The organism is Candidatus Nitrohelix vancouverensis (genome assembly GCA_015698305.1).
Lineage (GTDB): Bacteria > Nitrospinota > Nitrospinia > Nitrospinales > VA-1 > Nitrohelix > Nitrohelix vancouverensis.
Genome location: CP048620.1, coordinates 1,793,641 through 1,851,311 on the forward strand (window position 1 = coordinate 1,793,641; position 57,671 = coordinate 1,851,311).

The following is a 57,671-nucleotide window of genomic DNA, read 5'->3' on the forward strand; positions in this document are numbered from 1 at the left end:
TTCTATGGATGAGGCTCCTGAGAACAGGAGATAAACATCATAGCCGAACAGTCCGATTGAAAAAGTCGCGACCATGACCAGAGCGCCCATCAGCAAATAATTAAAATACGATCCAATAGTCTTCAGGTATTTGAGGAGTTTGTTTTCGAGCTTTGTAATGCTGGAGGCGTGTTTCGTTTCGGTTTCTCTGGATGATCCGGTCAGGATATCCAGATTGATTGCCAGGATTTTCTCGAGGGCCTTGATCCTTTCTGGCAGAAATTTGTCTTCGCCATAGAGTTTTTGAATGAGGGTCATGGCGAAGATGGGCGTGAAGTGGAACAGGGCCATCATATGGTGGGTGGGGATTTCCAGCTTTGCATGCGCTTCCTTGATTTTTCCAAGCTGTAAAAAATAGTCGGTCTCATAGCTTCCTGCGAACAGGCCGGTGAACCACTGTCGAATCAGATCGCGATGCTTCATGAGCGCGGTATCTGTTTCAAAAAAATCGGGCGCCTGACCGAGTTTCCAAATAAATTCATAATAACCATCAGAAAATTTTTCGACATGCGCTTCCGAGTCGGGTTTCATCTGCGCGAGGAAAATTTCATCCGATTTTGTGAAGGCGTATTGGGCCTTGAGGAGGTTGAGCGTTTTGGGCATTGTACTTTTCATTGTCGCTATAACTTATGGAATGGTTGCTTGAGGGGCCGTCAATAAACAGGGGAATGATTGCAGGGCTAACCCTTGGGGGCGGGAGCGGGCGCTGCGGGTCTTCCGGGTCGCCTTTTGTTTTTCTTGAAGAGATGGGGCGATTCCAATTGTTTGGCTGAGCGGATATTCAACTTTTTTATAGAAATTACTTTTTTTAAAATACCGGTATTATCGAAAACCTTGACTTCATACATGCGATGGTTTCTTTCTGAAAAGGTTATTTCAATTCTGTTTCAGCGTTTGTATTCAGTCTGGCGCGGGCAGGCAGGGCAGGCGATGAATGTACCGGCTCCTGATCGCAATCTTTGACAAAACGCTTGTTTATGAAAGGCGACGTCATGGCGGAGAGCAGGCCTGAGTACTTGAGGCCAAAACTCACTTCGTCGCCAACCTTGAAATTGTGATTCTCGTTGTCGATGATCGTGTGGTCGCTACTGGCCCCGAGGATGGTTAGCGGGGATTCAGGCGTCAGGCCCTGCATGTGAACATCCTGTTTTCCCAGAGCGACTATTGTTCTCTCGCGGATTCCCCGGTCAGAAAAGCTGGGGTTATCTCCAAAGGCGTCCTGACCATTATCTCCAAAGGGAAGCGACGGTTTCTTTTTGGACTCGATCACTTCTGTGACGAGTTTGAAAGCTCCCGTGTGCAAGCCTGGAATTTGCTTTCTGCCGATCGTTTCCCGACCTAGAAGAATGGACTCTCCTATCCGCAGATTATTGATTCTCCCCATGCTTTTTGTTGATTTGAACCAATCGTAATTTGCGGAGTTTCCACCGGAAATGATTTCTAATTTAATATGAAATTCTTTTTCGAGGGAACCTGCCAAGTCTGAAAGCTTCTCCATATTCTTGTTGCCAGGCTTGATTCCCCCGTGGCAGGCCAGATTACAGCCGATTCCTATAATATAGATATGAGGCAGAGATAGAGTTTCTTTGACGAATTGAGAAAGGTCAGCGGGGAGTATTCCTTCGCGCAAATCTCCCAGCTCGACCATGATGATCACTTTGTGAGACTTGTCATTTCCTTTTGCGAACAATGAGAGTTCCCTGATTGTCTCCATCTCGCTGTTCAGACTGATGTCTGCATGTTTGATGATGATTTCCGCATGGCTTGGCGGACTGCGCAATAATACGAATTGAGTGGAGAATTTGTCCGCGGCTTTCATCTTTATGATGTTTTCAATGCGGGAGTCTGCAATGTATCGGACTCCGCCCAGGATCATCGCTTCGGCAATCGCCGGTTCGCCAAGGACCGCTTTGGTGACACCCATGAGCCCTATTCCCCTTTGCCCGTAAAGGGCGCACAGTATTCGGGCGTTCTCCTGAATTTTTGAGAGTGAAATTTCTATGCGTGGGAGTGATTTTTGCAAAGGCTCCTTAATGAGCATCAAATGGCGCTGAGCGCTATTTTGGGAAGTGGTCCTGTGCTTGTTTGAAAAGAGAAGGGTTCCGGCTTTAGAAAATTTTCTTTGATGGCAGCCACTAGTTTTTGACAGCCATGGGCCAGGACGTCGGTAGTCGGCAATTGAAGCTGTTTTTCAAAACCCTGTATGTAATTGCTGGTTTCTTCTCTCGTCATGTGTTCGTGGCTCAATGCAATCGCAATCACTTTGGAGGCGGAGATGGATTCAATCAGCTTGATTTCATTTTCAACGGTGGGCATGACCAGATTTGGGAAGTCGCATCGGAATCGTCTGCCGGGCGGATGCTGGAGAATGATGCCATTGGGCTGACTTCCTTTCAAGATGCTCAGAGAACCCATGAAAGCGGGATGGCTGACCGAGCTTTGTCCTTCAACAAGGATGATATCCGGCGCCTCGTTATCGAAGGCCTGAACAACGGCGTTTTCAATTTCGCCCACCACAAACTGTGAGACTAGCGCGTCTATGGATACGCCATAGCGCGCGCCCTGCATCAGGCTGGTTTGTCCCGTTGCGACGAGCGTTGATTTTATGTTGAGATCATTGAGGGCCTTGTTGAGTTCAACCGCGGTGGTCATTTTTCCGCAGGCGCAGTCCGTTCCCAGTATTGCGATGACGGGAACATTGACGCGTGCAATATCGCCGGTAAAAACATGCAGGTCTTTTAATGGAGGAGCTTTTCTGATGTCCTTGATCTGAATATGATGCAGGTCGGCCTTTTGAGAAAACTCCAGGTCTTCAGAGAAAAATTGATGGAGACCATTGATGATATCCATCTTGTTTTCCATCGCCTCTAAAATTAACAACCTTTCTGGTCCCGATACACAGGTTGCCAGTGGCGCCTTCCCGTAGATATAGCAATCCGGGACTTCTGGCAACTGACTCAAGGCGTCCTTTAAATTTTCAAAGATGGGAATGCCGGTTTTCCCCTCGCCCAATTCTTCGCTGGCGTCTTTTCCGCTTAAGTTGCTGTCAATGATTCCTACTATGGAATAAATCTCTGAATGCCTTACAAGCGCCGCCGCGGTTTTACCGTCGACCAGGCCAAATTGTCCCTCACAATAAACCAGCGCCGTTTTCTTCGCTGGCGACTTTATTTTCATTTTCATATTCCGTCGCCGCTTGGGAAACGGTATGCGATTGCTGTTCAGGTCTACACTTGTTTCAAGAATTTTCATTAAGTTCCTGTTGAGTATTTTGAGGCGTTGGGGCATCTAAATTTTTGCAACGCTCGCGAACGGACTGGTAGGGCATCCCTTCAGCCAGAACGTAACGTTCTGCCCGAACAAACCATAATGCCAAACCGCCTCTGTTAAATCCTGGTTCCGCGGGATCTTTGCTCTTGCCAACGCCGAGGGAACCTTTTCGGCCTGTTTTTTGCCAGCCACGGGCTTCCATAATCATGCGAACCACCACGCCGATCGCTTGCCTGAGCCTTTTGCTTTTTTGATTATTCGCTCCGGACAAGGCCCTATCTATTCTTGGGTAAGATTCCAGTTCCCGGACGACTCCAGCCAGAGGCGGTCTGTCATGATGAATTTCAGAATCTTCCATGCGAACTTGTCGGGCTTCATCATTAAAGAAGTCGAGAATAGCGTCGAACGGCTGTTCCGGGTCGTTTGCAACATCCGAAAAGGTTCGAGCCTGGACGTCTTCAATGAGTTTCTCTTTTGTGATCTTCACGCGTGGCATTACTGTCTCGTTCTGAATGATGTTGAAGTCTTGGCGTGGTGATTATATGAAGGCTTCGAAATATAGATACAATTTTTGAAGGTTCAATTATTGTATCTAATGAAGAGAGATAATCATAGCGTATAATTTCCATGGCCGGGCAATGACCTTTATAAGGAATCGTTCGATTGTTGACGAGGGGATATGAAAGTGCGAAAATCCGGTGAAATTCCCGTATGCATTGAGGCGCGTTGAATGATGGAGAAGAGTAAAATTGTTGAGTTGCTGGAGACGATCCCTTTCTTTGCGGAATTCAACGCGAAGGAGAAAGATTACGTGGCGGGGCTGGAGGCTCAGGTTCTGCGTTTTCGACCGGCGGATATCATTATCAAAGAAGGCGATATCGACAAGGCGTTTTATGTCGTCCTCAAGGGCGCGGTCTTCGTTTCCAAAAAGAAACCGCACGATGTGGTGCTGGCAAAATTGCGGACGGGCTCCGTGTTTGGAGAAATCGCTTACGTGGGGAAAAGAGCGCGCACCACTTATGTAATCGCCGACGGGGATGTGATCGCCTTGAAAATCAACTTGAGCGAAATCGATACGCTGGACCCGATGGTGCAAAGCAAGATCAAGGATCAATTGATAGGCATTCTCGCCGATCGTTTGAATATCATGAATGATCAGGCAAAGCGTTTTGCATAAACCTGCCAGTGAGCCGTAAACTTACCTTATATCCCCGTTTTGACGCATCGGCCTATTGTGTGGTTCCACCGATTAACAACAGCCGCTTTGTTCGGCTTCCATTGAATCGCCGACGCAACAGGCGCTGTCCTGCGCGGAAACGGCGCCGCCGCTGAAGAGCTCTGCGTCTTCCATGGTCTGGTAGCTTTCCCAGGCGATGCCGCTCGGGTCCTCCACCCAGGTCTTGTCGGATTTGGCGTAACAACAAACGGTTTCGCCGGTGGAGAAGGTTTGCATGTCGGCATGCTTCAATTGTTCCCGCAGTTGCTCCAGTTCGCTTGCTTCATCAACCTGAATGCCGAGATGGTCGATGCCTGCTTTGGCGCCGCGGGCGGAGATGGCGAAATTCACCTGCGGGTCGTTGAGCATCCATTTCGCGTAATCATCTTTTTGTTTGCTGGGTTGGGTCCCGAATAATGCGGAGTAAAAATTCATCGATTGTTTCAGATTGTCCACCGAGACGTGGATATGCATGCGTTTCATTGATGTTTCTCCTGTTGATTGTAGATTGAAGCGTCAGTCTGCCGAGCAGGAGGACGGGGCCGCGCAGTCTTCCTGATCTCCCTGACAGCAGTTTTCAGTGAGATAGTCCATGAGCGAATTCATGGATAGATAGTTGGCGGAATAGAACAAGGTTCTTCCGTCTCTGCGACAACAGATCAGCCCGGCCTGCTTGAGTTCTTTCAGGTGAAAGGACAAGGTGGACGGGGGGGTGTCGAATTGTTCGCCGATTTTCCCGGCGGAAACGCCGTCCTTACCCGCTTGAACCAATAACCTGAAAACTTCGAGTCGATGTTCCTGAGCGAGAGCTGATAAAGCTGTGACTGCATTCTTAATTTCCATATTTCTAAAATTATCAAATTATTTATAGGCTGTCAAGGGGCTGATGGAAATAGTTTTCTGGAGTTTTTCCATCTTCCTTGAGTGGTCCTTTGAGGAAGCTATGGAGAGTGTGCCCCGAGGTTTGATATCGTTAGTCTCGGAGCTGTATCTCAACGAAGCCTCAAGATAGCTGTGGATTCTGGTTCCGGTTGGATCCCAATTTCCTATCTGCTAAAATCCATTGCAATCGGTAACGAGCGTTACTTACGTTCCGGTTGGATCCCAATTTCCTATCTGCTAAAATTCACAAAATGAAACAATCAGGTATAAACGTGTTCCGGTTGGATCCCAATTTCCTATCTGCTAAAATCTGATTCGTCTGGTAACATCCAGAACACGGGTTCCGGTTGGATCCCAATTTCCTATCTGCTAAAATATTCTAGACGAAGTACCAGATATTGACACGGTTCCGGTTGGATCCCAATTTCCTATCTGCTAAAATCAATCATCACCGTTCAGCATGAGAGCTCTAGTTCCGGTTGGATCCCAATTTCCTATCTGCTAAAATAATTTTTCACGTCACATTTTAGCTCGTAGCGTTCCGGTTGGATCCCAATTTCCTATCTGCTAAAATAAATTTGCAATCAAGGCAGATGAGCCAGCAGTTCCGGTTGGATCCCAATTTCCTATCTGCTAAAATGCGCGCTGTTATTGCGACACCACAAATTACGTTCCGGTTGGATCCCAATTTCCTATCTGCTAAAATATATTTTACGAGCTTCAATCGAACTGTTCCGTTCCGGTTGGATCCCAATTTCCTATCTGCTAAAATAAATTAAATTAACGTTCGAAGAGCAGATAGTTCCGGTTGGATCCCAATTTCCTATCTGCTAAAATCGTTGATGATTCGGATTCGGCATTCGAGTTGTTCCGGTTGGATCCCAATTTCCTATCTGCTAAAATATTCGCCCGCGTCGCTTTGACCGCCATCAGGTTCCGGTTGGATCCCAATTTCCTATCTGCTAAAATGGCATCTACTGCCATGAAGAAGGTTGCCCGGTTCCGGTTGGATCCCAATTTCCTATCTGCTAAAATGTCTTATCAAGCGTTCATGGACGCGAAATCGTTCCGGTTGGATCCCAATTTCCTATCTGCTAAAATCTGGTCTTGGCTCGACGGAAACGATAACAAGTTCCGGTTGGATCCCAATTTCCTATCTGCTAAAATAAAGCCCTGCAAACCCGCAACCTGTACGGCGTTCCGGTTGGATCCCAATTTCCTATCTGCTAAAATAAACGCATCCGCAAGATTCAACAACGTTCGTTCCGGTTGGATCCCAATTTCCTATCTGCTAAAATGGCATTGAGTTTGATAACAGCGTGGTAGAGGTTCCGGTTGGATCCCAATTTCCTATCTGCTAAAATAATCTTCAAATCGTTCAATCATCGGCTTTTGTTCCGGTTGGATCCCAATTTCCTATCTGCTAAAATTCTGGCTGAAACATGCGCTTAAATCGGGCGGTTCCGGTTGGATCCCAATTTCCTATCTGCTAAAATAATACAACAAAAATGATTATGCAGAAGTCAGTTCCGGTTGGATCCCAATTTCCTATCTGCTAAAATTTCCAATCAAAACATTTTTTACATAAATCGGTTCCGGTTGGATCCCAATTTCCTATCTGCTAAAATTTCCTGAAAAAAACCCCCCATCCGAGGATGTTCCGGTTGGATCCCAATTTCCTATCTGCTAAAATCACGGTTCCAAATAACTGGAAAGTTTATGGGTTCCGGTTGGATCCCAATTTCCTATCTGCTAAAATACCACCAACTCCGGGCGATTGAGCAGGTAGTTCCGGTTGGATCCCAATTTCCTATCTGCTAAAATTTAAATGGCACACAAGCGCAGACGCTGTCAGTTCCGGTTGGATCCCAATTTCCTATCTGCTAAAATGAACCTGAACCGCAAGAAGATGAACAGGAGGTTCCGGTTGGATCCCAATTTCCTATCTGCTAAAATAAGATACCGCAGATCGAGGAAGTGACTGGCGTTCCGGTTGGATCCCAATTTCCTATCTGCTAAAATGTGTTCGCTTTCTTCCCGCGCTGAAAAAACGTTCCGGTTGGATCCCAATTTCCTATCTGCTAAAATCATCAGCACCGGATGTATTTTCCCTTGCCGGTTCCGGTTGGATCCCAATTTCCTATCTGCTAAAATTATGCGCTCTAACATCGCGCTCTCCAATAAGTTCCGGTTGGATCCCAATTTCCTATCTGCTAAAATCTCTACCCGTCGCGGATAAATACCGAACCAGTTCCGGTTGGATCCCAATTTCCTATCTGCTAAAATCAGGGGGTTTACATGATGGTTAGAGACCTTGTTCCGGTTGGATCCCAATTTCCTATCTGCTAAAATCGATGCCCGTCAAAAGGCTTCCGTCTACCGGTTCCGGTTGGATCCCAATTTCCTATCTGCTAAAATAAAATGACAATCATTAAGAAAATTCAACGCGTTCCGGTTGGATCCCAATTTCCTATCTGCTAAAATACTGGCGGTACAACCCCCTGAATCTTCGGGGGTTGACTGTCGGTGTTTGAATTCTTTTCATTCGTTTCTTTATCAGAATAGAGTGAATTGTCCCGGATTTTCCTGCGCCGGGTTTTTCTTCTTGCCGTTGAAGGTCCTCATATTTTCATATTGCTTGTCCGTGAAGCATAGAATATGCACTTTCCCGTATTCGGGAAGGTTTTGCTCCACTCTTTTAATGTGAACTTCGGCCATTTCCTTTCCTGAACAAAAACGCTGATAGACTGAATACTGCGCCATTTCAAATCCGTGGTCGAGCAGGTAATTGCGAAAACTCGAGGCTTGTTTTCGTTGATAGGCGGTGTGCGTCGGCAGATCGAAGAGAACTTGTATCCACATAAAGCGATAACCGGACAAGGGTTTGCGATTCATTCCAGACTGGCCCATTCGATTGGAAGCGGCGTTTGAGGCAGATCGAGGTCTGCCGACTTGGTTTCAAAACTGCGCGCAAGGGATTGTGCGAGTTTGATGAAGCCGTTTGAGAGGGTGCGTATGCCGTCGCTATAGGCCAGCTCAAAATCCAAAAGACCTGCTAGCTGTTTTTTAATTTCGGGACTGACTTTTTCCACGCCCTGCGTGAACCAGTGTTTGACGGCGCAATCGACGATGGGGCGGAAAGGTTCCATGAGGTCGTCGGCAAGACAAAAAGCATTCGACTGGTTGCGGTGGTGCAGTCCCAGCGCGGGATGGAAGCCGGATATGGAGATGGCGCGCGCGGCGCTGGCGCGTATGATGGCGTATCCGTAATTGAGTAAATTATTGGGCGGGTCGCCTTCGGGGTCTCTGCGAAAATCTTCGTTGAACAATTGCGGCCAATAGCGACGCGCGGACTGGGCTTCGAGATTATCGGGGTCTCCTGACTGCACCCTTCGCGCAAAGGAATAGAGGACTTCGTCTTTTCTGCCGATGGCTTCCAGTACGGCGGCCTGGTTTTCTATTTTGGCGCGCACCAGCGTTTGCCACAGTCGCTTTTTGAGCGGGAGGGTGGCGTTGATTTGCTGGTGTAAGCGTTTGGGGTGCTGATGGTGCGGGGCGACGGGTAGAACCATGCCCTTGGGATGATAATTGGCGCCGCAGAAGATGACGGAGCAGTTTTCATCGACCAGCGTGTTGACGGCGTTGGTGGAGATAGTGGAGCCGGGGCCGCTCAAGATCAACACGGCAATATCCGCTAATGGGACCCTGCCTCGCTCGACCTTCTCCCGGCTGACGATTAAAAATCCGCGATGCACATGGATGTATTGACCGGCTTCGGAAATTTCAACAATGCGCTGGTTCATAAGAGCGGCCCCGAGTCTTTTATTCTGCCAAGAATATCCACATGAATGAGGCGGGCCTCTTTTATTTTAAAACTGTTAAAAGTTAGATTAATTTCCTTCTTATTTTTGCCAGCGTCCTGAATGGCTGTCAGTTTAATCTGTAAGTTTGAAGGCTTTAAACTAAAGACCCGCCCCGTAAATAATTTCCCTTTTTCTCTCACTCGCATAATATCCCCCTTATGCAGGGTGGCGAGGAGCTTTGCCGCCGGGTGGGGGCGCAGGTTTTGCGCATCGACGTTATTGATTTTGAATTTGTTCCAGGTTTCGAAGTGGATGGAGCTTCCATCGACATTGCTTATATGAAGCGCTGTGGGTTGTGCTGGTCTGCGTTTTTCGTCGTAAGTGACGCCTGTGGGAATTTTCCAGATGCAGATGCAGTGGTTCTGTCCGGGGATCAGCGCTTTTCTGTGGATGGGATTGTGTTTCGGATGTTCGACGATGAAGCAGGATTGATCTTTTTTAAGGACGCGCGCGCGTTTTTGTCCGGTACGATTGGAGTAATCTTGCAGAATTCCCTGAATACTTTTTTCATCGACATCCTGAATAGCTTCTTCCAGTTCTGCGCTGAGTTCGCGGTTTTGCAGATGTTTGATTTCCCCCGTACTTAAAGAGACCAGTGGTTTGCGGATGACCAGATTGAAGCCCTGCTCTTTCTCCCAGGGGCTGGGGTTGTCGATGATGGAGTAGGCGGTTTCTTCGTGTAGCTTCCCGGCCTTGCGGTGATCGGGTTTATGGTGGACGTTGATGGATAAAATCTTTTTGCGCGCTTCTTCTATAAAACCCTCCCAGGGTTCCTGAACGATCAGGCGTCCATTGCCTTTTTCTTCGGACACTCTGGTTTCATCCATGATTTTTTTTAGATATTTTTCGTCGGCAATACCGACGATGAGGGCATCGATGGCATGGTGCCGGTGGTCGTCGCGGTTCTTGGCGTTCTTGTCATTGAGGATTTCGTTCAGGTGCAGGATGTTGCGAATGAGCGCTGTGGTTCTGCCTTGAGAGACGCGGATTTTTTTGCAGACATGGCGAAGGTACTGGCAGGCAATGCGCGACAGGTAGCGGGTGTCGTTCAATTGACGGTCGAGGAATTGGTCTTCGTCTGCGAAGCGTTCCATCGCGTCGGGCAGGAAGCGCCAACTCTTGTTGCCGGGGAGGTCGCGAGAGCGCCAGAGGATAGCGCTGTAGTCGTATCCTTTTGGATTGTTTCCAAAGGCGTCAAAGGGCGAGCGATTGCCTTTGAGCTGGTTGGCGTTTTTATAGGCGATGGTCAGGTTGCTGGAATTATTGGCGAGGGTTTTGGAGCGAGGGAGGATGTGTTCGATTTCCACATCGTTTCCGTTGAACAATTGGGTGATGCTGATGGCTTTGCCTGTGTAGGGGCAGAGGCGATCGTTGACATTGGAGCCGAGTTCCTCCCAAAGCCTGTACTTGATGCGATTGTCGCGAGTGTTTTCTATATTTTCATCAGCCAGTCTCTGGGCGATGCGTTCGTTATCTTTCTGGTTTTTAAATTGTTCTTTGGAAATTTCTTCTCGTTCCTTCTTCCCTGCTTTGATGTCCCGGGCAAGTTCGATTATGATTTCTTCGGGGGGGCCGTAGCTTTTGATGACGGCGTTGACTAGTTTCTGTAATTGCTTCAAGCCGACATGAACGGTGGGGTTGCCGATCTTGCCCCATTTTTTGACTTCATTGTCTGTTTCCAGTTCGGGGTCGGCGCCGACGACAGCCATGGGCAATAATTTACCGTAATACTCGAGGGTGCTGGACAGGGATTCCGGCCTGAAGTCGCTATGGTGAAAACCCAGTTTTTCCACCGCTTGATCGTAGCGAAGGTTTTCGGCGCGCATGAGAGCGACGAGCGCCTGGCAAACGTCTTTGCAGAATCGTCCGTAGCCTGTGACGAATTCGTCTTCGGGAGATATTTCTGCGAGACGTTTTGCGGTTTCATGATCGACATTCCATTCGGCTTCGGCTTTGTTAGCCAACTCGCCTTCATCTTCGATGTTGAGTAGGGCTAGAACGATTTCGTCCTGCTGGTCGTCGGAGAGTTCGTTCCATTTGTTTCCGAAGTATTCTTTTTTAGACAGAAGGGCGCCGGTGGGGCAGGTTTTCAGGCCTTTGCGGCGTTCGGATTCCAAATTCATCTGAGCGGATTCGGGGAGTTTCAGTTTCTTTTTCATATCCTGAAGCGACAGGTCGGATTTACGCTTGACCATGGTTTCCCAGAGGCGTTCGCGTTGATCTGGGCTGAGGGGGTGTTTGATGCCTTGTTCGTCGATCCATTTGAGATTGCCCAAGTCCTGGAGAATGGAAAATTTCTGGTAGCTGGGAAGCGCTCTTGGGGCGCGTTCCTTGTCGTTCATGAAAACGCAACGACCGACTTCCTGTGGTTTGAGCGGGCGTTGATGAAATATGACTTCCCTGATTTTTTCCCAGCTTTCGCCGGAGAGAAGTTTCTTGTGATGTGTTTGCTGGATATCGCGGATAAGGTCGAATTCGTGTTCGTACATTTCGCGCTTAGGGTAAAGCAGTTCCCCTTCTCTGGCGCGTACGCCGCGACCTGATTTATGTAATTCGAAAAGGTATTGCCCCAGCGTTGTGTTTTCTCCCATTGTTTTGATTTCAGCTTGCAGACCTTCCATCAAAGGGGTGATGGTTTTGGCTCCCTCCTTTTTGGAGTCCTTGCGATTGCTTTTGTAGCCGCGACGGTGAATGAGGTGATAGAGTGCGCGTCCCAGTTCGTTGGGCGTTAATTTTTCCTGTACGGCGCGGGAGCGTAGTTCGTAGGGGTCGAGGCCTTCCAGTTGTTTGCGCTTCGCTTTATCTTCGGGCATCAGTCCACAGGCGACTAGCAGGTTCATCAGCACGCGGCGGCGTTTGAGGTAGCGGTCCCGTCTTCTGCGGGCGCTGCGATGTTTGGTTCTGTCTTTCGCGAGGGATTCCTGACTTTTAGGTTCGCGACTGTCGGGGAATATCCCGGAACCGCATGAAATGATGGACTGGGGTCTGGTGTTTTTGTTCAGTTCCAGAAGACAATGACCCAATGAGTTGGTGCCCAGATCAAGACTCAATCGGTATTTCATGCGGTTCTCCCTATGGAAATAGAAGTTGATTTTCGGAAAACCTATGTTATCATAAGTTTTGTTGTCGGAAACTATTTAGCAGATAGGAAATTGGGAAATTTCAACCGGTAACAAGATACGTCCTTCGGGACGGACAAAAGTTTAAGAGTTCGCTACGGCGGACTCTTTTTTTTTTGCGCGTTTTTGATCTGTCTTGAATTTCAATAGTTGGTTTGGAGTTCGGGTTCTGCTATACTCTAAAGTATTGGCTTGAAATTAGGCGTGGGTCTTCTCGTTGTTCCCCCTCATTTTCATTTTCCTTAATTGCGGCTTATAACTTTCGTTATAGGTCTTTTTCTATTTCACACACCGATCATGATCATTGCGAATAATCTTGAAAAATCGTTTGGCCCTCAAACCTTGTTTGACGGGGTTTCTTTTCTTATCAACAAGGGCGAGCGGGTGGGCCTGGTGGGGAAGAACGGAACGGGCAAATCGACTCTTTTTAAAATGATTCTTGGTAAGGAAAGCCCGGATTCCGGGACTTTGACGACGCCCAAGGATTACAAGATTGGAGCTTTGGAGCAGATCATCCGTTTCACGCAACCGACGGTGTTGAAGGAGTGCGTGAGCGCATTGAGTCCTGAAAAGCAATGGGAGCAATACAAGGCGGAGATCATTTTGTCGGGCCTGGGTTTCACGGAGGCGGATTTTCACAAGGATCCGGGGACCTTCAGCGGCGGTTATCAGGTGCGCATCAATTTGTGTAAGGCCTTGTTGGCTAATCCGAATATGTTGTTGCTGGACGAGCCGACCAACTATCTCGATATTCTTTCGCTTCGCTGGCTCAAGGATTATTTGAATAAATGGCCGGGTGAGATGATCCTCATCACGCATGATCGTGATTTTATGGACAAGGTTTCGACGCACACGCTGGGCTTGCATCGCAAGCAGGCGAAGAAGGTGGCGGGCGATACGATCAAGTTTTACGAGCAGATCATTCAGGAGGAGGAGGCTTACGAGCAGACGCGCCAGAATCTGGAGAGCAAGCGCAAGGAGATGCAACTGCTGGTGGATCGTTTTCGCGCGAAAGCGTCTAAGGCGACGATGGCGCAGTCGCGATTGAAAATGATGGAAAAAATGGGAACGATGGAAAAGCTGAGCGCGGAAAAGAATCTGGGTTTTCGTTTCAACCATCAGCATTGTCCAGGCAAGACCTTGATGAATATCGAAAACCTGTCATTTTCTTATGGCGGCAAATCGGAGCATAATATTTTCTCGGACCTGTCTTTTACAATCGGTCGAGAGGATCGGATCGGCATCATCGGCGCGAACGGCAAGGGGAAATCGACTTTGCTGAATTGTATGGCTGGCGAGTTGACGCCGACTTCGGGCTCGATTGTCAGTCATCCTTCTTTGGCGACGGGGCATTTCGGGCAGACGAATATCGACCGGCTTGATCCTCAGAACAAGGTGATTGACGAGATCATTCGTTCGAACCCGAATCTGAGTTTGCAGGCGGCGCACAGCATTTGCGGGGCGATGATGTTTGAGGGGGATTTGGGAAAGAAGAAGGTGAGCGTTCTTTCGGGCGGCGAGAGAAGCCGCGTGTTGTTGGGCAAGATCATTTCTCACCCAACGAATCTCCTGTTATTGGATGAGCCGTCGCATCACCTCGATGTTGAATCGATTGAAGCGTTGATCGAGGAGTTGAACGATTATCCGGGCGCGCTGGTGATTGTGACTCACTCTGAGCTTATCTTGAAAACCCTTGCGACGAATCTGATTATTTTTCATCAGGGCCGGGCTGAATATTTTCATGGCGGCTACGATGAGTTTCTTGAAAAGGTCGGCTGGGAAGGCGAGCCGACGGTCGAGAAGAAACAAAAATCCAAGATCAATAAAAAGGAAGCGCGCCGCTTGCGCGCTTTGGAACGACAAAAAGTCTGAGCGCGTTGCGTTCGTTAAAAAAACTTCATTTTATTTTTCCTTCCCTGACGCTCTATGCAGGCGTCCCCCTCTCTTGTAATACAAGCGATTTTTCAACTCCTTTTCCTGGCAATCTCTTTCTTATATTTGATGTGATGAGCAGTCCCTCCAGGGTTTTCTTTTCCCAAGTGTGAAATAATGATTCCTTTTAGGCTATAGTGGCGGCGGATTATTCCGATGATTTCTACAGGTCGGATGGATTGACTGACTGACTGAATTATTATTCGTGGGCGAGTCGACGGCAGAGATGTGCCAAAGATCGCTAAATGAGAAGATGTTGCGCAGAACGATTTATCAATTGAGATTTTTTATATGAAACTTGGAAAATTATTGCAGGCTCAGGTGGGTTTTCCCAAATACATCAACGCAAAGCTGAAACGCTTGAGGGGACGAATCGCCATTGTCGGAACAAGAACCGCGGCTGAGGCGTTGTTGAGGGCGATCGATTTAGGCGGAATCAACTTCCTTGGTATTTATGAAGTAGATCCGGATTATAAACCAGGACATGAGCTTTTGGGGCATAAGGTCAAGCCGCTCACAAATCTTGCCCGTCTGAAGCCCACGGATACGATTGTCATCGCTTCCAGTCAGGAGGCTGAGGTGTTGTACGAGACGATCCATCAGATAGAGAATATTTCCAGAGCGAAAGTGATTCATTTCAAAAGTCTGATGGACGTCTATATGCTCCACGATGAATTGCACGACCTGCTCAAATTTGATTTTGGCGAATTTCTTTTCTGGGATGGTTTGTTTCTTGAAAAAAATTGGCATCCCTTGCCGCCAAAGGTCAGTTTCAAAAATAAAATCGTTCTTGAGTTGGGGCCGTATGAAGGCAATCAAACGGTCATGCTGGCGCGGCAGAATCCAGCCAAGATCATCGCCATAGAAAGTCGTCCAATCAATTATGCGAAGACGTCGCTCATACGGTCCATGTACAATTTTCAAAATTTTGAATTGATTTTGGGGGACATGCACCTGTTCCCTCAGTTGGTCAAAGACAAGATCGATATCATTTTCTGTTCCGGGGTTCTCTATCACTCATCGAAGCCATGGTGGTTGCTGGAGAATTGCTTGAAGCATGCGGATACGGTGGTTGTGAGCGGTCATGTTTCTTCCGCTGAATCGACGCATGCGATGGGATTTCAGACAATCGAACTGGAAAGCGGTTCTTATGAGTTTGAAATTCAGCCAGAGTTTGGCTGGGAGGATAACCGTTCAGGGGTCGCTACAACGAGCCTGTGGTTCAAAGAGGAGGACCTGATTCGTTTTGCAAAATATTATGGATTCAATTTTAAAAAATACGACTCGACTGTGAACAAGACGGGTCTGTGGATATCGGCGGTTCTGAAACGAATAAAAAAACGCCGGTAACAATTACTTCAATCTGTCAATGGGGCCTTCCGCTCCTCGAATCATATTCTTTTTTAAAGGCGATTCTCCGCGAGTAACGCTCATTCCTTTGTGAAAGCAGACTGCGCATCAGGAGCGAGGGAAACCGTCATCTGTGTGAATGGAATCGTAAGATTGTGCTTGTTGCAAGCGTCAACCAGGGCATTATTGATTTCTCTTTTCAGGGAATAATGTCGATCCGCCAGGGCGCCGGAGAACTCAGCGAGGATGAACAGATCGAGAGAACTGGCGCTGGCCTGGCTGAACTGGACCTTGAGGTACTTCATGGCAGGCGGTTGCGATTCCAGCATGTCTTTGAATGTTTCCTTTAGATGCGAGTGAAACAAATCCGGCAGTTCTTCGCAGATGCGGTCTTGCACAGCGTAGTCCAGACCGAAAGTGACTCCAACCATAAAACCTGACGAGAGATTGCGTGGTTTCAGCGTTAAGAACTCCGGGGTCAGATAGGTTTTTCTGGATTCATAGTACTTCAAGATCACCTGCTCTGGAGTTTGGCTGGCGACCTGGCCAAAAATACTTTCGTCGACCAGAATCCAATCGCCGACCTTGCAGGGAAACCAATCTTCCTCCTTTACAAATTGTCTAGAAGATAACCCTATCAGTTTGTTGACGGGAACGCGAATCATCCCCCCGTCCAGTCGCGGGTTGTGCAGTTTCGCGTGGAGCCCGATTTCCTTGACGAGCCAGGGAATGCCTTCGTAGAAGATGCGCTCCCCTTCGCGTACGGAACTCAGGTTCAATGTCAGTTTCAATTCCTGAATGAATCGTGGAATGAATTGTCTAGACGTCCAGCCAATCGCCGCAAGTATCAAAAGTAAGAGACTCAGCAAGAGCCAGTCGTTGACCAGGTAAAGACTGAACAAACTGGCCGAAAATGCGATGAGAAAAATAACAAGCAGGTAAATTGTTTTAATGAACTTGCGCGTGGATCGTTTGATTTTATTCAGAAACTGAGTTCGCGTTTCAACCACGCTGTACGCAAACAGGAGCGCCCAGAACACGCCGACCAGCAGAACGAAAGCGATGATGAGATTACGCCCGCGGACGCTCATGAATTCGGAAAGAGAAGAGGCGACGACTGAAACCAGATCGCCGTCGACATCCTTAAGATTCATCAGGGAGCGTTGAGCTTCTTCCAACTCCAGTTTCAACATCTCTGGGTTGTAGCGGTCTTTCAGGGTAGATAGATCGTCTTTGTACTTCTGCTTGATTTCAGAAATCGAGATGAGATTTCTTTTTTCCTTTTCAATCAAATCGCTTACATCCGAAGCGTTGATCTGAAGCGTTTCCAGGCTTAAAATATTCTTTCGCGCAATTTCGTAGGTCGAAATTCGAGACGTCAGCGTTTCAATTTCCGCTTTGAGATTATCGATTCTTCTGGGCCGTTCGGTGAATTCCCTCAAGGAATTTAAAATGGGCCGGGTGATATTTTGTAGCTCTTCGAGCCATTCCGTTTGTCGATGAGGCGCGGGAAACTTTTCCTTGGGGATTTGGGTCGCAAGCGCTTCATAATTTTCATTCAGGCGGTCCAATCGACTCTGAATCGCGCCTATGCGATCGATCATTTCTTTCGATGGATTTTCCCCATCTAATTTTTTCAGTTCTTTTTGCAGGAGCAACTTTTGTTTTATAAGTTGCATTAATTGATATTGGATTTTGTCCACAGGACGGGGGATGGCTTGTTTTCCCCCGTTTTTATGCCCGTTATCAGCCCAGATTGGCGCGACTGAAAAAATCAAAAAAACGACGATGCTAAGATTAAGAAAATATTTCACGTTTGAAAGAAACTCCCTGGGTGTTTTCTGTGTATGCATTCAGAGTCTGTGGGCGAGCATTGTCCTGTTATGGGAAAAGCCCTGCCAAACGCAACGGGTCAATCTGAAGTCCCTGAAATTACATACTATAATCGTTTTTTGTGATTTCCTCCAGAGCGAATCCATTGCTGATGGGTGTGATTTTTCGAAAGGTTCCGATGGATCATCGGGCGAGCGTTCTGGCTCCCATGCATTGATATGATGAGATTGCTTGCAGAGCCGAAAGGTCATATTTAACCCCATCGGGAGCTCATTCAGTGGTATCATAGGAATACTGAGTTTAATTTTTTCGAATCGATTCCTGATGAAACCTTGTGTTTTATTCCCGCCGATTCGGGGTTAAGGATCGAATGCTTCTGGCTTGAGGTGGGTATTTGCGTATGATTTTCCGACCCGTCGCCCCATTTGTGGGACCCCAGACGGGTCGAACCATAGGATATTGAAGTCTTCTCTCCGGCAAGGTTTGGCGTTGCCGGTCTTTTTTTAATCTGAAATAACCAATCCTTGAACCTCAAAGGAAACGTCTATTATGTATCAGGTAAAAGTTTTTGATCGTTCTGGTAATTTAAAGAAGGTGATCTCGGTCAAGGCCTTGAACAAGCGGTCGGACAAGCTCATAGAAAGCCCTTCTTTATTTAAGAAAAATCGCGGCGCTGCAAAAGCCGCAGACAAAACAACCGAAGGCAAAGCGTCCTAGCAGATCAGGGCGCCGTCCTTCGCGGTTGTTGCAAAAAAGCCCATCCCTTCCTTGTTCAATCCCCCCTCTGCCGATCATACATTCCAGCGTTTATAACCACGAAGCAGGGGTTGTTTCAAACGCTTGGACATCCCACCAGCACGCCGCGCATGGACGCGCTTTGAGAAGCGATGCCTTCGACCGGAAAGGTGATGCGCTCGCCCTGTTCCTGCATGGCAATGATGTAAATGAGCGGAATGAAATGCTCCGGAGTCGGCGCCGCCAGACGCGCGATTTCCCCCAACGATTCAAATTCCAATATGCTTTGATGATCGCCTTTGAGCAGGAACTGTTTGATGGTTTCGTCGAATTCGACCGCCCACTCCAGCGGCGCGTCATCGGCGTTGAAACTGAAATGTTTGAGGTTGTGGACAATGTTGCCACTACCTATTACCAGCACCCCTTCGTCTCTTAACGATTTCAGTTCCTGGCCGATTTGATAATGCGCTTGCGGCGACAGGTCCCGGTTCAAGCTCAGTTGCAGGACGGGGATATTCGCGTCCGGGAACATGCGTGTCAGCAAGCCCCAGGAGCCATGATCCAGACCCCAGTTGTAGTCCAGGCAGATGCGTGTTGTCGAGACGAGCGATTGGATCCTGCGAGCCAGTTCGGGATCGCCTTGTGCGGGATATTGAACGTCGAACAGCGCTTGCGGAAAGGCGCCGAAGTCGTGAATCGTCGGCGGCTCCTCCATGGCTGTGACATAAGTGCCATGGGTCTCCCAATGCGCCGAGATGAGCAGAAGGGCGCGGGGTTTGGGGAGACTGTTGCCTAATAAGTTCCATGATTTAGTGTAGAGATTATCTTCGATCACATTCATGGGACTGCCATGCCCGAGGAAGAGTACGGGCATGCGTCGATGAGTTGATGTCTTATTTGTATTCATGATCGTCAATGCTCATTAGAGAGTTTCTCTCAATTACGATGAGATGATTTTTAAAATTTCAAGACGAAGTCGTATTGTCCGATCAGGCTGTCAGTGATCTGGCCGGATGGGTCGGGTTGAAAATCGACGACCAGGCTGTCTTGTTCTTCGCGGGTCATGCGCGAATCCCTCAAAATATAATCCTTGGAATTCAGAATCTGTATGAAATCGTTGTCGGGAATTTTATCTCCCTTGAAATACAACTGAGTCACGAGTTGGGGAATGCCCGGCGCGCTGACCATGAAATGCAAGTGCGGCGGACGAAACCAGCCGTCTTTGAGGTCGACAGGATAAAACCCGGGAACAACGGTCTTGAACAGATAGCGTCCTCGTTTGTCGGTGATGCTACGACCCCAGTATTGGAAGTTTGCATCGTGTTCCCTGTCGATCCATTCCCCGGTTTTGGGATGTTGAAAGCGCGGCGTGTCGGTGTCGCCGCGATGGTTGTAGCGTCCCGTAGAAGAAGCGTTCCATAAAATGATGACGGCGCCGGGCTGGGGAACCAGTTCCTTGCCATCTTGAAACAACACGCGCCCCTTGACATAGACCGTCTGTCCCATGGCGCGCCCTTCGTTTCCAATGATAGAGGTCAGGTTGTTGTCGTTCGCCTCGCTGATGGGGAGACGAAAATCCAGATTTTCGCGAATTTCGTGGACCGGATCTCCCTCATCTGGAAAAAAAGGCCCCAGCGTTTGTCTGGGGGTGACGAGTTGAGCGGCCTGTCCAAATGCAGAACCTGCCGCCAGTGTTCCTGCGGCGACTCCCAACGCGCTCAGACTACTTTTTAAAAAACTTCTCCTGGAAAAAAAGTCGCTGTGTCGTTTCATAATATGCCTCGTTATAAAGAGAGTGAGTCCGCTCGCTGTTCGAGTGGATGTTGTTCAGGCGTTCGTTCGTTTGAAGAAGGTTTCCAATATCCATTTGTCGAAAGAAAGTTTTCCGCCGCCGGAGACGACCAGCGCCGCCGCCATGCCAATGGCAAGGATGTGATACTCAAAACCTTCACCCGCCTGCTTGCCGGACCAGTTCATGAAAAAACCATTATTCCAATGCGCCATGAACATGGCGCCCAGCATGATCATCGATATGCTGGCGGCGCAGAAACGAGTCATGAATCCAATGATCAATCCGATCGCGCCAAAAAATTCACCCATGATGACAAGAAAAGCGATGACCATCGGGACGCCCATGTTCTGGGTGAAAAATCCAAGGGTGTCTTCAAAGCCGTGGCCGCCAAACCAGCCGAGCAATTTTTGCGCTCCGTGGGGCAAAATAACTATTCCCAGCGCCACCCGCAGGATCAGAGGGGGGATGAGGTCGTCGCTTTCAAGCAGTTTGTTTAAAAAATTCATGATTGTGTCTCCGCCCGTTCTAATAGTTTAAGTTAATCTGACAATAGGTAAAGCAAAGCCTGTGCCAAATCGCTCTTGTGAGTGAAAGCATTTATTTATAATAGTTTATTTGCTATTTAATGGAATGTGATTTCAACTGTATACCGTGTTTAAACGGTATTATGTTTTAATTTCAACGAAAAACCGTTATTATGTTGGAATGAACGGCCCGATTAAAGACAGCCAGCAACTGATTCATCAGTTCAACAATATGAGGGAGTTGCTGTTGGCAATGCCGCAGGAGAGAAACCTGTCCACCCTGCTGGAAATGGTGGTTGGCAAGACGGTTGACGATCCTTATTTGATGCTCACTCGTATTTGGCTGATCCGTCCCGGCGACAGATGCGATTCCTGTCCTCTGCGTGAGGTCTGCATTGACCAGACCCGGTGCCTGCACCTGGTCGCGCAAAAATACAGCCTGGAATTTGATCCCGGGACCGCAGAACTGGAGGATGATTACATTCGTATTCCACTGAGTGTGGGAAAAGTAGGGCGCTGTGCGGTGACCGGAGAGACTGAGGATGCGACAAATATAGAGGAAGATTTCGAGAGAACTATCTCGCGAAACTGGGCGGACAAAAACGGCGCGACTGGTATGGCGGCTCTGCCGCTTGTTTTTCATGGCAAGGTGCTTGGCGTTTTTGGAACCGTGATGTGGCGTGATGTGGAGGTGGAAGGGGAGGGCTTATTCTGGGGAAGACTGGTGGCGGACAATCTTGCGGGTGCGATCGTCAATGCGGAAGCGTTTGAAAAAATTGAAAGCCTGAACAAACAATTGGAAGACGATTTTGAATATCTAAGCCAGGAGCTTGTGGAGTCTCAGGCTTTTGGCGACATCATCGGTCAAAGTCCGGCCTTGAACACAATGGGGCGAAAGATTGAGATGGTCGCCGACACCGAGGCGAATGTATTGATAACGGGTGAGTCCGGAACGGGTAAGGAGTTGGTGGCGCGGGAAATTCATCAGAGAAGCCGACGCTCGCGGCGCCCTCTGATCAAGGTCAACTGCGCCTCTATCCCAAAGGACTTATATGAAAGTGAATTTTTTGGTCATGTGAGGGGAGCGTTCACCGGAGCGATTCAGGACCGCAAGGGACGCTTTGAACTTGCCAATGGAGGAACCCTGTTCCTCGATGAAGTGGGCGAAATTCCTCTGGAAGTTCAGAGCAAGTTGTTGAGAGTCTTGCAAGAAGGCGAGTATGAACGCTTGGGCGATGAGCGCACGAAGACGACCGATGTGCGTATTCTTGCCGCAACCAATCGGGAATTGAAACAGGATGTACAGAAGGGATTATTCCGCCAGGATTTATATTATCGCCTGAATGTATTTCAAATTGAATTGCCGCCGCTGAAGGAGAGACCGGAGGATATCCCCCTGCTGGTGAATCATTTCATAGGCCTGGCTGAGAAGCGGTTCAACAAACAAATCAAGCCGGTTTCTTCGCGTCAAATGGCCCGATTGCAAAAGTACGATTGGCCCGGCAATATCCGGGAACTTCAGAATTTGGTGGAGCGGGCGATCATCACTGCGCATTCTGGAAAGTTGAAATTTGATATTCCAGATTCCGACCCGGATCGGGATGTTGAGATTGCGAATGATCTCCCCCAGCCCCAAGCGATCCTTTCTGAAAATGAAATGAAGCGCAGGGAGAAAGAAAATATCCTGCTCGCATTGGAGCGTTGCGGCGGAAAAATTTACGGGACAGAGGGAGCCGCAAATCTATTGGGCGTCAAGCCGACGACGCTGGCGACGCGCATTCAGGCCATGGGTCTCAAGAAAAAATACGTTAAATGAAACGATGCCCGGCCTGCTCGGAAGCGGAGGCCGGGTACGGTTCCTATCCGTAGATCACTCTTCTTGATAGCGAAACGTTTTCTTTTTCCTGTCGTAAGGCATACTGCTTTTTTGAAACCGCAGTCGTCCTTTTTTAACGATAAAGTTTTCTATCTCCAGCGGCTTTGTTTCTGATATCGCCACCTCGTCGTTTCTTTCTTTGATATGCTCGAGTTTCTGGTCCTGATTGTCTTCAGACCAGTACGTGTCCACCGGGTGGACGTGTTTGACCCTTTCCTTAAAATCAAATTTATATTTTTCGTGCACTTCCGGCTGGAACGGCGTTTTGGAATGCGTGTGACAGCGGGTACAGGCGTTTTCATAATCCCAGCGCTGACCGTATTGTTCGGTGTCCGATTTGCTGAACTTGCCGCGCGTTGATTTCATGATAGCGCGAAGGTGCCTGCCTCCCGCGACGGAATGACACATCTCACAACCCACCTGCTCCTTGTTGGGTTCCTCGGGATCAATACGCGTGCTAATGTCCCTGCCCTTTCGGCTCTTGGTTCCTGCGGGTCTGAATCCGCCGCTCTGGCGGTAGCCCGTTGTATGGCATCGGAGGCAAAGGGGACTGCTTGTGTAATCTTTTTCAGGATCCAGATTCACTCTCTTTTTGGCCTCAGCGCGTTGCCCGGGCTTTAGCAATTGGTAGGTCTTGCCGTGCGGAGAATTTTTCCAAGCCTTGTAGTAAGGATCATGGCAACTGCCGTTGCATTTGGTGGAGCCGACATAGCGCGGTCGCTTGCGCAAGGTTTTAACCAGTTTTTTGGTTTTCCTCTTCTTGATGCCCAGTTTTTTTACGAAGGCCTCTTCTTCTTCCGTCAATTCTATTTTTTTCTTGCTCCTCGCTTCCGCTTTCATGTCTGGAAATACAAATACCGAAAGCATGGAAAAGATCAATACTAAAAAGAGTGATTTGGAATTCATTATTTTTTTTTGTTTGGTTAGTAATTTTTGAAGTAGGGTGGCATAGCTTTTAATTAAAATAAAATTGATTTATAATTATATTTATATAATTAAAAATCTATCTATAGAGGATCATGAGAAATCTTCCAAATTTCAATCATCTGTATTATTTCTGGATCATTGCCAGAGAAGGTTCCATCAAGAAAGCAGGGCAGAAGCTCAATCTCACTCAACCGGGGCTGAGCGGGCAGTTGAAAAGTCTTGAAGATTATTTCGGAAAAAAATTATTTGACCGGAAGATACGTAAGTTGGTTCTTAACGATGCGGGTCGGGTGGCGCTCGAGTATTGCAGTAATATTTTCAGCCTTGCCGAGGAGATGGAATACGCGGTCAAACAAATTCAGCCCAAAAAACAAACGCTGGTGCGCGTTGGCGTTCTCCCCTCGTTGTCGGCGACGCATATTCATGAATTCGTTGTTCCCTTGTGGAAGGATAAAACCGTATTGGTGAGCGTGGTCGAAAACAATCTGGACGAATTGTTGTTTCAACTCGAAAGCAAGAATCTGGAAATCGTGCTCAGCGATCGCGAGGTGCCTCATAAAAGGCGCTTGTTCAGCTTTCGACTGCGCCCGCGGAGGATCATTGCGGTTGGAAATCATGAGTTTGCCTCTGCCAGGAAAAATTTTCCAGCATCCCTGAATCATCTTCCAATGATTCAGTTGACCGAGCACAGCCAGATCCATGACGAAATTCAACGTTATTTTGCGCGTCATAAAATAAAACCTCAGATCGTTGGCGAAGCGGACGATGTGACCTTGCTTCGCCTGGCGGCTATTCAGGGGCATGGGGTTGCGGTGCTTCCAGAGAATACCGCAAACGAGGCGATCGCTCAGGGTTTGCTGATCAGGTTGGGGGAATTGAAGAATGTGAAGTCGGACATGTGGGCGTTAGCGAGCGCCGATTCAAAAAAAATAAAAATCGTTGAAAAAACAATCAACCGATTTCTGTCGAAAGTTTAGTCGATCCTTCATTCGTCTGCTGGCAAAGGGGTGATCGCACAGAGTCATTCTGTTATATCAATGAATTGTTATGAGCCCGTTTAAGCTGTAATAAAGGGATGACGCAGGCCGTCGACTTGTTTTTTGTTCGATGCAATGTCATGCTAATGGGAGTCGCCTGTTGATGTGACATTCGCGTCGCTAAATTTTACGCCGTGTTTTTGTGTTGTTTAATTTAAAAATTTTTTTATTTTTCTAACGTTTTTTTCTGATCTCTTATGAATGACGTCTCTTTAAATCCCGTTGAAAAGAAAGTGGCGAGAATGCTTTCGCCGTTCGAAAAATTCATTGAAAGCCAAACCTCTACGGGACTACTGCTTGCGGGCGCCACCTGCCTGGCAATGGTGTTTGCGAATTCGGATATGAACCGCATGTATCGTGAAGTGATTCTTACCGATGTGGGGCTTCTTGTTGGGTCCAGTCAGTTCACCATGTCGCTTGAAGAGTGGGTGGGAAGCGGTTTCATGGCCTTGTTTTTCTTTCTCCTTGGTCTGGAATTAAAACGCGAGTGTCTGGCGGGTGAAATGCAAAACCCGCGTCAGATTGGCATTGTCTTAAGCGCTGCTTTAGGCGGGATGGTTCTCCCTGCACTGATCTATTATCTGACCAATCTCGATTCGGGTTATCAGCAGGGCTGGGCGATTGCCATGGCGACGGACACCGCTTTCGCGCTGGGAGCCTTGGCATTTTTTGCGCGCAAGGTGAGCCGCGAGCTTTTTGTATTCTTGACGGGACTGGCGATATTTGACGACTTGGGCGCCATCACGGTGATCGCTGTTTATTATACGGAGTCGCTTCATCTGGAAGCTTTGCTAAGAGCCGGGGCGGTCCTTGTATTATTGATCGGCATGAATATTTCCGGCGTGCGCGCCGCATGGGCGTATTTTATCCTGGGTCTTGTTTTATGGATGTTCGTTCATGAATCCGGCGTCCATGCGACGGTTGCAGGGGTGCTTGTTGCCTTGACCATCCCGGCGCGTCCGAGTCTGCAATCGGGTCGGTTTGTTCAGCGGGTGCGCAAGTTGATTTCAAAATTTGAACGGAGACAGGAATCGGAAAATGAAGTTTTATCGGATCAAAAGCAGAGCGGTCTGATGCTGAATATTGAGGAGGTCGCTCGCCAGGCGTCGACTCCGCTCCAACGCTGGGAAACGAAACTGGAAAACCCGATTGCTTTGGTCGTCCTTCCCGTTTTCGCCTTGTGTAGTGCGGGGATCCGTCTGTCGGACCAGGATCTTGGGAGCGTGTTGAGTTCGTTCGTCTCTCTTGGAATCATCGGAGGGTTGGTCGTGGGAAAACCGCTTGGCATATTTCTTTTTAGCAAAGCGGCGGTTAAACTGGGCCTGGGTTCTCTGCCTGAGGGCATGGGCAACAAGGAGTTGCTTGGCGTTGGCTTGTTGGCGGGAATGGGTTTTACGATGTCGATATTCATCGCCATGCTGGCGTTTAAAGGGCAGCCTTTACTGATAGAAGAAGCAAAACTGGCGATCCTGATTTCAACCTTTCTGTCCGGGTTATTGGGCATTCTCTGGTTGGCGTTGGCTACCAGAAATCGTATCGATTCGAATTAATAAGAAAGTGTATTCATTATGAAAAATTCATTCATTCAACCGCCGCGATTACTCAATGATTCTGGTGAGATGCGAAAAGTAGGATTTGAACTGGAATTCGCCGCGCAGGATTGCTTGATGATCGCTGAAAAGGTTCGGGAAATTTATGGCGGTGATCTTGAAAAGCTGAATCAGCATTATTACAAAATTATTGATACGGATTTGGGAGATTTTTCCGTTCAACTGGATACGCAAATTGTTCATCCGGACAATGTCGATCCTAACGGAAGCGAGGCCGGCGTCATTGACAATTTTTTCAATGTTGAAGCAAAGGAAAAGTTGTGCGAGTTGATTGGGGATGTTGGAAAGGTTGTGGTGCCTTACGAAGTGGTCACCGCTCCGATCCCTTTGGACCGTTTGGATGAATTGAATGTTTTGATCGAGGCCTTGCAAGCTCTGGGCGCAGAAGGGACTGATGAATCTTTTTTTTACGCTTTTGGCGTGCATATCAATCCAGAAGCCCCTTCTTTAAAATCAGAGTCGATACTGCGCCATTTGCAGGCGTTTCTCCTGCTCAGCGATTGGTTGCATGAAGTCATGAATATCGATCTGGCTCGTCGGATTTCTCCTTATATCAACACCTTTCCGCGATCCTATGCGAAGCGGGTTCTGTCTCCAGGCTATACGCCAGATAGGGATCAATTGATCGAAGATTATTTAGCGGAGAACCCGACCCGGAATCGGGAGTTGGATTTTCTACCGTTGTTCACGCATGTGGAGGCCGATTTCGTTCAGGAACGATTGGACGACGGATTGACGTCAGCCCGCCCGACCTATCATTACCGGCTTCCCGATTGTCGTTTGAACGACGCGGACTGGAGTTTGTCTCTGGAATGGAATTTCTGGGTTCAAGTGGAGCGCCTTGCAGACGATCCTGTTGCCTTGCGAACGCTTGGCGACGCCTATCTTGAGCATTTTGAAACATTGATTCCCGGAGATTGGGGAATTGAGGTTGAGAAATGGATGGAACAAAAAAACGATCGTTGATTAGCAGCTTTAGTCGAACGAGTTCTGCAGGAAGAAAAAAGGGCGCCGCCTTTAACTTGAAAGGGGCGCCCTGAATGTTTCGGTGATCTTTAAGGCTCGGTGTTGCAATGCAAGGAGCGTCAGTCGCTCAATTCACAGGCCGTGGCCCGGCCGTTGTCCTTAATGATGCGAGTGTCCATCGTGCACGTGTCCGTGCTCCAATTCCTCTTGCGTCGCATCTCGAACTCCAAGGATTTCCACGTTAAAGTGGAGCGTCTCACCTGCCAGAGGGTGGTTCCCGTTGACGTTGACCTGATCGCCTTCAATACTTTCCACGTTGAAGACATGCTCCCTGCCATCGAGATCGGCTGAAAATTGCATATTCGGTTTGATATCGACATCTTTGGGGAAATTGGTGCGCGCAATTTGCAATTTCAGCTCGGGAATAGGTTCCCCATAGCCTTTTTCGGGAGAGACAGTCACTTCTTTTTTGTCTCCAACTCCCAACCCTTCAATAGCTTCCTCCAGCCCGGGCACGATATTTCCCGCCCCGTGCAAATAATTCAAAGGTTCTTCGGTTTCGGTCCTGCCAAGCTCCGTTCCCTCTGAATCTTTCAAGGTATAGCTCATGGTTACAACGTCATTTTTTTTAATCACTAGGTATCTCCTAATATATTCTCAGAATCCTGCCATTATAAATCACCGTTCAGAAATTGAAACCGATATTATCCCTTTGATTATGAAAAATACAAGTGATCTCTGTTAGTTCCACCACGAAGTTCTTTGATAAGGGGCGTCTGATAAGGAATTAACGTTTTATGAATATATTAATTTTTTATCTAATTGAAGATAGTTTTGAAGAAAATCTGAAAATTTACCATGAGACGCACTGAATTTATTCAGTCGATGGCGCTAGAGATCATGAATGGAAGATCATTCGATATCGTACACCGTTCGCAGAGCCTTGATATTTGCATAGACTTTCTGCCCAACACTCAGTTTCAATAGCTCCAGGGATTTTCGGGTGATGGTTGCCAGAAGCGGACTGCCAACGTCGAGCTTGATATCGACGGTTGCTTCCTTCGCCGAAGCGTTTGAGATTTCCTGAATCACCGCCGGAAGCGTGTTCAAAACGCTGGTCTGCTCAGACAGGGGGGATGTGGTCAGGAACACATCCGATGCATGTATATGAATACGAAGTCGACTTCCAACCGGCGCATCCTGATGCGGAGCGTACAGGGTGTGTTCACCCGTTTGCAGAAGGGTCAGCTTGTATTCGTCGTCTTGCTCCATGACGGTGGCGTCGAGGACCGCGCCTACCATGGCGGAGCCAACATGTTTCTTCAGGCCGACGCTGGAGAACACCTCGGCGATGGGGCCGGTTGCGATGATCCGCCCGCGATCCAGCATCACCATGGTGTCGACCAGCTGCAGGACTTCATTGAGCGAGTGGGTGACGTAGATGACGGGAATATTCAGGGTCTCCTGCATGCGCTGGAAATAGGGGAGGATTTCCTGTTTTCTTGCGGCGTCGAGCGCGGCGAGCGGTTCGTCCATGAGCAGTAATTGCGGTTGCGTGAGCAAGGCTCTGCCAACGGCGACGCGTTGTTTTTCTCCGCCTGAGAGTTGTCGCGGGCGCGCTTGCAGTAACCGGCGCAGATCCAGAATGTCGATGATCTGATCGTAGCTGTCGGTCTTGGAAGATCGACGTTTCATTCCGTAGCGAAGATTTCCCTCAACGTTTAAATGAGCGAACAGTCGGGCATCCTGAAAGACGTAGCCGATGGGTCGTTCGCTGGCGCTCAAAAACAGTCCCCGTCTTTCGTCCTGCCACACGGTATCGCCAACCTGCATGAATCCGTCGTCGGCGCGAGTCAGTCCGGACAGACAGCGTAGCAGGGTGGTTTTGCCGCAACCGGAAGGGCCGAAGACAGCGGTGAATCCCTCCAGGGGAATATCGATATCGGCCTTGAGAGCGAAGTCGGGAAATGAAACATCAAATTTTGCGGTCAAACGATTCATGGATAGGATTCAATCAAAGTGTCGATTGCCTTAAAAGAAAACCTGCGCCCGCGCCTGAATGATGTTCAGGTTGAGGTTGTCTGCGATCGGATCGGTATTGGCGTGTTGATAATTGAGCTGAAATCTGATTTTGGGGTTGACGTACCAGTTGACCGAAGCGCCATAGTTCTCTTGTTGTCCGCCTGTGATCGGGCGGTCGTTCAGGTCGATGAAACTGTAACGAAACGCGACTTCCCAGGCGCCCGGTCCGCCATCTCCAAAATTCTTGTTGGGGACGATCATTCCAAACTTCCCCTTGCTGGGGCTGTAATTGCGGTTCTCGCCGGTGAGAAACCAGGAGGCGAGAACGTAACCGCCATCCAACTGAGCGTTGGCGTTTTGCGTCCGCTCGATGTTGTGAATCATGTACTCCCCTTGCAGAGACAACGCTCCCAGGAATTGCGCCCACTCGAAGCCAATGGTGGTGAAATGGTCTATGTTGGAGATTGTGCCTGTATTGACGGTTCGGATCGAAGTCACATGCGATTCGGGTCGGCTGTCGATGGTCGCGCTACTTGTTGCATCCTGGGGAACGCGGTAGGTTCCGGACACTCCCAGATGCATGGAATTGCCGAAAGGGGAAAGCGTGGCGCGGGCCGTGGTTCCGTGGCCTTCGCCTTTCACCCGGTTATCTCCGACGCCCTCGCCAAATCCGCCGACGGCAACTGTCCAGTTGGCGCCGTTGAAACTCGCCTGCAGACCTAAGTTGCGGCCTGGAACGAATGCGTTTGCCAGCGAACGTTCCATGAAGGGATGGTATTTGGAACTGCTTAGTTCCTCCAGACTGAAGGGTTCCTTGAAATGACCGATTTTAAAATTGGTATTCCTGATGCCGTAATAACCCAGCCAGGAATCGTTGAGGCTCACTGCGTTTCCTGAATAATCCATACCAAGCGCAAATCTCCAGTGACGGTACAATCGTCCTTCCAACTCCAGCCGGACCCGGCGCACTTCAGCTCCATCTCCGAAGCGGGTGTTTTCATCGTAAAAGGCGGCGTCGGTTTGAATGCGTCCGCCAACCTTCAAACGAAAATCATCGCCTTTTTTGCCAAACTCAAAACCCTTGGAATTTTTTTGCGATGCCTCCTGCTCGCGTTTCTTTTTCAATTGCTCGTATTGTTCGGCGCTGATCGTGCGATTGTCCCGCAGGACTTCAAGCAGATCATCGTTTGCATGCACGCCTGTCGCGAGGCAAAGGAGTAGGGCCGGGATGAAAATGAAGCTGAGGATACTTGGATTTTTGTTCATAGGAGTTCCCTGTTAGCGGCGTTAGACATGTACCGGCAAGCGCCGATTGATTATGTAAACAATGAGAAGAACAAGAAATGAAAAAATAAGAAGCCCTGCGGATAGCAGGTGAGCGTTGCCGTAATCAAGAGTTTCTACCTTCTCATAGATTTCTATCGAGATCACTTTGGTTTCGCCGGGAATGCTCCCTCCGACCATCAGCACGACGCCGAATTCTCCGAGCGTGTGGGCGAACCCCAAGACCAGCGCGGTGACGTAGCCGCGAATCGCCAGCGGCGAAGCGACGGTCCAGAAGGCGTCCCATTTGGAGGCGCCCAGCGTCCATGCGGCTTCGAGCGGTTCCTTCCCCACCGCCTCGAAGGAACTGTGCAGGGGTTGAACGACGAAGGGAAGCGAATAAATGGAAGACGCGATGACCAGCCCGGTAAAACTGAAAGACAAAGGCGCGCCAGTAGCAGCGCTGAAGGGGCCGCCCAGCCATCCGTTCGGCCCCAATAAAATCAGCAGGTAAAATCCAAGAACGGTCGGCGGTAGCACCAGCGGCAGGGCCACCACGGCTTCGATGTAGGGTCGGTAACGCGAGCGCGTGTGCGCCAGCCACCAGGCGATGGGGATGCCGATGACGAGTAGTAGAGCGACGGTGGCAGAAGCCAGCTTCAGGGTCAGGAAGACAGCCTGAAAATCGAGTTGAGAAGTATTCATACCAGGCCTTTAATGCGCAACGAATCTGATGGCTGAGTTTTCATTTCAAACCGTATCCGTATCGTTTGATAATATCTTGCGCTGTGTCGCTTTTCAGGAATTTCCACAATGCCTGAGTTGCAGGGTTCTCTGCGCCTCGGTTGAGTATGACGACATCCTGCCGCAAGGGATCGTGAAAAGTTTCAGGAACATCCCAGCGGTTGTTTCTATCGAACGCGTTTGATGGATCCAGAATTTGCGAGAGAGAGACGAAACCGAGTTCCGCGTTTTGCGACGCGACGAATTGAAAGGTCTGTCCTATATTTTCTCCTTGCACCAGTCGCGTTCGAATCGAGTCCCAGAGTCCCATTTTTATCAGGGTTTGCATCGCCGCCAGCCCGTAAGGCGCGGTCTTTGGATTGGCGATGGCCAGATGAGAAAAGTTTCCAATCCTTAAAACCGCATCCGCTTCACTCGCTTGTATATCATTTTTCAGGCTCCACAAGGAAATTCTTCCGGCGGCATAGGTGATCAGTGATCCTGCGACGGCTTTCCCCTGATCGACAAGGAGGCGCGGTCGTTGCTGGTCGGCGGAGAGGAACAGATCGAAAGGCGCGCCGTGGATAATCTGCGCATAGAGTTTTCCCGTCGATCCCGCGACGATCTGAACGCTGTGGCCGCTTTGTTTTTCAAAGGAGCGAACGATTTCACTGAAGGGATTATGGAAATTCGAAGCCACCGCCGCTCGGGTGGATTCGGCATGGACAAAGGGCAGGTCCGAACCGAGGATTGTCAGCAGTATGACAATGCATTGGAGAGAGGCGATCGGGATTGATTTGCATTGGTTCATTGTTTGCGGATTCTGAATGCGATGTTTCATTATGTTTCTTTATACATAACGACGTGCCGCTATGTTTTCATAAGCATAGCGATGAAGTCAAGGGGTATCTTCATTGGCGTTTAAGTTTTTTGGGGGACGAAGCGTCGTCGCGCGATGACTTTATTACGGAGTTTCGGCGGTTCTTCTGCTCGACAGATTCATCAGGCAGGGGATCAGGATGAGAGTGAACAGGGTGCTGACAAACAGGCCGGAAAGAATGACGACGCCAATGCCGCGATAAATTTCGCTCCCGGCGCCGGGGATGACCACGAGCGGAAGCAAACCGAAAATACTCGTGAAGGCGCTCATGAAAATCGGACGGATGCGGGTTTTAACGCTGTCGAGAATTGCTGAACGCGGTTCCATGTTCCCGATACGCTGGTTTTGCAGGGTTTGATAAATGATAAGAATCGCATTGTTCACCACCACGCCGATCAGAATGATAAATCCCAGCATGGTCAGAATATCCAGCGGTTGAAATACGAAGCGATTGAGCGTCCAGAGTCCGAAAATGCCGCCCACCGCGGCGAGGGGAACGCTCAGCATGATGATGAGGGGGAATCCCCAGTGCTGAAACAAAACGGCGAGTAGCAGATAAGTGATGATGATCGCAAGAATGAAATTGCCGGACATGGCTTCGCGCGTGCTCTCCAGCTTGTCGGCGTTGCCGGTGAGAAGAATCGAATAACCGCCGGTGAAGGTTCCGCTTTGTTCCAGAGGCAGAACGATTTGCTGGCGGACGATATCAATTGCCGCTTCCAGAGGCATTTCGTTCGGAGGCGATACTTCGAGGGTGATGGAGCGTTCCCTTTCAAAATGCTGTATCTGTTCCGAGCTGACCGTGTCCAACACCTGAGCGATACTGCCAAGGGGAACCGCTTTGCCCTGCCGCGTGTACACCGTCATTTTTTCCAAGTCCTGGGTGGCTTGCACGTCCTTATCCCTGCTTTGCAGGATCAGGTCGATGCCTTCTCTTGGCAGATAGGGAACCTGAACAGAATCTGCATCGAGAAACACCTCGTCGGCGAACACGCCGTCCATCAAGGCGGCGACGGAGTAACCAATTTCAGAAACTTTCATGTCCATTTCCGCGCTTTGCAGGAGACGCGGAACGACCTGGAGTTGGGGCTGTCCCAGTTCCATTCCGGGAATCGGGCGAATCTGCGCCCCTGGCATCAATTTCTTTAATTTATAAAACATGTCCTGGGTGATGCTCGTCAATTTTTTGAGATCCGGTCCCATGATATTGATGTCAATGCCGCGCGAACCGCGAAAGGCGCTGCTCAATAAGGACAGTTGCCGGGTCACGGCGATGACTCCGGGAATTTTAGAGAGTTCTTCTTTCAGAACGGGAATCAATTCCTTCGAACGTTCGGGGTCTTTGGCTTTGACGACGGTGAAGACGCGCCCGCGACTGCCGATATAAAGAAAGTTGCGCACGGCGGGGCCTTTGAGCTTCGCTTCTTCGGGGCTTCCCGGCGCCGCTTCCCAATAGGGGCGGTATATCTTTTCAAGCTGGTCGCCCAGGTGGTGCGCTTCGTTGATGTTGTAGCCCTGGGGCGGAATCATCATGCCGATGATGACGTTCTGGTCGCCTTCCGGCAGGTATTCAGTTTTGGGCATCATTTTCCACGATGCGGCGATAGGGAATGTGATGAGAACCAAAACCAGCGCCCATTGCAGGCTTCGGTAACGAAACAGCCAGTCAAGGCTTTGAATGAATTTTTCGGTCAACTTCAGAGCCAGAGGAACCAGGCCAAACAGGTTGTGCAGGCGCCGGCTGAAAGCGGATTGGGAATCGCCTTCGTGTTTCGTTTCGAATTGCAGTAATTTCTGGCTGAGCGAAGGGATGACCAGAATGCTGACGATCATCGACAGGGTGACAGCCGCGCTCACGGCGACGGCGATGTCGCGGAACAACTGACCGACCTCGTCCTGAATGAAAAGGATCGGGATGAAGACGACCAGAGTGGTCAAAGTCGTCGCAAAGATGGCGCCCCAGACTTCTCCGGCTCCGTCGAGCGCCGCTCTGCCTGAGCTTTTCCCCATTTGCCGATGCCGGTGAATGTTTTCGAGGACGATGATCGAGGCGTCGACCACCATGCCCACGGCGAAGGCCATTCCCGCCAGCATGATGACGTTGATGGTTCTCCCCATGAGGGTGATGACGAGGAAAGAACCGATCACGCTGATAGGGATTGCGAGCGCGACGACGAGCGTGCCGTAAAAACTGCGCAGAAACAGTAGAAGAATGAGCGTTGCAAAAAAACCGCCGACGACGAGATTGATCTGCACCATGCGAATCGACCGCGTGATGTATTCGGTTTTATCCGCTGTCTGCACAAGGTGAAGTCCCATCGGCTCGAGAACGTTCTGGTTCAATTCGTTCTTAACCCGCTTGAGTTCGTTCATGACGACGAGAATGTTGGAGCCGGTTTCCCGGCGCGCGTTGACGGCGATGCCAGGCAGGCCGTTGTGTCGCACATAATCGCGCAATTCGTCGTAGCTGAGCGAAACTTCGGCGACGTCGCGCACGTAAACTGTGCGCCCGCCCTCTTGCTTCAGAATGACGTTTCGGATTTCGTCGAGATTGAAAAACTCGCCGCGCGTGCGGATGATGTAGCGCCGCTTGCCTTCGTCAAAATCGCCGCCGCTGATGTTACGGTTTTGGTTGCGCAAGGCCTCGCGCAAGTCAAAGATTCCCAGGCCGCGCTCTGCAAGGGCGGCGGGCGAAAAAGTGACCTGAACTTCCAGCGGGCTTCCGCCGCGCACTTCGCTTTCAGAGACGCCGGGAATACGTTCGAATTTGGATTTAATTTTATCGACGGTGAAATCGTAGTATTGATATACGTTCACCTTGTCTTCCATTCCGGGGAGCGGTTGCAGGACAAACCAGGCGATGGGGCGATCCGATACGTTGACGGTTTTGATGATGGGTTCGTCGACGTCTTCCGGGTAAGTGGATACCTGTTGCAATGCGTTCGAGGTACGCACCAGCATCTCCTGCAGATCAGAACCGGTACGGAAGGTCAGGTAGATTTCGCCGGAACCGGTTTGCGACAGGCTCTTCATTTCGACCAGTCCGACGATGGATTTGAGATGCTTTTCCTGTTCGTCGACAATGTCCCGTTCGACCTCTTCGGGACTGGCTCCCGGCCAGGTGGTCGCCACGGTCAATTCAGGCTGGCTGACGTCGGGCACCAGCTGAACTGGAATTCTGAGCAGGGACAGGATTCCGAACATCAGGGTCAGGATCACCCCGACCGCGACGGTGACGCCGTATTTGAGAGAACCTTCGATCAGTTTCATGGAAGTTTCAAGGAGCGGGTTGGGTTAATACCACTTTGGTGTCGGGTCTCATGCGTTCATTTCCGTGAACCACCACCTGATCGCCTTCTTTCAGGCTCGCGCCCTTTTCGATTTGAACGGCAATCATATTTCCCTGCGCCTCTCCAGGCGTCACCCGTATTTTTTCAGCGGTCAGGGAATTGTCTTCAAGGGAACGAATCACCCACAGAATGATTTCGCTGGGGGAACGCACCAACGCATCCTTGGGAACGAATAGATTTTGTTGTGAAGGTTTCGAAGATTCGAGTTCAACCTGAACCAGCATGCCAGCGGCGAGAGCGCCCTTTGGATTGTCGACGCGAAGGCGCACGGGAAAGGTGCGCGAGGTGGCATTGCCAACTGAAATTTTCTCGACCACCTGTCCTTTGAATTTCATCCCGCTGGAATCGACGCTTCGCGTATCGAGATGAATGTTGCCGGTCGAACCCTTGCCGATCTGGTTGAAGAGGTGCTGGGGAACGTTGATCTCGATGCGAACGGGATCGACCACCGCCAGAGTCAGGCCGGGATCGCCCGCCTCCAGCCACTGCCCGACTTCGGAGTCCTTGCGTACGACGACAGCGTTGAATGGGGAGCGCAGGGAGCCGCGTTCGATTTGATCTTCGATAATTTTAATTTTTGCGATGGAGGCCTGAAGATTGGCTTCTTCTCTCTGGATTTGTTCGATACGCGGACCGGCTTTGAGTTCTTCCCATTGCGAAAAGCGTTCGTTGAATTCGGCGGTCGATTCTTCTGCCAGGGTTTTAGCGTTGTCGAATTCGTTGACGCTGACGACGCCGTTTTTATAAAGTTTTTCGATGCGCGTCAACTCGTTTCTGGCAAATTGCATGCGCGCTTGCGCTTTTTCGACCAGCGCCTGTCCGGCGGCAAGGACTTCGATCCGGGAGCCGGCCTTAAGTTCTTCCAATTGAGCGACCACGCGGTTCTTTTCGGCGATCGCGAAGTCGCGCTGGAGTTCGAGCGGTCGGGTTCTCATCCTGATGAGGGGATCCCCTACTCGAACCTTGTCGCCCTCTCTCACATAAATTTCATCAACGCGTCCTTCTATTTCTGCTCCCAGCGAAGTGGTGGCCCAGGGAAGAACAGTGCCGGGCAGTTCGATGATATTGGTTTTGGCGATGCGTTTTACGAATTCCGTTTGCACTAATACGGATTTTTCCTTTTCCTCTGCGGCGATGGCGATCGGAGTTTTCCAATTACAGAGGAACGCGGTCTGGAGAATAATGAGCAGTGCGGTTGATTTTAACAGTGGAACATTGAGCATAAGTCGTGGGGCGCCGTTCTGATTCATATTTCAATTAAAGACAAGGGCCGTCATGTTCTAGTTTAAACGGCAGATTGGCGTGTTGTCTTTAGCAGAAAAATTGACAAAGTATTTAATTTTAAAAGGTTTAACTCTGATGAGCGAAGGGGGAACTCCTCCTGTCACTCGTTGAGAATTACAGCTTTTTGAATTACCGGTCAGTAGACGCGATATGGGTGAATATATTCTTAAGAGTCCTTTTTAGCGAATTAGGATTTACTAAATCAGCGGCTTGGTGAGTGGGGAGCCAGAGCGACGTGAATTTTGTTCCTAATCTATTGTTGAATCGTCAGGATCGACGATGGGGATGCTGACTGTGAACAGGCTTCCCTTGCCTATCCCACTTTCAAGTCCAAGTTTTCCACCCAAAAGTTCCGCCAGCTTTTGGGTGATCGCCAGTCCGACTCCGGTTCCTTCGATGGTGTGAGTTTTATCCAGGATGCGGTGGAAGGGTTTAAAAATTTGTTCCTGATGTTCCGGAGCGATTCCGATACCTGTGTCGCGAACGAGGATGTGAAAAAAAGAGTTGTTCTCTCTTTTCAACTCGAGAAACACGGAACCGTCGGGCGTATTGTATTTGATAGCGTTTGAAATCAGGTTGAAAAGGATTTGTTGCAAGCGTTGATTATCCGTCCAGATCGATCCGTCAAACTCAGCAGGGATGGTGGTATGGATGGTAATATTTTTTTCGTCCGCCAGAGGAGACAATGTGGATTTTGCATAATCTATGAGCTGGGGCAGGTTCACCCATTCGTTGTTGATTTCGATTTTTCCTGATTCGATTTGGGATAGATTGAGCAGTTCGTTGACCAGTTCCAGTAAATGTCGGCCCGCTTTCAAAATAAATTGGGCATGCTCGTAGGTGGCGGAGTCTTTTTCACTTTGAGTTTGCATTTCTATGAGTTGACCAAAGCCGAGGATCGCGTTGAGAGGCGTTCTCAGTTCATGACTCATATTGGATAGAAACGTCGATTTTGCTTCATTTGAGGCCTTTGCGGTTTTTAGAGCGACTTCAAGTTCCCGGGTCCGTATCGCCACGTTCTTTTCCAGAAGTTCGGTATTATTACGGATATGATCCGTCATGATATTGAATGATTCGGCTAACTGGCCTATTTCGTCATTAGAATGAGCCGTTTTTACCCGTGCGTTGAGATTGCCGGAAGCGATTTCTACGCTGGCTTTACGCACGGCGTTGAGAGGGCCAAGAATAGAAAAGACCAGAATAGAGCCTAAGATCAAAGCGACCAGCAGGGTGGCGGAGATGATGAGGAGCGCTCCCTTTTGCAAATGCTGGACAGGCGTTGACACTTCGTCGAGATTGATGTCGACGACCATCATCCACTCCAGTCCCTTGTGAAGAAACTGTCGAGAGGGTTGCACGTGCGTGCTGAAATAGGTCACGCCGTCTCGTTCATAAATGCTGTTTCCGCTGTTTCCGGCAAGCAGTTGCTTGACGGGCGGAAGCTCATTCAACGCTTCGCCAAATTTTAAAGCGCCTATATCAAGCGCTTCGAATTCATTTCCTTTGTTGCTTTTGAATAGCAAACGCCCTTTTTGATCCACTAAAAAGACGTCGACCTCATTATAGTCAAGGGCGGATCGAGAAGACTGGATCATTTCCTGTATATTTCGTAAATTGATGCCTGCTCTCAAGACCCCTGCCGGACTCCCCTGTTCGTCGTGCAGGCGGATATTGCAGTTGATCGCAAAGGACTGGGAGCTTTCGTCAAAGATGACCTCGCTGAATAGGGGATCGGGGGAAGCTATCGCCGCTCTGAACCAGTCTTCATCCGCCTGATAATAATCTGATGTGCGCGGAGCGGCGCCGACTATCTCCCCGTTGAGATTGGTTGCGAAGAGTTCATTAAAGACGGAATAGCCATTGTGCTTGCGATAATACTTTATGTATTTATTGAAATTCCTGGATATGGAATTGTTGAGGATTGCTGAAATAGCGGGAGTGTTTTTGTTTTCTACCCAGTCGCGATCCATCGCATCTATGAGCGCTTGATGATCTCGTGAATTTGTCTTCAAGACCTTGTTGCGCTGAATTTCCCGTACCAGATCAATGGCTCTGGCCAAGGCTTGAACTTCGTCGGCTCTGGACGACAAAGAGTAGATGATGTGATTCAGATTGTTTTGCGTGTTGAGTCGGATTTCTTCTCCTATTTTGTCTTGCAACGCATTTCTTGTCGATTGCAAAAGCACAACGCCGGATAACGTAATCAGCGTTAGCATGGTTAACAGAAGCAGGAAGAGCCGGTGCCAGATTTTCATGTTAGATAGCGCATATTAGTAAATCACCCCAGCTTAGTATAGGTCATGCCTTCCCTATATCGAAATAAAAGTGTAGGAAATGAACCTAAATGCGGTAGTTGTTGAGAACCCCATGTTTTGCTACCATGACGCATATGAAACGAATCGTTCCAGTATTAATATGCTTTTTCATTTTTGGATCGGGCTGTAGCGTGCGCCAGATGGTTTCGGAATGGTCGCTTCCTCTGGTTGCGGATCAGGTGGAATCGATGCGGGCCGAAAGCGATCTGATCCTTGCGCGCGAGTCCATCCCCTCCAATCTGAAAATCATGGAGGGTTTGTTGAAAGGCGATCCGAAGAATGTCAATTTGCTTGAATATCTGGCAGAGGGATTTTGCAGTTACGCATTCAGTTACGTCAGGGATGAGGACCCGGCAAGAGCGTCGGTCTTATATGCGCGCGGTAAAGACTACGCTCTGCGCGCCCTGGATCAGCCGCAGATGGCGGGTTTGCCGCCCGCTGAATTTGCGGGCGCTATCGAGGGTTTTGGAGCGAAGCGGCTTCCAGCGCTCTTCTGGCTTGGTCAATGCTGGGGAGAATGGCTGACATTGAATTTAAGTTCCCCTTCGGCGTTTGCGGATATTTCCAAGCTGGAAATCTTGTTGACGCATAATGTGAAGCTGGATGAGGACTACCGCCAGGCGGGGCCGCATTTGGGGCTGGGCGTGTTTTACGGGAACCGGTCGCGCATGCTGGGGGGGAATCCGGAAAAGGCTAAAGAACATTTCCAGCGAAATATTGAACTGACCGGGGGAAAATATTTGTTGTCTTATTATTTTTACGCGAAGACCGTCGCCGTTCAGACACAGGATCGGGAGTTGTTTGAATCTCTTCTGAGGACGGCATTGAGCGCGCCGCCTGAGGCTTTGCCGGAAGAACGGCTCGCGAACGAAGTGGCGCAACGCAAGGCAAAAGCCTTGTTGGAGGAAGCCGATGATCTGTTCTAGCTTTATTGTTCATAGGTCGTTCCGATGGCGCATGATTTTTATATGGCTGGTTCTTGGCTCTTTGTTGTTCGCCCCGCGCGCATTTGCGGCAGATTCGCACACTATCAAGTTTTCCACCCTCGCTCCCGAAGGTTCTTCCTGGATGATCGCCATGCGCGAGCTTGCGAAAGAGGCTTCGAAGGCGTCGGAGGGCCGATTGAAGTTTAAATTTTATCCGGGCGGGGTGTCCGGCGATGAGAAGGACGTCATTCGAAAAATGCGCATCGGGCAGTTGCATTCCGCCGGTTTCACCGGCGTGGGGTTGGGGGAAATCCTGCGCGAAGTCCGGGTTCTGGATTTGCCGTTTTTGTTTGAGTCAGAAGAAGAGATTGTTCGGGTTTACGATGGTATGACGGAATATTTCGCCGAACAATTTGAAGGCCAGGGTTATGTCTTGCTGGGATGGGTTCCCGTCGGCTGGGTGCATTTTTTTTCAGTTGAAAAGATCGCGTCCATCGACGACCTGAAGAGGGCGCGTCCCTGGATGTGGGCGGGTGATCCGCTGGTCAACGCCATGTACAAGGCGATGAATGTCTCCCCGATTCCGCTATCCATCAACGATGTGTTGATGTCCTTGCAGACCCGCATGGTGGATACGGTGTATTCTTCGCCACAGGGCGCGTTGGCCTTGCAATGGTTTTCCAAGGTCCGGTACATGACGCGCTATCATATGGGTTACGCGACGGGCGGAGTCCTCATGACCAAGCGGGCTTTTGATCGACTCCCTGACGATTTGAAAAAGATTTTGAAAGACCTGAGCGCCAAACGTCTGAAAGCGCTCACTCAGACGATTCATGATGAGAATCTTGAATCGATCCGGGTCATGCAGGAAAACGGCGTGAAGATGATGGAGATTGCGTCCCCTGAAGCGAGCGAAACTTTCCGGCAAGCGGGAAAAAAGGCGCGACAAATGCTGACCGGAGATTTGTTTTCAGAGGAAACGTTGCGCCGGGTGGAATCTTTGATCGGCGCGGCGCGTTAAGCCCGAGGCGTTCAAGCGCTGGAATCCTGAGGTCCTTGAGTCTCCGCCCATTTCGCCAGTTGTTCGCGAAATATTTTGGCGTTGTGGCGAATATCGACGGGAAATTCGGGGTAAAACAGAACCTGCCGGATCGAGTCCGACGCCGGGTAGCGCCGGGCCAGTTCGAGCAGTTCGGCGCGGAGCGCGTTGCGGTTTACGGGGCTGGATGAAGGTTCCAGTTCTATGATGATGAGGGGCGTTTGCTTTCCCCACTCGCCGACGCCGACCAGCGCGGAACGCCGAACTTGCGGATGGCGATTGAAAATCGCCTCGCAGGGGATGGTGTAAATTGTTCTGGATTCACAGACCACGCGCTGGCTCTTGCGTCCGTAAAACCAGATGCGACCCGAGGCGTCCTGCCTTCCCAGATCGCCCATGCGATGGCGAAAACGATCCCCGTCTTTTATCTTGGATAAACGCGTGGCCTCGGGGCGATTGAAATAGGCCTGCGTCACCCAGGGCGCTTTGGCAACCAGTTCCCCGACCTCTCCTTCCGGCGCGAGCAACTCCGAACTCCATTCTTCAATGGGATCGTCGCTGATCCTGATGACTGAAAACTGCATTCCTTCCACAGGACGACCGACGCAGACCCCTTCGCCTTCTTCCGAGCGTTGCCAGGTTTCGTTCAAAATTTCTCTGCGTTCGATCGAAGCCACGGGCAGCGCTTCGGTTGCGCCATAAGGCGTAAAGACGCGACAGTCCTCAGACAAAAAATCATCGAAACGCTTGAGTAGCGATCCGGGAACGGGCGCGCCCGCGATAAGAATCCGTTTCAGGCCGGGCAAAGAAACCTTGTTCGCCTGACAGTATCTGGCGACGGTATTCCAAAGCGCCGGCGAGCCAAAACTGCTATCGATATTTCGCTCCTGAATCAAACGGGTGATGCGCTGTGGGTCCGCTTTTGCGGGCCGCGTGAAATCCATATCAGGAATGATCGCCGTCATCCCCAGACCGATCCCAAACAAAGCGAACAGGGGAAAGGTGGGCAGGTCCGTTTGCCCGGCTTGTATGTCGTAGGCCGATTGCAAGAGTTGGGTTTGCTGAAGGAACATGCCATGCGTGTAACAGGCGCCCTTGGGCGGCCCGGTGCTTCCGCTGGTGAACAAAATCGCCGCCGGATCGTCCGGCTGTGTGATTGGCAGGTCCACCGGTTGCGAGCCTTCTTGTTTGATTTTCTGCAAGGAGACCCCGCCGCAAAGCCAGGTGTTTCCCACGGTGATGAAATGTCGAACCGACTGGAACGGAGCGGGAAAGAATCTGCGGATGATATGGGCCAGGGGCGAGGCGATCATCGCGGCGGGTTGCGTTTCCGTAATGCATTTGAGGATGTGCTTGCGGCCCATGCCGGGGTCGATCAAAGAAGGCGTCAGACCGGCGCGAAACAGAGCGAAGGTGATCGCCATGAATTCGATTCCGAAAGGCGTCATGACAAGTACCCGGTCGCCTTTTTCAAGCCCTTTGCGTATCAAACCGCAGGCGATGGCGTCGCTTTCCCTTTGCAAGGCGGAAAAGCTGATGCTCTGCTTCTTATGCGGAACGATGATCGCGTCTCGGTCCGGCGTTTCTTCGGCAAAGCGGTCGATGAGTCCGCCGATATTGTGTCCGTTCATTAATCGAGTTCCAGCGCTTCCCGGATTAAAGGGATGGTGACTTTTCTTTTGTGCGTCAGGGAGAAACGGTTGATCGCGTCGACTGCGTTTCGCACCGAAACGAAATCGCGGGCAATGCGGTTCATCAAAAACTGCGCGGCGTTCTCCGGCATTGCGACGCCGCAGTCTTTTCCCAGTTTGATGATGAGTCGTCCCATGCTGTCAAAATCCAGCGGCCCGATTTCCGCCGTCAATCCCCACAGGAAACGCGACGTTAGAAAATCACTGGCCTGAATCGATTGGGGCGCATTGCGAGACGCAAAGATGATTTTTCCCTGACGATCTGAAATGGAGTTGTAGATATGATAAAGCGATTCCTGAAAAGCGAGCTGGTCGAGTCCGCAATCGACGTCGTCGAGCAAGATGAAATCTCCGTCCGCCAGTTGTTGGGTCTTTTCCGCAGAAAGCGCCGGACTGGCGCCGGTCCTTAGCAGTTCGCGGCAATCGACGTAGCAGGTTTTTTTGTTCGGAAAATTTTTAGACAAGGCGTTGCCGAGGGCGATCAGCAGATGCGTTTTTCCCAGGTTGGGACCTCCGTGCAAAAATAACGATGAAAATTCCAGGGGACTCGAAGCCGAACTGATGTCCCGGGCGGCTTGAAATGCCTGAGAGGAGTCCGGGGCGACGACAAAATTTTCGAAGGAGAATTCAGCGTGTCCTGGGAAGTCAAAAATCAGTTGCCGGGGATTTGCATCTGAAGACGGCATGCGATCAGCGCGAGAAATCAAAAGGAATTAAAAGCGACCGCGTTGCGTAGAAGCGGAAGGAGGGTAGAGCGCGACTCCGCGTTTTCATTTCGGGCCGATTTGTATTTCGATGAAGGATTTGCCCCAGTCGTGGGTGATGATGAGCGTGGCGACTTGCGCGTCGTTCTGGTAATTCAGAATGACGCCGTTCTGCCGGATGGAATTGACCAGAGACCAGCCTTTGTTGACCATCTCGTTTTCAAAAAACTTGACGGTATCTTCCAGATTTCCCCAGCCGGAATAAAAGAGACGTCCGACTTTTACGCTCCCGCTCCCCGATTCATAGATAAAGGAAGCGTCGGGATCGAAATCGAAGCTCGATATCATTGGGATTTCTGAAAACGGGACGGCCTCTTTGAACGGCTTGACTTCGCTTTTCAGACCTTTGCCCAGCGTCGAATGCCCGGCACAGGCTGTGACGAAAACGAGGAACGCTAACAAAACGACTTGTATGTAGGGTCTAACCATTGTCGATCATCGACCTCCCGAGGTATACGATTCCCAAACCCAGGCTCATGAGGATCAATCCGATGACTCTCAGTAAACCGTTTTCCAGTTCGGGAATTTTCTTTGCGAATTCCTTGACTTTGGATGGACAGGAAAAATAGGGAATTCCTTCAAAAACCATCATCAAGCCTATGGCGGTCAAAAACAAGCCCATAAAGAGTCCATGGGGACGGGTGGCAACCTCGCCGGAGACAGGGCGATGCGCTCTAACAAAGAAGCGTCGCAACCGATTGGCGAGAGAATGGAAACCATCTCTAAGCCCCGATAATTATCATGGATGGAAATACATGAGTCAACTATAAATGTAACGAGCCGCTTGGCTTTTGCGGTTGTATTCCTTTATTTTGAAAGTATATAATCCAAAAGTTACCGCAATGCGACCCAGGGTTTTCTGTGGGCGCTATTCAAACGGTTCTATATCATATAGGATTCAATGGTTAAATTTATTTAATGAGTAGTTAATCCGTTTTTAATTCCAGATCAATAAACTACATTGGATTTTATATTATTGATTTCACCATTCCCCGAAATGTCCGAACCTAAGGAACGGGATTTTCCTGATTAGGCATGTGTTGGGAGCCTAGCAATTACGATTGTCAAGAGAGGTTACAAATGAATTTTAAAAGCGTTAAGCGGTTAGCAATCGGGTTCATCGCCATATTACTGTCTTTCCCCATCACGATGGGTGGATCGCCGATCATCCCTCATCCGGGGTTTGATGCGCAGGCGTTGAGCGCCAGTAACGGACAATTGAGCACCAACTTGTTTGTGGAAATTGCCAAAAAGGAAAATCCGGCGGTTGTGAACGTGAGCACGCGGGCGAAGTCCAATGGCCCCGAGCGCCGAATGCGTCCGCCGTCTCCCCGATCTCCTTCCCCGTCTCCGGATCGTGATCCCTTCAAGGATTTTTACGACAAGTTTTTTGGCGAAAGAAACGAGCCTCGCCCTAAGAGCGGCATGGGTTCCGGTTTCCTGATTGACGCGGACGGTCACATTCTGACGAACTACCATGTGGTGGAAGGCGCAGAAGAGATCACCGTTCTTCTGGAAGACGACAAGGAATACACGGCGACCTTGATTGGCTCGGATCCGAAGACGGACATCGCGCTGATCAAAGTCGATCAGGAAGAAGGAAAAGAAGTTAAATTTCCGTTTTTGAAGATGGGAAATTCTGAAAATCTGGAAGTCGGCGAGTGGGTGGTGGCGATCGGTAATCCCTTCGGCCTCAGCCACACCGTTACGGTTGGCGTTGTCAGCGCGTTGGGACGAAGCATTGGAGCCGGTCCTTATGATGAGTTCATTCAAACCGACGCCTCGATCAATCCCGGCAACAGCGGCGGTCCCTTGATCAATATCGACGGCGACGTGATCGGCATCAACACCGCGATCATTTCCGGAAATACCGGCGGCAACGTGGGCATCGGTTTTGCGATTCCCATCAACATTGCAAAGAATATTCTTAAAGACCTGAAAGAAAAAGGTTCGGTCACACGCGGTTGGCTGGGCGTTATGATTCAGAAGATCACCCCGGATCTGGCCAAGTCCTTTGGGCTTGAAAGCAGCGACGGCGCGCTGGTTGGCGACGTGATTCCCGGCGGTCCTGCGGACAAGGCGGGCGTCAAACGCGGCGACGTGATCGTTAAATTCAACGGCGAGGACATTAAGGAAATGGATTCGCTTCCTAAAGTCGTCGCCAACACCAATCCGAACAGCGTGGTCGATGTGATCGTGATTCGCAACGGCGAAGAGAAAACCTTGCGCGTGACGATTGAAGTTTTGAAAGACAGCACGGAAGTTCAAGTAGCTTCGAAGGATCCGCTTGGAATGCAAACTCAGGACATCACTCCTGAACTGGCGCAAAGCCTGCAACTGGACGTTACGGAAGGCATTCTGGTATCGGATGTCACTCCTGGCGAGCCGGCGGCTGAGGCGGGAGTACGACGCGGCGACGTGATCACTGAAATGAACCGGGCTCCGATCAAGAATCTGGACGATTACAACCGGTTGAAGGCCACCTTGCAACCGGGCAAGTCGGCTCTGTTCCTCGTCAAGCGCGGCGGCAACACGATCTATATTGCCGTTCGCATTGGCGGATAACTCGTTTCAAAACCATCAAGCTGGAAAGGCGGACTCTGAGGAGTCCGCCTTGTTTTTTTGAATGCGCCTTCCCTCATCAATTATTTTACCCTCCCTTATCTTATTCGCGTTGATCAGCGGCTCCGTGATCGCCGTCGAAGCGTTTGAACGCAGAACCCCTATTGTCGAAGCGGTTCAGAAGGTGGGGCCTGCCGTTGTCAATATTTATACGGAAGAGACGCCCTCTCAGATCCAAAATCCATTTCGCAATTTTGGCGGAAATTTCTTCGATCAATTTTTGAAGGATTTCATGCCGCCGATTTCCCAGAAGCGCAGAAGTCTGGGGTCGGGGGTGATCATTCACCCCGACGGTTATGTCTTGACCAACGAGCATGTGATAGGCAAGGCCCTGCGCATTCAGTTATCGCTGATCGACAAGAGGGAGTTTGAAGCGCATCTTGTCGGCGCCGACATCCGCTCTGATCTGGCCGTGGTGAAGATAGACGCGAAGGAAGCGCTTCCCTATGTGAAAATGGGAGCGTCGTCGGATTTGATGATTGGAGAATCGATCATCGCCATCGGCAATCCCTTCGGACTTCAGCACACGGTGACTTCGGGAATCATTAGCGCCTTGAACCGAAGTCTGAAAGCGGGGAACGGAGCGACCTACCACGATTTCATTCAGGTCGACGCTTCGATCAACCCCGGCAACAGCGGCGGACCGTTATTGAATATCAACGGTTCGCTGATTGGAGTGAATACCGCGATTTACCAGAAGGCGGAAGGCATCGGCTTCGCCATTCCAATTGACAAGGCCAAGCGCATCGTCAATGAGTTGATTCGTTATGGCAAGGTGCGCCAGGGCTGGCTGGGAGCGTCGGTTCAGGACCTCAATCCAGAGATGCAGGAGCATTTTGGTCTGGCCCGCGCCGAGGGCGCTCTGGTCTCTCAGGTGATGGAGCGCAGTCCCGCGCAGATTGCCGGGGTTCAGCCTGGAGACGTCGTCTTATCGATCAATGGCAAGGGCGTGAAGAACCGCTCGGAGTATCTGGATCGGGTGGCGACTTATGCGATCGGCAATTCGATGCGCATGTCGCTCTGGCGGCACGGCAAGGAAATGTCGGTCTCATTGAAGGTGGCTCCCTTGCCGAAAGATTTTGTGGAACGATTTGTCGCGTCGCGTATGGGAATTGCGGTGGCTCCGATCACGCCGCAGACTTTTCGAGACTACCGGCTGGCGTCGAAAAGCGGCGCTCTGGTCGTGAAGGTCGCGCCTCAGGGAAGCGCGGGCCGTATGGGACTTTTACCGGGAGACGTGATCCGTCAGGTGAATCAGAAGAAGATTGCGAATCTCGAAGATTTTTCCAGGGCGGTGATCGAGGCGCGCAATTTGTCGAGCGTTGTGTTGCTGGTTCAGCGGGGGCGAAACGGCTACTATGTGACTCTTGAAATGTAGAGCCGAGCTTAAACGCCGACCCAAAGCTGAGCGTTTCTGTATTCGATATCGATGTTGCGCAAGCGGGCGCAAAGTATTTTGCCGAGATTCTTCATGAGTTTGATGCCAAGCCGATTGTTTTCATCAAATAACTCGAGAAGATCTTTGCAGGGGATCTCCATCAGTCGGGTGTTGGTTTGGGCGATAGCGGTGGCTGAACGCGGCGCGTCGTCAAACAGGGAAAATTCGCCAAAGGTTTCGTGCGTCGACAATTTAGCCAGACGTATTTTTTCACCTTTGTTGAGAGGATTGTCGACAATGATCTCAACCTGTCCCTCAACCAGAATAAAGATTTTATCTCCAGGTTGGTCTTCCTTGATGATGGTTTGCCCCTCCGTGAAGGAGACGTTCAGACATAATTTATAGATAGAGGCGAGTTCTTCTTCGGTTAAACCCTCGAACATTTTTGTTTTCTTCAGAGTGTCCATTGTATTCGCCGGTTAAGGGTGTCAGATCCGAGTGATAAAAAACTTGTTGCCTGTGTCGGATTCGCGGAAAATAAATTCGTCCCAAGAAAACGTTTTCCCTGCTCCAAAGTCGGGCGCTATCCATAGCCCAGGTAGCAGGATTTATGTTTTTGGGTTTCTTTGGAAACATTTTACATTAAAACTCGCATGATGTCAGATTCAGATAAAGAAAATATAGAGCGTTTGCGCGACGAAATTCTGCGTCACAACCAGCTCTATTATAATGAAGACCGACCGGAAATTTCTGATCGCGAATACGATACCCTGCTGGAGCGCCTGAAAGAACTTGAAAATGCGCACCCGGAATGGGCCAGTCCGTCTTCCCCCACGCGCCAGGTAGGCGGTAAGGCGGCTGAAAAATTCCCTCCCGTCGTTCACAAGTCGCCCATGCTGAGCCTCGACAATACTTATAATATAGAGGAGCTTAGAGCTTTTCATCAGAGGGTCGCCAAAAACCTGGGCGCGGGAGCGTCTTTCGAATATCTGGTGGAATTGAAATTCGACGGTCTGGGCGTTTCGCTCACCTATAAGGATGGGGAATTCGTTCAGGGCGCGACGCGCGGCGACGGCAAGGTGGGAGAAGACATCACCGCCAATCTGAAAACCATTCCTTCAATTCCTTCTCGCATGAATGATAACGGGGCGCCAGCGCCTGCACTGCTGGAGGTTCGCGGTGAAGTGTTCATGAGCCGCGCCGAGTTTGAAGCGCTGAATCGACAGCGTGAAGAAGCTGGCGACCCTCCCTTCGCCAATCCCCGGAACGCGGCGGCGGGTTCCCTGCGTTTATTGGACGCTTCCGTAACGCGATCGCGCAAACTGGATATCTTCGTTTATAACCTGGGACATTTGGAGAACGGCCCGACGGGTTCAGACGCATTTCCATTTGCGACGCACAGCGAATTGCAACAGCAATTGAAGGACTGGGGATTCCAGCTCAATCCCAACCGATACGTTTGCAAGACTTATGAAGAAATTCTGCCGCGCATTGAAGAATGGCGGGATAAAAAGAAAACGCTGGATTACGAGGTCGACGGTCTGGTCATCAAAGTGAACGCTCTCGATCAGCAGAGGCGGCTGGGAAGCACCAGCAAATACCCGCGCTGGGCGACGGCCTATAAATACGAGCCGGAACAGGCGGAGACGCAGATTCTGGAGATCGTCTGTCAGGTGGGGCGAACGGGAGCGATCACGCCGGTCGCCAATCTGGAACCGGTGTCTCTTTCAGGTTCCACCGTCAGCCGGGCGACGCTTCACAATGAAGATGAAATCAAGCGCAAGGACATTCGCGTTGGCGATCGGGTGGCTATTGAAAAAGCGGGAGAGATCATCCCCAAGGTCATCCGCGTGATAACGACGCCAGGGCAGAGCCGAGGGGAGCCGTTTGAGATGCCCCGACAATGCCCGGAGTGTCAATCCGAGCTTCAACGTCTGGAAGGCGAGGCGGTCTGGCGTTGTCCGAACAGCGTGTGCCCGGCGCAGTTGCGAGAGCGTCTGAAACATTTTGCTTCGCGCAATGCGATGGATATTGAGCATATGGGACCGGCGGTGATCGAACAGCTGACCCTGCAAGGTCAGGTGCGTCATTTCTCTGATATCTACCAGTTGAAGCGCGATGAACTGGTGGCGCTGGAGAGAATGGCGGAGAAATCAGCGGACAATTTATTGCAGTCGATAGAGAAAAGTAAATCTGCCGGTCTGGCGCGTTTGATGTTTGGTTTGGGAGTCCGTCATGTCGGCCAACGCGCCGCCGCGACGCTGGCGCAGACCTATCAGAGCATCGACGCATTGATGCAGGCGGGGCGCGAGGAACTGGAAAGCGTTATGGAAATCGGCCCGGCGATGGCTCAGAGTATTGTCGAGTTTTTTGAAGCTCCGGCGAATCAGGAAGAGATCCGTCTGTTGAAAGAGCGGGGAGTCAAAACCACTCTCATCGAAACGGCGGGCGCGAGCGATCAGTTGAAGGGCAAACAGTTTGTGCTGACGGGAGGACTGGAGACGCTGACGCGCGATCAGGCTCGCGACAAAATCCTGCAATTGGGCGGTCGGGTGACTTCGTCCGTATCCGGGAAAACCGATTTTGTGGTGGCGGGCGCCGACCCCGGCTCCAAGCTCGACAAGGCGAACAAGCTGGGCGTGACGGTTTTAGATGAAGAGCGTTTTTTGAAATTGATTGAAGGAAACTGAGGCCAAGCGCAACGCGATCCGCGTTGAGTGACTCAATAAGGGATTGGGATTTTTAGAAAAATCAGCGTCTGGGGCGACGCGAAGAGGGCCTGCCGCCGCTACGTGAAGATTTGCCGCCGCTTCCGCTTCTGGACCGACCCGAGTTTCCCTGGGATCGGGATTTGGGGCGCGGGCGTCGTGGCGGTTCGCCGCCGGGCTTTTCCGTCAGAAAGAGTTCTTCTTCGGGCCAGACCACGGGAATTTTATTTTTAAGGTAATCTTCAAGCCTCTCCAGATTCAAGGCGAAATTTTCGCAACACAGAGCGATCGCCGTTCCCTTGGCTCCCGCGCGCGCCGTTCGCCCGATACGGTGAACATAGTCTTCGGGATCCTGCGGCAGATCGTAATTGATGACATGGGTGATGTTGTCGACATGCAGTCCGCGCGAGGCGACGTCGGTGGCGATGAGGATGTCCAGATCGCCGCTCTGAAATTGTTCCAGCACCTTGGTGCGTTTGTTCTGGTGCAGGTCGCCGCTGATCTGCAGGGCATTGTAATCGTTATGTTTCAATTTGAATTCGAGTTTTTCAGCCCAGACCTTGGTGTTGCAGAAAATCAGAACTTTCTCTCCGGCTTCGCGTTTCAGCAGGCCGAGAAGCAGGCTGAATTTTTCATGCAGGCCGACGTGGTAAAGCGACTGCTCGATTTTGTCCACGACGGTCTTTTCCGGTTCGATCTGGACTTTTTCAGGATTGTTCATGTGCTCGTAGCACAATTCCAGCACGCGGTAGTTGAGCGTGGCTGAAAACAGCATGGACAAACGCTGGTCGTAGGGCGGCGTGTTTCTCAGGATGTAGCGCAGGTCGAGAATGAAACCCATGTCAAACATGCGGTCGGCTTCGTCGATGACCAGAACCTGAACGCTCTTCAAGCTGAAAAACTTCTGCTTGTAATAATCTATGAGTCGGCCCGGCGTGGCGATGAGAATATCCACTCCGGCTTGAATGTCTTTTTTCTGTTTTTCGTAATCAACGCCGCCGTAAACGCAAACGATGCGCAGATCACAGAATTTGCCAAGGAGCAGGGCGTCCTTGTAAATCTGCATGGCCAGTTCGCGTGTGGGAGCGATGATGAGTCCTCGCGGTCCGACATAACCTTTGGGGCGTTTCGGCGCCGGTTGTTCGAGCAGTCGATTGAGGGTGGTGATGAGAAATGCGGCTGTCTTTCCTGTGCCTGTTTGGGCTTGTCCCGCAACGTCTTTTCCTTGCAGGCTTATTGGCAGTGATTTGGCCTGGATAGGAGTGCAATGTTCAAATCCGGCGTGCTTGATGCCGTCTAAAACCGTTTGCTGAAGGGGAAGGGACTCAAACTCAATCAAAGACAATGGGGAACTCCAGAAAAGAAAGGTGCGACTGGTACAAAATGTAAAACGAATAAATCCAGTCGGTTGCGTGGGCTTCGTCAAACTGGGACGATAGGCAACCGGGTTATTATATGCTTAACTCATTGGATTGCAATAGTTAAATCTCATTTTGCTTGACAGATAAGCATTGAAAATGCTTCAATTGCCCCTTCTTTTTGATACGCATTCAGTCAATGAACCTTGAGGCCACGCTTCAATTTATCTTAATTTTCAAATCCCCCAGATAGTTCCATCGTCGTCACAATCCAAGGTTGCCGTCCTCAGACGACTGGCTTGACGTTGTAAATCGGCAAATTGGCATGGGGACGTATATCAGGAAAAACTTGTGATCAAACACGATGTTGTCATTGTAGGCTCCGGCTTGGCCGGAATGCGCGCGGCTCTGGAAACCTGTCAGGGCTTGAACGTTGGTATTCTCACTAAAGTGTATCCCACCCGCTCTCATTCGGGCGCGGCTCAGGGCGGCATCGCCGCTTCGCTGGGCAGTACCGAACCGGACAGCTGGGAAGAGCATATGTACGATACCATCAAGGGCGGAGATTTCCTGAGCGATCAGGACGCGGTGGAAGAGTACGTTAAAGCGGCTCCGGGAGTTATTTACGACCTGGAACACAAGGGCTGTATTTTCAGCCGGACCCCGGATGGAAAGATTGCGCAACGCGCATTCGGCGGTCATTCCAAACCCCGCGCCTGTTTTGCGGCGGACCGCACGGGACATAATATTTTGCACGCCCTGCATGAGCAGTTGATCAAACATTCCGAGCGGGTCAAGATTTACTCCGAATGGTTCATGCACTCTCTCATTATAGAAGGCAACCGCTGTCACGGCGTGGTGGTCAGCGATATCCAGACCGGCGCGGTGGAAGTGATTCAGGCGAAAGCGGTGATTTTCTGCACCGGCGGTTATGGCCGCGTTTGCAAGATCACCTCCAACGCATTCGCCAGCACGGCGGATGGCGTGATGGCCGCGTTTCATGCGGGCATTCCTCTGGAAGACGCAGAATTCGTCCAGTTCCATCCATCAGGATTGTACCGACAGGGCATCCTGTTTTCTGAAGCGGCCCGGTCCGAAGGCGGTTACCTGGTCAACGGCAAGGGCGAACGCTTCATGGATAAATACGCTCCGTCCCGCATGGAGCTGGCGCCGCGCGATATCGTGGCGCGCGCCGAGCAAAGCGAAATCGACGCGGGTCGCGGGGTCAACGGCGAAGGTTATATCAATCTCGATTTACGCCATCTGGGCGCCAAGCGCATCAACGAGCGCTTGCCGCAGATCCGGCAACTGGGTCTCGATTTCATCGGCGTCGATTGCGTGGACGAACCGCTTCCGATCCAGCCGACGGCGCATTATTCGATGGGCGGGATTCCAACGGACAAATACGGTCAGGTCATCATCGACGCGGAAGGCACGCCGATGGAAGGTTTTTTTGCGGCGGGCGAATGCGCCTGCGTCTCCGTTCACGGCGCCAATCGACTGGGCACCAACTCCCTGCTGGAGGCGGTGGTTTTTGGCACGCGGTCGGGTAAGGCGGCGTACGAGTATGCAAAAAATGCGAGTTTTGGCTCCATCGACGAAGGTCGCGAAAAGACCCGCGTCCTGAAAGTCTTTGAGGATATTTTTCAAAGGGATGGATCGGAAAGCTACAACGACATTCGCAATGAGATGAAAGAGGTCATGACCACGAATTGCGGTGTGTTCCGTGAAGAGAGCAAGTTAAAACACTGCATTGAAACGCTTAAGAACTTACAATTCCGATATAAAAAGGGCAAGGTCACGGATCGCGGCAAGTTGTTCAATACGGAACTGTATGAAATCATCGAGCTGGGAAATATGCTGGAAATGGCGGAGATCATTTCCACCGCCGCGCTCAACCGCAAGGAGAGCCGGGGCGGTCATTTCCGATCCGATCATCCCAAGCGGGACGATGAGAATTTTCTGAAGCACACCCTCGTGTATCCTGGGAAAGACGAGTTGGATATTAAATACAAACCGGTGGTCATCACCAAGCACCAGCCAACGGAAAGAACCTATTAATGTCAAAATTCAAAATCAAACGCTACAATCCTGAAAAGCAGGCGGAAGCCTATTTCGAAGAGTTCGACTTCGAAATTCCGGAGGGCGCCACGCTTTTGGATTGCATGAATCATATCAAGTGGACGATGGACGGAAGTTTCACCTTCCGCATGTCCTGCCGAAGCGCAATTTGCGGTTCTTGCGCCGTCCGGGTCAACGGTCATGCGACGCTGGCCTGTCAAAAACAGGCGGTCGATCTGTTGAAGAAGGATGAGGTCGTTCTGGAACCTTTGGGAAACATGAAGCCGATGAAGGACCTTGCGGTGGATTTCACCCAGTTCTGGGACAAGGTCAACAAGGTCAATCCTTATCTGAAAAGTCCTTCCACGCCTCCGGAAAAAGAACGCTTGCAGTCTCCCGAGGAATTCAAATTGATCGACGACGCCAGCACCTGCATCATGTGCGGCGCCTGTTATTCCGACTGTAATGTTCTGGAAGTGGACGAAAATTTTCTGGGTCCGGCGGCTCTGGCGAAGGCGCAACGTTTTGTCAGCGACACCCGCGACGAAAACACGCTGGAGCGAGTCAAGAATCTCAGCGAATACGGCGGCATCTGGGACTGCACGCACTGCGCGGAATGCGTGGAGCGCTGTCCCAAACCGGCTCAGCCTTTTTACCGCATCAAGGAGATCATGACCGTCGCTCTGGAGAAAGGCGTGCATGACAACGTGGGAGCGCGGCATGCGCTTTCGTTTGTTGATTCGGTCAAGCACAGCGGTCGCCTCAACGAAAATAAATTGCCCGTCGAATCCATGGGCTTCTTCAACATCAAGGGCTTGCTGGAACTGGTTCCGGTAGGATTGCGTATGCTGTTGAAACGCAAAGTGCCCCCGATCTTTCATAAATCCATCGACGACGTCCAGGACGTGCGTAGAATTTTCAGGAAATTAAATCAATGAAATTTGCCCTGTTTACGGGTTGCGTGTCTAAAGGCGCGACTCGCGAATTGATGATATCGACCACCAAGGCCGCTGAAGGTCTGGGTATTGAATTTGTTGAAATGAAGAGCGCGGCTTGTTGCGGCGCCGGAGTGGTTTCGGAGCAAAGCCCTTTGCTGGCGGACGCTCTCAACGCGCGCACCGTGGCGCTTGCGGAAGAACAGGGGCTGGACCTTGTGACCATCTGTTCGACCTGTCAGGGCAACCTGAAAAAATCAGAATGTAATATCGATTCCGATCCAGAATACAAAGAACAGATCAATCATATTCTTAGCGAAGGCGGCCACCAGTACAGCGGCGGCAAGAGCCGGATCAAGCATTTCGCCAATATCCTGGCAACCGACGAGGGCATGAAGCTGTTGAAGGAAAAAATCAAACGCCCTCTCACCGGATTGAAGGCGGCGGCGTTTTACGGTTGTTATGTACTGCGCCCGTCTGGCTTGTCGGATTTCGATCAACCGGACGACCCGCATGGCATGGAAGACATTTTCGAGACCTTGGGAGCGACCCCGGTTTATTACGACAGCCGCATCAAATGTTGCGGTTTTCCCATCATCATGATGAATAAAAAAGCGTCGCTGGAAATGTCAGGCAACGCGCTTCTCGACGCCATTGAAAGTGGCGCGAATTGTATCGTGACCGGATGCCCGCTCTGTCACCTGAGTCTGGATTCGTATCAGCCGGAAATTGAGAAGTTGAAGAAAAAAGGCTATTCCATCCCCATTCTGCATTTACCGCAACTGGTGGCGCTGGCTCTGGGTTACTCGCCTCAGGAGTTGGAAATGGACAAGCACATTGTATCGACTTTGAAGATCAACGAAATTTTGTCCAGGGCCTGAGAAGGCGGTTCACGCCCCGGGCAATGACTCCTGGACGCGCGTCTTGAACTCCAGCCATTCCATACCTGAAATACCGTTCCGACGTCGCGTCATCGTCCTTCTGCTGGCGCTGGCGTCGTTTCTTGTCATCCTTCTATACCCGTTGCCGGAGGGGATGAACCCCGAATCGAAGCGGCTCCTCGCCGTCATCGCCTTGATGGCGATTCTCTGGATCGGCGAGGGGATTGCAATCGCCTCCACCGCCCTTTTGCCGCTTGCCTTATTTCCCCTGCTGGGGATCATGTCTTCCAAAGACGTTGCCGTGAATTATGGCAACCATCTGATCTTCCTGTTCCTGGGCGGCTTCATGATCGCCCTGGCGATGGAGAAGTGGAATTTCCATAAACGTCTTGCGCTGTGGATCATTTGTCGCATGGGAACCAGCCCACAGCGCATCGTTCTCGGTTTCATGGCGGCTTGCGGTTTTTTGTCGATGTGGATATCCAATACGGCGGCGACGATGATGATGCTTCCCGTCGCCATGGGAGTGGTGCGACAGTTTGCGGAGCAAAGTTCCATCGCCGGTCGCAAGGACGATGAAACCGAATCGAAAATTTACGAAGGTTTTGGTCTGGTTCTGATGTTGGGCCTGGCGTATTCAGCAAGTATTGGCGGGGTGGGCACGCTCATCGGCACGCCTCCCAATATTGTGTTCGCGGGATTGTACAAAGAGCTTTACCCGGAATTGGGCGGCGTTTCTTTTTTTCGCTGGTCCTTGTTTGCAATTCCGCTGGTCCTGGTGTTTTTACCCCTGGTCTGGTTGTATCTGTGTCGATTCGTTGCGCCGTTTCCTTTGGGACAGATTGAGATGTCTGCTAAAGGGAACGATGTCGTGCAGGAACAATTGCGCGCGATGGGGGCGATGAGCGACGCCGAGAAAAAGGTCGCGGTCGTTTTTGCCTCCACAGCTTTTTTATGGATCTTCAGAAAACCCATCTCTATTGGCGATTGGGTGATTCCCGGCTGGTCGCAGTTGTTTTCGAATCCTTCCTGGATTCATGATTCGACCGTGGCGATGGCCAGCGGGCTCTTGTTGTTGCTCTTGCCGGTATCGGGTCGGGCGGGGATGGAGCTGGAAGGCAGGCGCGAATATTTTGTGCTGGACTGGAAGACCGTGGAGCGTCGGGTGCCCTGGGGCGTCTTGATTTTATTTGGCGGCGGTTTTGCGCTGGCTTCGGGTTTTGGAAAAACGGGACTCGACCACTGGCTTGGAGAAAGCCTGAGCGGCGTCGGGGTTCTGCCGCTTGCGATCACGGTTTTATTGATTTGTTTGAGCATCACCTTCTTGACGGAGTTGACTTCGAATACGGCGACGTCGACAATGATACTTCCTCTGGTCGCGGCGGCGGCAGTGGCGGCGCAGATTCATCCTTTGATGTTCATGGCGCCTGCGGCCTTGTCGGCTTCCTTTGCCTTCATGTTGCCGGTGGCGACCCCGCCCAATGCGATTGTGTTCGGAAGCGGCTGGGTCAAGATTCCGCAAATGTCGAAGGCGGGCTTTGCCTTGAATCTGACCGGAGCTTTTTTAATTACTTTTCTCACGCTGGTTCTAGTTGAGCGAATATTGATTCATTAATGAGCGTTGTGCGTGTTGGGACGACGCTCTGATTTACAGGATGACAGACGATGAAAATTTCTTTATTGGATGAAATAGGCGAGAACTGCGTTTCTCTGGATCAAGGTCGGCGCATGTATGACATGTCGTTTCCGGTTCTCAAGGAGCGTCAGTCCGTGGTGGTGGATTTTGCCGGGATCAAATCGGTTCTCACTCCCTTCTTGCATGGATGGATCGGCAAACTGTTTGATTTTTACGACAAGGAAACGATTCTCTCCCGCCTGCAGTTTGCCAACACCGACGCCGCGCAATTGAAAAAAGTGAACGAGTACATCGACGGCACCGACAAACGCGATAACGATCGGGTGCAACGCGAGATGATGGAAGAATTGTTTGACGAGGACGATCTCGCCGATCTTTAGGATGCGGTTGGTTCGCCAGATATTCTGGCTGGTTACGGAAAAATTGTTTGACGAAGACGATCTCGCCGATCTCTAGAACCGCGCCCTAGTCGGCGCGTTTCCAACGCAGGATCGGATTGCGCGCGGCGCGGGCTTCGTCGGGACGAGAAGCGACCGGGAATTCCGGCGCGTCGTGGTAGCGATCAGGATCGGCCTTGCCGTTGGCGGAAATTTCGCGCATCGCGGCGATGAACTGATCGAGCGTCTCCTTGCTCTCGGTTTCCGTCGGCTCCACCATCAAGGCATTTTTGACGATCAGGGGAAAGTAGACCGTGGGCGGATGAAAGCCGCAGTCGATGAGCGCCTTGGCGATATCGAGGGTGGACAGCGGGCGCTGATGTTTGTTGTCGAAAACGCATTCATGCAGGCTGGCGCCGGGATAGGGCAGATTGAATTCATCCCTCAAACGCGCCTTGATGTAATTGGCGTTGAGAACCGCCATCTC

47 protein-coding genes and 1 CRISPR repeat array (2 of these 48 only partly in view) are annotated in these 57,671 nt (G+C 50.5%); of the genes, 18 read left to right on the forward strand and 29 right to left on the reverse strand.

The genetic code is table 11. The annotated features are described in order from the left end of the window. The 4 genes from G3M78_08260 to G3M78_08275 all read right to left on the reverse strand — a co-directional run. Positions 1 to 654, reverse strand: the 5' portion of a protein-coding gene (locus tag G3M78_08260; protein QPJ65384.1) for a hypothetical protein. Its footprint begins 267 nt before the window's first position; only the first 654 of its 921 coding nucleotides appear in the window; it begins with the start codon at positions 652 to 654; its stop codon lies off the left edge, out of view. 256 nt (positions 655 to 910) lie between these two features. Continuing rightward, positions 911 to 2,062 (reverse strand): alanine/ornithine racemase family PLP-dependent enzyme, encoded by a 1,152-nt coding sequence (locus G3M78_08265; protein QPJ65385.1) that lies wholly within the window; start codon positions 2,060 to 2,062, stop codon positions 911 to 913. Positions 2,063 to 2,079: 17 nt separating this feature from the next. After that, the gene (locus G3M78_08270) at positions 2,080 to 3,216 is read right to left on the reverse strand and encodes a DUF1611 domain-containing protein (protein QPJ65386.1); all 1,137 of its coding nucleotides are present in this window, start codon (positions 3,214 to 3,216) and stop codon (positions 2,080 to 2,082) included. Between the two features lie 61 nt (positions 3,217 to 3,277). Continuing rightward, a complete protein-coding gene (locus tag G3M78_08275; GenBank protein ID QPJ65387.1) occupies positions 3,278 to 3,805 on the reverse strand; it encodes a hypothetical protein in 528 nt (175 codons plus the stop codon). A 234-nt stretch (positions 3,806 to 4,039) separates the two neighbouring features. Here G3M78_08275 and G3M78_08280 point away from each other — a divergent pair, with 234 nt between their 5' ends. Next, entirely contained in the window at positions 4,040 to 4,486 is a 447-nt protein-coding gene (locus tag G3M78_08280; protein QPJ65388.1) for a cyclic nucleotide-binding domain-containing protein, read from the forward strand. Between the two features lie 72 nt (positions 4,487 to 4,558). On the opposite strand, the gene G3M78_08285 is transcribed toward G3M78_08280, so the two are convergent. The 5 genes from G3M78_08285 to cas9 form a co-directional block, all read right to left on the reverse strand. Continuing rightward, complete coding sequence (locus G3M78_08285) at positions 4,559 to 5,008, reverse strand: glyoxalase/bleomycin resistance/dioxygenase family protein (GenBank protein ID QPJ65389.1); 450 nt, start codon at positions 5,006 to 5,008, stop codon at positions 4,559 to 4,561. Positions 5,009 to 5,041: 33 nt separating this feature from the next. Next, a complete protein-coding gene (locus tag G3M78_08290) occupies positions 5,042 to 5,368 on the reverse strand; it encodes a helix-turn-helix transcriptional regulator (GenBank protein ID QPJ65390.1) in 327 nt (108 codons plus the stop codon). Positions 5,369 to 5,549: 181 nt separating this feature from the next. Then, positions 5,550 to 7,891: direct repeats of the CRISPR family, unit length 36 nt; unit sequence GTTCCGGTTGGATCCCAATTTCCTATCTGCTAAAAT. A 72-nt stretch (positions 7,892 to 7,963) separates the two neighbouring features. Beyond that, positions 7,964 to 8,302: a CRISPR-associated endonuclease Cas2 gene (gene cas2 / locus G3M78_08295; protein QPJ66807.1), complete on the reverse strand. Its 339-nt coding sequence runs from the start codon at positions 8,300 to 8,302 to the stop codon at positions 7,964 to 7,966. Beyond that, positions 8,299 to 9,210, reverse strand: a complete 912-nt coding sequence (cas1, locus tag G3M78_08300; protein ID QPJ65391.1) for a type II CRISPR-associated endonuclease Cas1 — start codon at positions 9,208 to 9,210, stop codon at positions 8,299 to 8,301. Before cas1 ends, cas2 begins: the two co-directional genes overlap by 4 nt. Next, the gene (gene cas9 / locus G3M78_08305; protein ID QPJ65392.1) at positions 9,207 to 12,332 is read right to left on the reverse strand and encodes a type II CRISPR RNA-guided endonuclease Cas9; all 3,126 of its coding nucleotides are present in this window, start codon (positions 12,330 to 12,332) and stop codon (positions 9,207 to 9,209) included. The genes cas1 and cas9 overlap by 4 nt, the downstream gene beginning before the upstream one ends. 354 nt (positions 12,333 to 12,686) lie before the next feature. Here cas9 and G3M78_08310 point away from each other — a divergent pair, with 354 nt between their 5' ends. Both G3M78_08310 and G3M78_08315 read left to right on the forward strand, forming a co-directional pair. Then, positions 12,687 to 14,261 carry an ABC-F family ATP-binding cassette domain-containing protein gene (locus G3M78_08310; protein QPJ65393.1) on the forward strand — a complete coding sequence of 525 codons (1,575 nt, stop codon included), beginning with the start codon at positions 12,687 to 12,689 and terminating at the stop codon, positions 14,259 to 14,261. Positions 14,262 to 14,612: 351 nt separating this feature from the next. Further along, entirely contained in the window at positions 14,613 to 15,671 is a 1,059-nt protein-coding gene (locus G3M78_08315) for a DUF1698 domain-containing protein (GenBank protein QPJ65394.1), read from the forward strand. 80 nt (positions 15,672 to 15,751) lie between these two features. Here G3M78_08315 and G3M78_08320 read toward each other — a convergent pair whose 3' ends face one another. Beyond that, positions 15,752 to 17,350: a hypothetical protein gene (locus G3M78_08320; GenBank protein ID QPJ65395.1), complete on the reverse strand. Its 1,599-nt coding sequence runs from the start codon at positions 17,348 to 17,350 to the stop codon at positions 15,752 to 15,754. Positions 17,351 to 18,053: 703 nt separating this feature from the next. Here G3M78_08320 and G3M78_08325 point away from each other — a divergent pair. Then, the gene (locus G3M78_08325; protein ID QPJ65396.1) at positions 18,054 to 18,221 is read left to right on the forward strand and encodes a hypothetical protein; all 168 of its coding nucleotides are present in this window, start codon (positions 18,054 to 18,056) and stop codon (positions 18,219 to 18,221) included. A 115-nt stretch (positions 18,222 to 18,336) separates the two neighbouring features. Here the strand turns inward: G3M78_08325 and ygiD are convergent, their stop codons facing one another. The 3 genes from ygiD to G3M78_08340 form a co-directional block, all read right to left on the reverse strand. Beyond that, positions 18,337 to 19,113, reverse strand: coding sequence for a 4,5-DOPA dioxygenase extradiol (ygiD, locus tag G3M78_08330; protein ID QPJ66808.1), 777 nt, complete (start codon positions 19,111 to 19,113; stop codon positions 18,337 to 18,339). 83 nt (positions 19,114 to 19,196) lie between these two features. Then, a complete protein-coding gene (locus G3M78_08335) occupies positions 19,197 to 20,012 on the reverse strand; it encodes a hypothetical protein (protein ID QPJ65397.1) in 816 nt (271 codons plus the stop codon). Between the two features lie 54 nt (positions 20,013 to 20,066). After that, on the reverse strand, positions 20,067 to 20,537 hold the full coding sequence (locus G3M78_08340) for a DoxX family protein (GenBank protein ID QPJ65398.1): 471 nt from the start codon (positions 20,535 to 20,537) through the stop codon (positions 20,067 to 20,069). A gap of 250 nt (positions 20,538 to 20,787) precedes the next feature. Here G3M78_08340 and G3M78_08345 point away from each other — a divergent pair, with 250 nt between their 5' ends. Continuing rightward, positions 20,788 to 22,371: an AAA domain-containing protein gene (locus G3M78_08345; GenBank protein QPJ66809.1), complete on the forward strand. Its 1,584-nt coding sequence runs from the start codon at positions 20,788 to 20,790 to the stop codon at positions 22,369 to 22,371. A gap of 54 nt (positions 22,372 to 22,425) precedes the next feature. Here G3M78_08345 and G3M78_08350 read toward each other — a convergent pair whose 3' ends face one another. Continuing rightward, complete coding sequence (locus tag G3M78_08350) at positions 22,426 to 23,271, reverse strand: cytochrome C-554 (protein ID QPJ66810.1); 846 nt, start codon at positions 23,269 to 23,271, stop codon at positions 22,426 to 22,428. 179 nt (positions 23,272 to 23,450) lie between these two features. Between G3M78_08350 and G3M78_08355 the strand changes: the two genes are divergently transcribed. The 3 genes from G3M78_08355 (at position 23,451) to G3M78_08365 (ending at position 26,971) form a co-directional block, all read left to right on the forward strand. Beyond that, the gene (locus G3M78_08355) at positions 23,451 to 24,335 is read left to right on the forward strand and encodes a LysR family transcriptional regulator (protein QPJ65399.1); all 885 of its coding nucleotides are present in this window, start codon (positions 23,451 to 23,453) and stop codon (positions 24,333 to 24,335) included. 257 nt (positions 24,336 to 24,592) lie between these two features. Further along, complete coding sequence (gene nhaA / locus G3M78_08360; GenBank protein ID QPJ65400.1) at positions 24,593 to 25,945, forward strand: Na+/H+ antiporter NhaA; 1,353 nt, start codon at positions 24,593 to 24,595, stop codon at positions 25,943 to 25,945. 18 nt (positions 25,946 to 25,963) lie between these two features. Beyond that, entirely contained in the window at positions 25,964 to 26,971 is a 1,008-nt protein-coding gene (locus tag G3M78_08365) for an amidoligase enzyme (GenBank protein QPJ65401.1), read from the forward strand. 159 nt (positions 26,972 to 27,130) lie between these two features. Here the strand turns inward: G3M78_08365 and G3M78_08370 are convergent, their stop codons facing one another. The 8 genes from G3M78_08370 to G3M78_08405 form a co-directional block, all read right to left on the reverse strand. Next, entirely contained in the window at positions 27,131 to 27,607 is a 477-nt protein-coding gene (locus tag G3M78_08370) for a peptidylprolyl isomerase (protein QPJ65402.1), read from the reverse strand. A gap of 276 nt (positions 27,608 to 27,883) precedes the next feature. Next, a complete protein-coding gene (gene modC, locus G3M78_08375; protein ID QPJ65403.1) occupies positions 27,884 to 28,972 on the reverse strand; it encodes a molybdenum ABC transporter ATP-binding protein in 1,089 nt (362 codons plus the stop codon). Positions 28,973 to 29,002: 30 nt separating this feature from the next. Then, entirely contained in the window at positions 29,003 to 30,259 is a 1,257-nt protein-coding gene (locus G3M78_08380; protein QPJ65404.1) for a porin, read from the reverse strand. Positions 30,260 to 30,280: 21 nt separating this feature from the next. Beyond that, positions 30,281 to 30,961 carry a molybdate ABC transporter permease subunit gene (gene modB, locus G3M78_08385; GenBank protein QPJ65405.1) on the reverse strand — a complete coding sequence of 227 codons (681 nt, stop codon included), beginning with the start codon at positions 30,959 to 30,961 and terminating at the stop codon, positions 30,281 to 30,283. A 40-nt stretch (positions 30,962 to 31,001) separates the two neighbouring features. Then, positions 31,002 to 31,820 (reverse strand): molybdate ABC transporter substrate-binding protein, encoded by an 819-nt coding sequence (modA, locus tag G3M78_08390; protein QPJ65406.1) that lies wholly within the window; start codon positions 31,818 to 31,820, stop codon positions 31,002 to 31,004. Positions 31,821 to 31,943: 123 nt separating this feature from the next. Further along, positions 31,944 to 35,129, reverse strand: a complete 3,186-nt coding sequence (locus G3M78_08395; protein ID QPJ65407.1) for an efflux RND transporter permease subunit — start codon at positions 35,127 to 35,129, stop codon at positions 31,944 to 31,946. A gap of 7 nt (positions 35,130 to 35,136) precedes the next feature. After that, positions 35,137 to 36,432 (reverse strand): efflux RND transporter periplasmic adaptor subunit, encoded by a 1,296-nt coding sequence (locus G3M78_08400; GenBank protein ID QPJ65408.1) that lies wholly within the window; start codon positions 36,430 to 36,432, stop codon positions 35,137 to 35,139. A 309-nt stretch (positions 36,433 to 36,741) separates the two neighbouring features. Continuing rightward, entirely contained in the window at positions 36,742 to 38,748 is a 2,007-nt protein-coding gene (locus tag G3M78_08405) for a HAMP domain-containing protein (protein ID QPJ65409.1), read from the reverse strand. 134 nt (positions 38,749 to 38,882) lie between these two features. On the opposite strand from G3M78_08405, the gene G3M78_08410 reads away from it, so the two are divergent. Together G3M78_08410 and G3M78_08415 are read left to right on the forward strand one after the other, a co-directional pair. Then, a complete protein-coding gene (locus G3M78_08410) occupies positions 38,883 to 39,734 on the forward strand; it encodes a hypothetical protein (GenBank protein ID QPJ65410.1) in 852 nt (283 codons plus the stop codon). Between the two features lie 31 nt (positions 39,735 to 39,765). Then, positions 39,766 to 40,755 carry an ABC transporter substrate-binding protein gene (locus tag G3M78_08415; protein ID QPJ65411.1) on the forward strand — a complete coding sequence of 330 codons (990 nt, stop codon included), beginning with the start codon at positions 39,766 to 39,768 and terminating at the stop codon, positions 40,753 to 40,755. 11 nt (positions 40,756 to 40,766) lie between these two features. On the opposite strand, the gene G3M78_08420 is transcribed toward G3M78_08415, so the two are convergent. The 4 genes from G3M78_08420 to G3M78_08435 all read right to left on the reverse strand — a co-directional run bounded on the left by G3M78_08420 (position 40,767) and on the right by G3M78_08435 (position 43,850). Then, positions 40,767 to 42,404: an AMP-binding protein gene (locus tag G3M78_08420; GenBank protein QPJ65412.1), complete on the reverse strand. Its 1,638-nt coding sequence runs from the start codon at positions 42,402 to 42,404 to the stop codon at positions 40,767 to 40,769. Beyond that, on the reverse strand, positions 42,404 to 43,150 hold the full coding sequence (locus G3M78_08425) for a hypothetical protein (GenBank protein QPJ65413.1): 747 nt from the start codon (positions 43,148 to 43,150) through the stop codon (positions 42,404 to 42,406). Before G3M78_08425 ends, G3M78_08420 begins: the two co-directional genes overlap by 1 nt. A gap of 84 nt (positions 43,151 to 43,234) precedes the next feature. Continuing rightward, the gene (locus tag G3M78_08430; GenBank protein ID QPJ65414.1) at positions 43,235 to 43,657 is read right to left on the reverse strand and encodes a hypothetical protein; all 423 of its coding nucleotides are present in this window, start codon (positions 43,655 to 43,657) and stop codon (positions 43,235 to 43,237) included. Next, positions 43,650 to 43,850: a DUF2065 domain-containing protein gene (locus G3M78_08435; protein QPJ65415.1), complete on the reverse strand. Its 201-nt coding sequence runs from the start codon at positions 43,848 to 43,850 to the stop codon at positions 43,650 to 43,652. The genes G3M78_08430 and G3M78_08435 overlap by 8 nt, the downstream gene beginning before the upstream one ends. A gap of 458 nt (positions 43,851 to 44,308) precedes the next feature. On the opposite strand from G3M78_08435, the gene G3M78_08440 reads away from it, so the two are divergent. Both G3M78_08440 and G3M78_08445 read left to right on the forward strand, forming a co-directional pair. Further along, positions 44,309 to 45,793: a DegQ family serine endoprotease gene (locus G3M78_08440; protein ID QPJ65416.1), complete on the forward strand. Its 1,485-nt coding sequence runs from the start codon at positions 44,309 to 44,311 to the stop codon at positions 45,791 to 45,793. Between the two features lie 109 nt (positions 45,794 to 45,902). Next, positions 45,903 to 47,228 (forward strand): Do family serine endopeptidase, encoded by a 1,326-nt coding sequence (locus tag G3M78_08445; GenBank protein ID QPJ65417.1) that lies wholly within the window; start codon positions 45,903 to 45,905, stop codon positions 47,226 to 47,228. An 8-nt stretch (positions 47,229 to 47,236) separates the two neighbouring features. On the opposite strand, the gene G3M78_08450 is transcribed toward G3M78_08445, so the two are convergent. Beyond that, a complete protein-coding gene (locus G3M78_08450) occupies positions 47,237 to 47,671 on the reverse strand; it encodes a cyclic nucleotide-binding domain-containing protein (GenBank protein ID QPJ65418.1) in 435 nt (144 codons plus the stop codon). Positions 47,672 to 47,881: 210 nt separating this feature from the next. Here G3M78_08450 and ligA point away from each other — a divergent pair, with 210 nt between their 5' ends. Then, complete coding sequence (gene ligA, locus G3M78_08455) at positions 47,882 to 49,918, forward strand: NAD-dependent DNA ligase LigA (GenBank protein QPJ65419.1); 2,037 nt, start codon at positions 47,882 to 47,884, stop codon at positions 49,916 to 49,918. Between the two features lie 61 nt (positions 49,919 to 49,979). Here the strand turns inward: ligA and G3M78_08460 are convergent, their stop codons facing one another. Next, on the reverse strand, positions 49,980 to 51,281 hold the full coding sequence (locus tag G3M78_08460; GenBank protein QPJ65420.1) for a DEAD/DEAH box helicase: 1,302 nt from the start codon (positions 51,279 to 51,281) through the stop codon (positions 49,980 to 49,982). A gap of 364 nt (positions 51,282 to 51,645) precedes the next feature. Here G3M78_08460 and G3M78_08465 point away from each other — a divergent pair, with 364 nt between their 5' ends. From G3M78_08465 to G3M78_08485, 5 genes are all read left to right on the forward strand, one after another. Then, positions 51,646 to 53,355: an FAD-binding protein gene (locus G3M78_08465; protein QPJ65421.1), complete on the forward strand. Its 1,710-nt coding sequence runs from the start codon at positions 51,646 to 51,648 to the stop codon at positions 53,353 to 53,355. After that, complete coding sequence (gene sdhB, locus G3M78_08470) at positions 53,355 to 54,293, forward strand: succinate dehydrogenase iron-sulfur subunit (GenBank protein ID QPJ65422.1); 939 nt, start codon at positions 53,355 to 53,357, stop codon at positions 54,291 to 54,293. Before G3M78_08465 ends, sdhB begins: the two co-directional genes overlap by 1 nt. Continuing rightward, positions 54,290 to 55,171, forward strand: coding sequence for a heterodisulfide reductase (locus G3M78_08475; GenBank protein ID QPJ65423.1), 882 nt, complete (start codon positions 54,290 to 54,292; stop codon positions 55,169 to 55,171). Before sdhB ends, G3M78_08475 begins: the two co-directional genes overlap by 4 nt. Before the next feature lie 61 nt (positions 55,172 to 55,232). Then, positions 55,233 to 56,786 carry an SLC13/DASS family transporter gene (locus G3M78_08480; protein ID QPJ66811.1) on the forward strand — a complete coding sequence of 518 codons (1,554 nt, stop codon included), beginning with the start codon at positions 55,233 to 55,235 and terminating at the stop codon, positions 56,784 to 56,786. 50 nt (positions 56,787 to 56,836) lie between these two features. Continuing rightward, a complete protein-coding gene (locus G3M78_08485; protein ID QPJ65424.1) occupies positions 56,837 to 57,187 on the forward strand; it encodes an STAS-like domain-containing protein in 351 nt (116 codons plus the stop codon). Between the two features lie 85 nt (positions 57,188 to 57,272). On the opposite strand, the gene G3M78_08490 is transcribed toward G3M78_08485, so the two are convergent. Further along, positions 57,273 to 57,671, reverse strand: the final stretch of a protein-coding gene (locus G3M78_08490) for a glycine dehydrogenase subunit 2 (GenBank protein QPJ65425.1). It continues 1,107 nt past the right edge of the window; only the last 399 of its 1,506 coding nucleotides appear in the window; its start codon lies off the right edge, out of view; it ends in the stop codon at positions 57,273 to 57,275.

Excerpts from the sequence above, each read along its gene's own strand:
- G3M78_08270 (QPJ65386.1), bottom strand. The coding sequence starts at position 3,216 with ATGAAAATAAAGTCGCCAGCGAAGAAAACGGCGCTGGTTTATTGTGAG.
- G3M78_08275 (QPJ65387.1), bottom strand. The coding sequence starts at position 3,805 with ATGCCACGCGTGAAGATCACAAAAGAGAAACTCATTGAAGACGTCCAG.
- G3M78_08280 (QPJ65388.1), top strand. The coding sequence starts at position 4,040 with ATGATGGAGAAGAGTAAAATTGTTGAGTTGCTGGAGACGATCCCTTTC.
- G3M78_08285 (QPJ65389.1), bottom strand. The coding sequence starts at position 5,008 with ATGAAACGCATGCATATCCACGTCTCGGTGGACAATCTGAAACAATCG.
- G3M78_08290 (QPJ65390.1), bottom strand. The coding sequence starts at position 5,368 with ATGGAAATTAAGAATGCAGTCACAGCTTTATCAGCTCTCGCTCAGGAA.
- cas2 (QPJ66807.1), bottom strand. The coding sequence starts at position 8,302 with ATGAATCGCAAACCCTTGTCCGGTTATCGCTTTATGTGGATACAAGTT.
- cas1 (QPJ65391.1), bottom strand. The coding sequence starts at position 9,210 with ATGAACCAGCGCATTGTTGAAATTTCCGAAGCCGGTCAATACATCCAT.
- cas9 (QPJ65392.1), bottom strand. The coding sequence starts at position 12,332 with ATGAAATACCGATTGAGTCTTGATCTGGGCACCAACTCATTGGGTCAT.
- G3M78_08310 (QPJ65393.1), top strand. The coding sequence starts at position 12,687 with ATGATCATTGCGAATAATCTTGAAAAATCGTTTGGCCCTCAAACCTTG.
- G3M78_08315 (QPJ65394.1), top strand. The coding sequence starts at position 14,613 with ATGAAACTTGGAAAATTATTGCAGGCTCAGGTGGGTTTTCCCAAATAC.
- G3M78_08320 (QPJ65395.1), bottom strand. The coding sequence starts at position 17,350 with ATGCAACTTATAAAACAAAAGTTGCTCCTGCAAAAAGAACTGAAAAAA.
- G3M78_08325 (QPJ65396.1), top strand. The coding sequence starts at position 18,054 with ATGTATCAGGTAAAAGTTTTTGATCGTTCTGGTAATTTAAAGAAGGTG.
- ygiD (QPJ66808.1), bottom strand. The coding sequence starts at position 19,113 with ATGCCCGTACTCTTCCTCGGGCATGGCAGTCCCATGAATGTGATCGAA.
- G3M78_08335 (QPJ65397.1), bottom strand. The coding sequence starts at position 20,012 with ATGAAACGACACAGCGACTTTTTTTCCAGGAGAAGTTTTTTAAAAAGT.
- G3M78_08340 (QPJ65398.1), bottom strand. The coding sequence starts at position 20,537 with ATGAATTTTTTAAACAAACTGCTTGAAAGCGACGACCTCATCCCCCCT.
- G3M78_08345 (QPJ66809.1), top strand. The coding sequence starts at position 20,788 with ATGAGGGAGTTGCTGTTGGCAATGCCGCAGGAGAGAAACCTGTCCACC.
- G3M78_08350 (QPJ66810.1), bottom strand. The coding sequence starts at position 23,271 with ATGAAAGCGGAAGCGAGGAGCAAGAAAAAAATAGAATTGACGGAAGAA.
- G3M78_08355 (QPJ65399.1), top strand. The coding sequence starts at position 23,451 with ATGAGAAATCTTCCAAATTTCAATCATCTGTATTATTTCTGGATCATT.
- nhaA (QPJ65400.1), top strand. The coding sequence starts at position 24,593 with ATGAATGACGTCTCTTTAAATCCCGTTGAAAAGAAAGTGGCGAGAATG.
- G3M78_08365 (QPJ65401.1), top strand. The coding sequence starts at position 25,964 with ATGAAAAATTCATTCATTCAACCGCCGCGATTACTCAATGATTCTGGT.
- modC (QPJ65403.1), bottom strand. The coding sequence starts at position 28,972 with ATGAATCGTTTGACCGCAAAATTTGATGTTTCATTTCCCGACTTCGCT.
- G3M78_08380 (QPJ65404.1), bottom strand. The coding sequence starts at position 30,259 with ATGAACAAAAATCCAAGTATCCTCAGCTTCATTTTCATCCCGGCCCTA.
- modB (QPJ65405.1), bottom strand. The coding sequence starts at position 30,961 with ATGAATACTTCTCAACTCGATTTTCAGGCTGTCTTCCTGACCCTGAAG.
- modA (QPJ65406.1), bottom strand. The coding sequence starts at position 31,820 with ATGAAACATCGCATTCAGAATCCGCAAACAATGAACCAATGCAAATCA.
- G3M78_08395 (QPJ65407.1), bottom strand. The coding sequence starts at position 35,129 with ATGAAACTGATCGAAGGTTCTCTCAAATACGGCGTCACCGTCGCGGTC.
- G3M78_08400 (QPJ65408.1), bottom strand. The coding sequence starts at position 36,432 with ATGCTCAATGTTCCACTGTTAAAATCAACCGCACTGCTCATTATTCTC.
- G3M78_08405 (QPJ65409.1), bottom strand. The coding sequence starts at position 38,748 with ATGAAAATCTGGCACCGGCTCTTCCTGCTTCTGTTAACCATGCTAACG.
- G3M78_08410 (QPJ65410.1), top strand. The coding sequence starts at position 38,883 with ATGAAACGAATCGTTCCAGTATTAATATGCTTTTTCATTTTTGGATCG.
- G3M78_08415 (QPJ65411.1), top strand. The coding sequence starts at position 39,766 with ATGATTTTTATATGGCTGGTTCTTGGCTCTTTGTTGTTCGCCCCGCGC.
- G3M78_08420 (QPJ65412.1), bottom strand. The coding sequence starts at position 42,404 with ATGAACGGACACAATATCGGCGGACTCATCGACCGCTTTGCCGAAGAA.
- G3M78_08425 (QPJ65413.1), bottom strand. The coding sequence starts at position 43,150 with ATGCCGTCTTCAGATGCAAATCCCCGGCAACTGATTTTTGACTTCCCA.
- G3M78_08430 (QPJ65414.1), bottom strand. The coding sequence starts at position 43,657 with ATGGTTAGACCCTACATACAAGTCGTTTTGTTAGCGTTCCTCGTTTTC.
- G3M78_08435 (QPJ65415.1), bottom strand. The coding sequence starts at position 43,850 with ATGGGCTTGTTTTTGACCGCCATAGGCTTGATGATGGTTTTTGAAGGA.
- G3M78_08440 (QPJ65416.1), top strand. The coding sequence starts at position 44,309 with ATGAATTTTAAAAGCGTTAAGCGGTTAGCAATCGGGTTCATCGCCATA.
- G3M78_08450 (QPJ65418.1), bottom strand. The coding sequence starts at position 47,671 with ATGTTCGAGGGTTTAACCGAAGAAGAACTCGCCTCTATCTATAAATTA.
- ligA (QPJ65419.1), top strand. The coding sequence starts at position 47,882 with ATGATGTCAGATTCAGATAAAGAAAATATAGAGCGTTTGCGCGACGAA.
- sdhB (QPJ65422.1), top strand. The coding sequence starts at position 53,355 with ATGTCAAAATTCAAAATCAAACGCTACAATCCTGAAAAGCAGGCGGAA.
- G3M78_08475 (QPJ65423.1), top strand. The coding sequence starts at position 54,290 with ATGAAATTTGCCCTGTTTACGGGTTGCGTGTCTAAAGGCGCGACTCGC.
- G3M78_08485 (QPJ65424.1), top strand. The coding sequence starts at position 56,837 with ATGAAAATTTCTTTATTGGATGAAATAGGCGAGAACTGCGTTTCTCTG.